The 57,671-nt window shown below is 70.2% G+C and carries 42 protein-coding genes and 2 pseudogenes (1 of these 44 running past the window's edge); 23 read left to right on the top strand and 21 right to left on the bottom strand.

Annotation, left to right across the window (positions count from 1 at the left end):
• Together AB0M29_RS25170 and AB0M29_RS25165 are read right to left on the bottom strand one after the other, a co-directional pair.
• Positions 1 to 221, bottom strand: the 5' end (the start) of a protein-coding gene (locus AB0M29_RS25170) for an MsnO8 family LLM class oxidoreductase (RefSeq protein WP_365386263.1). The gene continues 865 nt to the left of window position 1, outside the view; only the first 221 of its 1,086 coding nucleotides appear in the window; its start codon is at positions 219 to 221; the stop codon falls past the left edge of the window.
• A gap of 392 nt (positions 222 to 613) precedes the next feature.
• Complete coding sequence (locus tag AB0M29_RS25165) at positions 614 to 1,012, bottom strand: cold shock domain-containing protein (protein WP_365386380.1); 399 nt, start codon at positions 1,010 to 1,012, stop codon at positions 614 to 616.
• A gap of 190 nt (positions 1,013 to 1,202) precedes the next feature.
• On the opposite strand from AB0M29_RS25165, the gene hemC reads away from it, so the two are divergent.
• The gene (gene hemC, locus AB0M29_RS25160) at positions 1,203 to 2,144 is read left to right on the top strand and encodes a hydroxymethylbilane synthase (protein WP_365386261.1); all 942 of its coding nucleotides are present in this window, start codon (positions 1,203 to 1,205) and stop codon (positions 2,142 to 2,144) included.
• Positions 2,145 to 2,168: 24 nt separating this feature from the next.
• On the opposite strand, the gene AB0M29_RS25155 is transcribed toward hemC, so the two are convergent.
• On the bottom strand, positions 2,169 to 3,032 hold the full coding sequence (locus AB0M29_RS25155) for an NAD(P)-dependent oxidoreductase (RefSeq protein WP_365386259.1): 864 nt from the start codon (positions 3,030 to 3,032) through the stop codon (positions 2,169 to 2,171).
• 153 nt (positions 3,033 to 3,185) lie between these two features.
• Between AB0M29_RS25155 and AB0M29_RS25150 the strand changes: the two genes are divergently transcribed.
• Positions 3,186 to 3,740 carry an ABATE domain-containing protein gene (locus tag AB0M29_RS25150; protein ID WP_365386257.1) on the top strand — a complete coding sequence of 185 codons (555 nt, stop codon included), beginning with the start codon at positions 3,186 to 3,188 and terminating at the stop codon, positions 3,738 to 3,740.
• A 139-nt stretch (positions 3,741 to 3,879) separates the two neighbouring features.
• The gene (locus tag AB0M29_RS25145; RefSeq protein ID WP_365386255.1) at positions 3,880 to 5,385 is read left to right on the top strand and encodes an amino acid permease; all 1,506 of its coding nucleotides are present in this window, start codon (positions 3,880 to 3,882) and stop codon (positions 5,383 to 5,385) included.
• A 20-nt stretch (positions 5,386 to 5,405) separates the two neighbouring features.
• Here the strand turns inward: AB0M29_RS25145 and AB0M29_RS25140 are convergent, their stop codons facing one another.
• Positions 5,406 to 6,005, bottom strand: coding sequence for a TetR family transcriptional regulator (locus AB0M29_RS25140; protein ID WP_365386377.1), 600 nt, complete (start codon positions 6,003 to 6,005; stop codon positions 5,406 to 5,408).
• Between the two features lie 244 nt (positions 6,006 to 6,249).
• On the opposite strand from AB0M29_RS25140, the gene AB0M29_RS25135 reads away from it, so the two are divergent.
• From AB0M29_RS25135 to AB0M29_RS25115, 5 genes are all read left to right on the top strand, one after another.
• Positions 6,250 to 7,050, top strand: a complete 801-nt coding sequence (locus tag AB0M29_RS25135; RefSeq protein ID WP_365386253.1) for an urea amidolyase associated protein UAAP1 — start codon at positions 6,250 to 6,252, stop codon at positions 7,048 to 7,050.
• On the top strand, positions 7,047 to 7,652 hold the full coding sequence (locus tag AB0M29_RS25130) for an urea amidolyase associated protein UAAP2 (protein WP_365386251.1): 606 nt from the start codon (positions 7,047 to 7,049) through the stop codon (positions 7,650 to 7,652). The genes AB0M29_RS25135 and AB0M29_RS25130 overlap by 4 nt, the downstream gene beginning before the upstream one ends.
• Positions 7,649 to 11,260 (top strand): urea carboxylase, encoded by a 3,612-nt coding sequence (gene uca, locus AB0M29_RS25125; RefSeq protein ID WP_365386249.1) that lies wholly within the window; start codon positions 7,649 to 7,651, stop codon positions 11,258 to 11,260. Before AB0M29_RS25130 ends, uca begins: the two co-directional genes overlap by 4 nt.
• A 191-nt stretch (positions 11,261 to 11,451) precedes the next feature.
• Positions 11,452 to 13,077, top strand: coding sequence for an allophanate hydrolase (locus tag AB0M29_RS25120; RefSeq protein WP_365386248.1), 1,626 nt, complete (start codon positions 11,452 to 11,454; stop codon positions 13,075 to 13,077).
• A gap of 145 nt (positions 13,078 to 13,222) precedes the next feature.
• Complete coding sequence (locus AB0M29_RS25115; protein ID WP_365386247.1) at positions 13,223 to 13,519, top strand: hypothetical protein; 297 nt, start codon at positions 13,223 to 13,225, stop codon at positions 13,517 to 13,519.
• Between the two features lie 39 nt (positions 13,520 to 13,558).
• Here the strand turns inward: AB0M29_RS25115 and AB0M29_RS25110 are convergent, their stop codons facing one another.
• The 8 genes and pseudogenes from AB0M29_RS25110 to AB0M29_RS25075 all read right to left on the bottom strand — a co-directional run bounded on the left by AB0M29_RS25110 (position 13,559) and on the right by AB0M29_RS25075 (position 23,924).
• Positions 13,559 to 14,296 (bottom strand): flavodoxin family protein, encoded by a 738-nt coding sequence (locus tag AB0M29_RS25110; RefSeq protein WP_365386245.1) that lies wholly within the window; start codon positions 14,294 to 14,296, stop codon positions 13,559 to 13,561.
• 142 nt (positions 14,297 to 14,438) lie between these two features.
• Positions 14,439 to 14,540 (bottom strand): annotated as a pseudogene (locus AB0M29_RS25105) (Asp23/Gls24 family envelope stress response protein); the annotation flags it as partial.
• Positions 14,541 to 14,618: 78 nt separating this feature from the next.
• Positions 14,619 to 15,662: an enolase C-terminal domain-like protein gene (locus AB0M29_RS25100; protein WP_365386243.1), complete on the bottom strand. Its 1,044-nt coding sequence runs from the start codon at positions 15,660 to 15,662 to the stop codon at positions 14,619 to 14,621.
• 96 nt (positions 15,663 to 15,758) lie between these two features.
• A complete protein-coding gene (locus AB0M29_RS25095; RefSeq protein WP_365386241.1) occupies positions 15,759 to 19,325 on the bottom strand; it encodes an NEW3 domain-containing protein in 3,567 nt (1,188 codons plus the stop codon).
• An 83-nt stretch (positions 19,326 to 19,408) separates the two neighbouring features.
• Positions 19,409 to 20,725 (bottom strand): Gfo/Idh/MocA family oxidoreductase, encoded by a 1,317-nt coding sequence (locus AB0M29_RS25090; RefSeq protein WP_365386239.1) that lies wholly within the window; start codon positions 20,723 to 20,725, stop codon positions 19,409 to 19,411.
• 8 nt (positions 20,726 to 20,733) lie between these two features.
• Entirely contained in the window at positions 20,734 to 21,603 is an 870-nt protein-coding gene (locus AB0M29_RS25085; RefSeq protein WP_365386237.1) for a carbohydrate ABC transporter permease, read from the bottom strand.
• Positions 21,600 to 22,436, bottom strand: coding sequence for a sugar ABC transporter permease (locus tag AB0M29_RS25080; RefSeq protein WP_365386235.1), 837 nt, complete (start codon positions 22,434 to 22,436; stop codon positions 21,600 to 21,602). The genes AB0M29_RS25085 and AB0M29_RS25080 overlap by 4 nt, the downstream gene beginning before the upstream one ends.
• A 177-nt stretch (positions 22,437 to 22,613) precedes the next feature.
• Positions 22,614 to 23,924, bottom strand: coding sequence for an extracellular solute-binding protein (locus tag AB0M29_RS25075; RefSeq protein ID WP_365386233.1), 1,311 nt, complete (start codon positions 23,922 to 23,924; stop codon positions 22,614 to 22,616).
• A 176-nt stretch (positions 23,925 to 24,100) separates the two neighbouring features.
• Here AB0M29_RS25075 and AB0M29_RS25070 point away from each other — a divergent pair, with 176 nt between their 5' ends.
• Entirely contained in the window at positions 24,101 to 25,297 is a 1,197-nt protein-coding gene (locus tag AB0M29_RS25070; RefSeq protein ID WP_365386232.1) for an ROK family protein, read from the top strand.
• A gap of 204 nt (positions 25,298 to 25,501) precedes the next feature.
• Here AB0M29_RS25070 and AB0M29_RS25065 read toward each other — a convergent pair whose 3' ends face one another.
• From AB0M29_RS25065 to AB0M29_RS25050, 4 genes are all read right to left on the bottom strand, one after another.
• On the bottom strand, positions 25,502 to 28,312 hold the full coding sequence (locus AB0M29_RS25065) for a galactosylceramidase (protein ID WP_365386230.1): 2,811 nt from the start codon (positions 28,310 to 28,312) through the stop codon (positions 25,502 to 25,504).
• A gap of 281 nt (positions 28,313 to 28,593) precedes the next feature.
• On the bottom strand, positions 28,594 to 31,008 hold the full coding sequence (locus AB0M29_RS25060) for a glycoside hydrolase N-terminal domain-containing protein (protein ID WP_365386228.1): 2,415 nt from the start codon (positions 31,006 to 31,008) through the stop codon (positions 28,594 to 28,596).
• Positions 31,009 to 31,107: 99 nt separating this feature from the next.
• Complete coding sequence (locus tag AB0M29_RS25055; protein ID WP_365386226.1) at positions 31,108 to 32,952, bottom strand: carbohydrate-binding protein; 1,845 nt, start codon at positions 32,950 to 32,952, stop codon at positions 31,108 to 31,110.
• Positions 32,949 to 34,142 (bottom strand): ROK family transcriptional regulator, encoded by a 1,194-nt coding sequence (locus AB0M29_RS25050; protein ID WP_365386224.1) that lies wholly within the window; start codon positions 34,140 to 34,142, stop codon positions 32,949 to 32,951. The genes AB0M29_RS25055 and AB0M29_RS25050 overlap by 4 nt, the downstream gene beginning before the upstream one ends.
• A 345-nt stretch (positions 34,143 to 34,487) precedes the next feature.
• Between AB0M29_RS25050 and AB0M29_RS25045 the strand changes: the two genes are divergently transcribed.
• The 5 genes from AB0M29_RS25045 to AB0M29_RS25025 all read left to right on the top strand — a co-directional run bounded on the left by AB0M29_RS25045 (position 34,488) and on the right by AB0M29_RS25025 (position 41,727).
• Positions 34,488 to 37,100, top strand: coding sequence for a hypothetical protein (locus tag AB0M29_RS25045; RefSeq protein WP_365386223.1), 2,613 nt, complete (start codon positions 34,488 to 34,490; stop codon positions 37,098 to 37,100).
• 71 nt (positions 37,101 to 37,171) lie between these two features.
• Positions 37,172 to 38,410 carry an SGNH/GDSL hydrolase family protein gene (locus tag AB0M29_RS25040; protein WP_365386221.1) on the top strand — a complete coding sequence of 413 codons (1,239 nt, stop codon included), beginning with the start codon at positions 37,172 to 37,174 and terminating at the stop codon, positions 38,408 to 38,410.
• 356 nt (positions 38,411 to 38,766) lie between these two features.
• A complete protein-coding gene (locus AB0M29_RS25035) occupies positions 38,767 to 40,140 on the top strand; it encodes a glucose-6-phosphate dehydrogenase (RefSeq protein WP_365386219.1) in 1,374 nt (457 codons plus the stop codon).
• 47 nt (positions 40,141 to 40,187) lie between these two features.
• Complete coding sequence (gene gnd, locus AB0M29_RS25030; RefSeq protein ID WP_365386375.1) at positions 40,188 to 41,204, top strand: phosphogluconate dehydrogenase (NAD(+)-dependent, decarboxylating); 1,017 nt, start codon at positions 40,188 to 40,190, stop codon at positions 41,202 to 41,204.
• A gap of 142 nt (positions 41,205 to 41,346) precedes the next feature.
• Positions 41,347 to 41,727 carry a hypothetical protein gene (locus AB0M29_RS25025; protein ID WP_365386218.1) on the top strand — a complete coding sequence of 127 codons (381 nt, stop codon included), beginning with the start codon at positions 41,347 to 41,349 and terminating at the stop codon, positions 41,725 to 41,727.
• A gap of 41 nt (positions 41,728 to 41,768) precedes the next feature.
• On the opposite strand, the gene AB0M29_RS25020 is transcribed toward AB0M29_RS25025, so the two are convergent.
• Positions 41,769 to 42,368, bottom strand: a complete 600-nt coding sequence (locus tag AB0M29_RS25020; RefSeq protein WP_365386216.1) for a TetR/AcrR family transcriptional regulator — start codon at positions 42,366 to 42,368, stop codon at positions 41,769 to 41,771.
• A gap of 131 nt (positions 42,369 to 42,499) precedes the next feature.
• Here AB0M29_RS25020 and AB0M29_RS25015 point away from each other — a divergent pair, with 131 nt between their 5' ends.
• The 4 genes from AB0M29_RS25015 (at position 42,500) to AB0M29_RS25000 (ending at position 46,841) form a co-directional block, all read left to right on the top strand.
• Positions 42,500 to 42,835, top strand: a complete 336-nt coding sequence (locus tag AB0M29_RS25015; protein ID WP_365386214.1) for an antibiotic biosynthesis monooxygenase family protein — start codon at positions 42,500 to 42,502, stop codon at positions 42,833 to 42,835.
• Positions 42,836 to 42,868: 33 nt separating this feature from the next.
• On the top strand, positions 42,869 to 44,773 hold the full coding sequence (locus tag AB0M29_RS25010) for a CDGSH iron-sulfur domain-containing protein (RefSeq protein ID WP_365386212.1): 1,905 nt from the start codon (positions 42,869 to 42,871) through the stop codon (positions 44,771 to 44,773).
• Between the two features lie 220 nt (positions 44,774 to 44,993).
• Positions 44,994 to 46,364, top strand: coding sequence for a GAF domain-containing SpoIIE family protein phosphatase (locus AB0M29_RS25005; protein WP_365386209.1), 1,371 nt, complete (start codon positions 44,994 to 44,996; stop codon positions 46,362 to 46,364).
• 93 nt (positions 46,365 to 46,457) lie between these two features.
• Positions 46,458 to 46,841, top strand: a complete 384-nt coding sequence (locus tag AB0M29_RS25000) for a luciferase family protein (protein WP_365386207.1) — start codon at positions 46,458 to 46,460, stop codon at positions 46,839 to 46,841.
• A gap of 21 nt (positions 46,842 to 46,862) precedes the next feature.
• Here AB0M29_RS25000 and AB0M29_RS24995 read toward each other — a convergent pair whose 3' ends face one another.
• Both AB0M29_RS24995 and AB0M29_RS24990 read right to left on the bottom strand, forming a co-directional pair.
• On the bottom strand, positions 46,863 to 47,225 hold the full coding sequence (locus AB0M29_RS24995) for a DoxX family protein (protein WP_365386204.1): 363 nt from the start codon (positions 47,223 to 47,225) through the stop codon (positions 46,863 to 46,865).
• A 252-nt stretch (positions 47,226 to 47,477) separates the two neighbouring features.
• On the bottom strand, positions 47,478 to 49,379 hold the full coding sequence (locus tag AB0M29_RS24990) for a putative Ig domain-containing protein (protein ID WP_365386201.1): 1,902 nt from the start codon (positions 49,377 to 49,379) through the stop codon (positions 47,478 to 47,480).
• A gap of 1,757 nt (positions 49,380 to 51,136) precedes the next feature.
• Between AB0M29_RS24990 and AB0M29_RS24985 the strand changes: the two genes are divergently transcribed.
• From AB0M29_RS24985 to AB0M29_RS24975, 3 genes and pseudogenes are all read left to right on the top strand, one after another.
• A complete protein-coding gene (locus AB0M29_RS24985) occupies positions 51,137 to 53,155 on the top strand; it encodes an RICIN domain-containing protein (RefSeq protein ID WP_365386198.1) in 2,019 nt (672 codons plus the stop codon).
• A gap of 124 nt (positions 53,156 to 53,279) precedes the next feature.
• The gene (locus tag AB0M29_RS24980) at positions 53,280 to 53,924 is read left to right on the top strand and encodes a hypothetical protein (RefSeq protein ID WP_365386196.1); all 645 of its coding nucleotides are present in this window, start codon (positions 53,280 to 53,282) and stop codon (positions 53,922 to 53,924) included.
• A 52-nt stretch (positions 53,925 to 53,976) separates the two neighbouring features.
• Positions 53,977 to 54,330: pseudogene (locus AB0M29_RS24975) on the top strand (transposase); the annotation flags it as partial.
• 96 nt (positions 54,331 to 54,426) lie between these two features.
• Here the strand turns inward: AB0M29_RS24975 and AB0M29_RS24970 are convergent.
• Positions 54,427 to 54,924, bottom strand: coding sequence for a winged helix-turn-helix domain-containing protein (locus AB0M29_RS24970; RefSeq protein ID WP_365386194.1), 498 nt, complete (start codon positions 54,922 to 54,924; stop codon positions 54,427 to 54,429).
• Positions 54,925 to 54,997: 73 nt separating this feature from the next.
• On the opposite strand from AB0M29_RS24970, the gene AB0M29_RS24965 reads away from it, so the two are divergent.
• A complete protein-coding gene (locus AB0M29_RS24965) occupies positions 54,998 to 56,320 on the top strand; it encodes an MFS transporter (RefSeq protein WP_365386192.1) in 1,323 nt (440 codons plus the stop codon).
• A gap of 53 nt (positions 56,321 to 56,373) precedes the next feature.
• On the opposite strand, the gene AB0M29_RS24960 is transcribed toward AB0M29_RS24965, so the two are convergent.
• A complete protein-coding gene (locus AB0M29_RS24960; protein ID WP_365386189.1) occupies positions 56,374 to 57,123 on the bottom strand; it encodes an SDR family oxidoreductase in 750 nt (249 codons plus the stop codon).
• A gap of 97 nt (positions 57,124 to 57,220) precedes the next feature.
• On the opposite strand from AB0M29_RS24960, the gene AB0M29_RS24955 reads away from it, so the two are divergent.
• A complete protein-coding gene (locus AB0M29_RS24955; protein WP_365386373.1) occupies positions 57,221 to 57,616 on the top strand; it encodes a helix-turn-helix domain-containing protein in 396 nt (131 codons plus the stop codon).
• Positions 57,617 to 57,671 lie beyond the last annotated feature (55 nt).

The following is a 57,671-nucleotide window of genomic DNA, read 5'->3' as shown; positions in this document are numbered from 1 at the left end:
ACAGCGGGCGCGCTGCTGGCGATCGTCGCGCTCGCATGGTGCTCGGTCACCCACACACGGTGGTAGCCCACGGTATCCGCCGCCACCGCGACGTCGACCGACTGCCGAACGGCCGCGTAGCCGGATCCGGTGGCCCCTACCGGCGTGGTTTCCAGAACGGACAGGCGCAGACGGCCCTCAGGCTCGTCCGCAGCCGCACTCTCCAACGACTCTTGACTCACAGATCCCCCAATTCCGGTACCGGAACTCGCATGAGCTGCTGGCTCATGGCCGTCCCTCCACAGAAATCGGGCTCATGCTTGCCTTTGAAAATGCCGTCGCGAACGACTGACAGGAGGCGGCGTTCAGGCCGCGTGGAGGGCCGGTCAATGGGCAGCGTACTCCCGCGGCAGGCCATTTGAGTACCCAACAAGAAAGGCCACTCAACTGGCCGGTAAAGTGCGGTGAGCGCGAAATTGAGCATGGGTGTGGGCCAGTTGTGAGTACGTGTGTGAGTGCAGGTGTGGGTGTTTGTGTGGGTCAAGGCGTGAGTACCCGTCAACCGCGAATTTAATATAGTGGTTGTGACACACAAATCGCCCCGCCCTTGTTTTCCGCGGACGCGGTCCTTCTGTCAGCTCTCGGTCCAGCCGTGGGCCTTGGCGCACTCGGCAAGGCCCGCCCGCGCCAGCAGGATCTCCTCGCCGGTCAGCGTGGGGACCACGCGCAGCAGCACCTCGGTGACTTCCCTGAGGTATTCCTTGGCACTCAGCACATCGCACATGTCCTGGTCGCCCGACTCCTGCGGCACGGACAGCGCCGACAGCGCCGATCGCCTCCCGGCGGCCTCGAAGCCGAGCTGCACGGAAGACGCCTTGGGGCCGCGGTCGCCCTCTTCGACCTCGAACTCCACCGTCAGCCCCTGACGCACCTGCTCCTCGGGGAACAACAGGTCGTTGACGTGCAGAAACACGTCCTCACTGCCGCTCTCCGGCGCTATGAATCCATACCCGCGCGCACTGTCGAACCGCACCACTCGACCAACGACCGTCACAGCAACCCCACCTCAAAACCGCACGACGCCTCACCAAAACCTCGACAGAGCGTAGTTGACCACCCAGGGTCGTCAAGTGCTCCGCGTCGCCCTTCGTGCCGACAATTGGTCGGGAAAACCCATACGCGGCCCGGAGTACGATAGGCGGTGATCCACCATCCAGCGGGAGTTGATCGCCTTGCCAACGTATCTGGTCGGCTCGCGGGCAAGTAACTTGGCCAGAGCGCAGGTACGAGAATACCTCGCCCCTATTCGTGAGCGCTTTCCCCATGTGACGTTCACGCACCGGGTAATTCTCGAAGGCGGAGACCGCGATCGGAACTCCCTGACGTCCGAGGTCTCGGCCGTCAGCGGCGGAAGCGCATTCAGCACCGAGCAAGAGGCGGCACTTACCAGGGGTGACGTGGACGTGGTGATCCACTCTCTGAAGGATCTGCCCACCGCGAACCCGCCGGGCCTGATCCTGCTGCCGCCGCCGGGCCGCGAGGACGTACGGGACGCCCTGTGCGGATCCACGCTGGCCGGGCTGCGCAAGGGCGCGCGGGTGGGTACGGGTGCCGCTCGGCGTATCGCTCAACTCCTGGCGGTCCGACCCGATCTCGAGGTCGTCCCGATCCGGGGGAACGTCCCGCCCCGGCTGAAGAAGATCGAAACCATGGGCCTCGATGCCGTGGTCCTGGCGGCCGCGGGCCTTCGCCGCCTCGGTCTCGACGACGCGATCGGTGAACTTCTGCCCCTGGACCTGTTCCCCCCGTCTCCCGGCCAGGGCGCCCTGGGCATCCAGGTCCGCGAGGACAACGAGGCCGTTCGGAAGATCCTCTCCACCGTCGCCGACCATGCCGCCGATGCGCAGGTGCGGGCGGAGCGGGCCCTTCTCGCGGAGCTGCACGGGGGTTGCAGCGTCCCGGTGGGTGCCTGGGCCGAGACCGGGCCCAACGGCTCCCTCACCCTTCACGCGCAGGTCACGTCCCCGGGCGGGACGCGGCGGGTGTCCGGGGTGATGACGGGCCGGGCCGATCGACCGGAGGAGCTGGGCACGGCTCTGGCCGGAGAACTCATCGGCCAGGGCGCGCGCGAGATCCTTTCCCCGCGGGCCCACGCCGAGGTCTAGCCTTCAAGGACGCGCTCCTGGTGGTCACCGCGGCTGTTGTTCCGCGATGACCGCCCAGTCATCGGCCCCGCGGCCGTCGGCGATGGCCTCGTCGAAGACAGCCCGCAGCAGTTGGCCGATCGGGAGCGGAATACCCTGTTCGGTCGCCGCGTCGAGCGCGAGGTGGAGGTCCTTGCGGCCCAGGACCGTGGTGAATCCGGCCGGCGCGTAGCGCCGTTCAGCGATCATCGACCCGTAGCTGCTGTAGACCCCTCCCGGGAAGAGCGTGGACGTCAGCAGTTCCACGAACTGCCCGGAGTCGACACCGGCGCTCTCCGCGAGGCTGACGGCCTCGCCCAGCGACTGGATCGCGCAGGCGATCAGGTAGTTGCCGAGGATCTTGACGATGTTGGCCTGCTCCGGACGGTCGCCCAGTCTCCACGTCCGCGAGCCGATCACGTCGAAGAACGGCTGCACGCGATCGAGCAGCGCGTGCTCACCGGCGGCGAGGACGTTGAGTGCCCCGGCTTCGGCGACCGGAACACGGCCGAAGACCGGTGCCGCGACATAGCCGACGCCATGCTCGGCGTGCGCCGCGCCGACCCGGCGGACCAGGTCCGGGCTCACCGTGGCGAGGTTGACGTGAACCGTCCCGGCCGGGGTCTGAGCCAGGACACCGGAGTCGATGAACGTCTCAGCGACGGCCCGGTCGTCGGACAGCACCGAGAAGACCACCGGCGCGCGCATGGCCTCGGCCACCGAGTCGGCACGACGGGCGCCCACCGCGCCCAGTTCGACCGCGGGCCCGTCGGAACGGTTCCACACCACGACGTCGTGGCCGGCCTCCAGGAGGTTGCGTGCCATGGCTCTCCCCATGGCTCCCAGACCGATGACCGCAATGCTGCCCACGCCACGCACCTCTTCCCGTGAACCGTCTCAAGCGGTTCAAGCGGTTCAAGCGGTTCAAGCGGTTCAAGCGGTTCAAGCATGCCATGGAGTTACGATCGCAGTGAACCGCCTGAAGCAGTTCGGCGCGTGTTGTCGCTCACCGCGGAGGCTGGAATGACCGAGGACGTACGTCGTGTGTTCCGTATGGACAACGAGGTGCTGGCGTTCCGGTTCACCGCCACCGTCAGCGATCGCGCCAGCGGGACGCCCACGGAGCGGCTGACCGATACCGCACGGCTGAAGATGTGGCTGGGAGCCACGGGGCTCGACGTCGCAGATGTCTCACCGGCCGATCTCAAGGACGCCGTCGAACTGCGCGAGGCGATCCACCGCATCGGGTCGGTGATCGCCGCAGGGAAACAGCCCGAGTCGAGGGATGTCCGCACCCTCAACACGAGCGCTGCCGCCGGGCGGGCGAAGGCCGCACTGGAACACGGACACGCAGCATGGCAGCTGAGCGAGACGACCCCTGTCAGAGACGCCCTCGGGGTCCTGGCCACAGATGCCATCCGCACCCTTGGCGGCCCCGACCGCGGCCGCGTCAAGAACTGCGAAGGCCCCGGATGCGCGGGGCTGTTCCTCGACACCAGCCGCGGAGCCAACCGCCGGTGGTGCTCCATGAACACCTGCGGCAACAAGGTCAAGAAGTCGCGAATCACCGCGCGCTGACCCCTCCGCGCCGTCCATGGGGGGCGCTGGGGCGGCGTGAGCACTTCGGCCCGTGCGCGACACGGCCGCGTCATCACGGTGAAACACCTCGTCCCTAATTTCTGTCGCCCGACAGGAATTCGCGACAGGGGGCCCGGCCTTGACTGCCACCGCACCTTCCGACGTACGCTCAGAACCGCCGGACAGCAAGGACTCCGAGGGCCTCGCGGGCTTCGGCTACCGCCAGGAGCTGCACCGCAGCCTCGGCCGGTACGCGTCCTTCGCCGCAGGCTTCTCCTTCATCTCGGTACTGACGACAGTCTTCCAGTTCTTCGCTTTCGGCTACTCCTTCGGCGGCCCGCGCTTCTTCTGGACCTGGCCCGCGGTGCTGATCGGCCAGCTCCTGGTCGCCGCGTGCTTCGCCGAACTCGCCGCCCGCTACCCGATCTCCGGCGCCGTCTACCAGTGGTCGAGCCGCCTGAGCAACGCCGTCTTCGGCTGGTACGCGGGCTGGATCATGGTCCTCGGCCAGATCGTGGTGGTCGCGGCCGCCGCCCTGGCCCTGCAGGTGGTGCTGCCCGCCGTCTGGTCCGGCTTCCAGTTCATCGGCACCGACACCTCGCCGGTGTCGTCGGACGGTGCGGCGAACGCGGCCGTCCTCGGCATCGCCCTGCTCGTGCTCACCACCGTCGTCAATCTCCTCGACAACCGCGTGATGTCGCTGGTCAACCGGGCCGGCGTCACCGCGGAGATCATCGGCGCGGTGCTGATCATCGTCCTGCTCTTCACGCACGCCGACCGCGCGCCCTCGGTCACCGTGCACACCGGCGGGGGCGGGACGGCCCTGCTCGTCGGCTCCTTCGCCGCCGCGTACGTGATGATCGGCTTCGACAGCGCGGGCGAGATGAGCGAGGAGACCCACAATCCGCAGCGGGTCGCGCCACGTACCATCCTCTCCGCGCTCACCGCCGCGGGCGTGCTGGCCTCGCTCCTCGTCCTGGCCGCCCTGCTCGCCGCGCCCAGCCTCACCGACGGCCGACTCGGCACCGAGGGCCTGTCCTACGTGCTCACCAGCCGTCTCGGTGACGGTCTCGGCAGGGTCCTACTCTGCGACGTCGCCCTCGCGGTCGCGGTGGCCACCCTCGCCATCCAGACCTCCGCCACCCGCATGATCTTCTCGATGGCCCGCGACAACGCCCTGCCCTTCTCGGGCCGCCTCGCCCGCGTCTCCCCCCGCACCGGACAGCCCCCGGCCCCCGCCATCGCCGTGGGCGTCCTCGCCGCCGCCCTCCTCCTGCTCAGCTTCGCCTCCCCCGATGCCTGGCTGGCCATCGGCACCACCTGCATCGTGATGCTCTACCTCGCCTACGCGATGGTGACCGGCCCCCAACTCGTCCGCCGCTTCCGCGCCCCGCTCCCCCCGGCCACCGACGACTCCGGCAACCCCCTGTTCTCCCTCGGCCGTTGGGCCATCCCCGTCAACGCCCTCGCCCTCCTCTACGGCCTCACCATGACCGTCAACCTCGCCTGGCCCCGGGCCGCGGTCTACGACCCCTCGGGTGGCCACTGGTACTTCCAGTGGTTCTCCCCGCTGTTCCTGCTGGTCACGTTGGCGGTCGGCTTCCTCTGGCGCGCCGCGCGGGCACGCCGCGTCGACGCGCCCTGATCGGCGGTACGGAACCGGCTTCAGGGGGCGCCGCGCAGCGCGACCAGCTCGTCCGGGGACACGCCGGCGATACGGAGGGCCGCGTCGGCCGCCGCTGAGGCGAAGGCGGGGACGGGGCGGGCGAGGTCGGCGCGGTGGACGAGGATGACGCCCTCGATGAGGCCGAACAGGAGGTCGGTGCGGAAGGCGAGTTCGGCGGGGAGGAGGGCGGCGCAGGGGGCGGTGGCGGCCAGGAGGCTGCCATAGGCCGCTTTGAGGTCGGCGCGGGCCCGGTGGAAGCCGGTGAAGCGCTCGGCGGTGACCTCGGGCAGGAGGTAGAGGGCGCCGAGGTTGTGCGGGCCGGTGCAGAGCAGTGCGGTGTCGGCGCGGCAGAGCTCCCACAGGCGCGTCTCGGCGGGGCGCGCGTCGTCGGCGAGGAGGGCCCGGGCGAGGGCCAGCGAGGGGGTGACGGTTCCTTCGAGCAGTTCGGCGAGGAGGTCCTCCTTGCCGCCGACGTAGTGGTACATCGACGCCTGCCGCATCCCGGCCCGCTCGGCGACCGCGCGGGTCGTGGTGGCGGTGTAGCCGCGGGTCGTGAAGAGTTCGGCCGCGGCGGCGAGCAGTTCCTCGCGCGCGCTCATGCCGCTGTCCGGCCGCTGCTGGGCCCTCGGCCGTCCGACCCGCCTGGCGTTGTCGCTCACTCGTTGATCGTCGCACAGCGTCCGCGGCGGCACGTCCCGCGCTCCCTCCCGCGGAGCCGCCGCCACGCCGTCGGTGAGCAGCCGGTAACCGGCCCGCAATGCCCGGGCAATCACCAGGAATCCGTCGGCGCCTAATTTCTGTCAAGCGACAGAAATTAAACCCGTGAGACGGAGGTGCAGCCCCGTGGCGACAGGTACGACGTACGAGGCCAAGGAGCACGCCAGAGCCCAGGAGGGCGCCCGCGCGGAGGCGATGCCGCTGGTGCCCGCGCCCGACGGACTGCTGTGGGCGGAGACGGTGGCGGGCGGCAACTACACGCACAAGGTGCTGGCCCGCGGCACGGAGCTGCGGCTCACCGACCCCACCGGCGACGCGTGCGCGCACCTGCTGCTCTTCGTGGAGGGCCGCCCCTGGGAGCGGCTGAACGTGGCGGACACCGTGAAGGTCCAGTGGAACGCCTACCTCGGTGCGGGCCGCCTCCTCCTGTCCGACCAGGGCCGGGTCCTCGCCTCGGTGGTCGCCGACACCAGCGGCCGGCACGACACGCTGTGCGGGACGTCGGCAGCGGCGCGCAACACCGCACGCTACGGGGACGGTTCGCCGCAGGGCCCGTCCCCCGCGGGACGCGAGCTGTTCGTACTGGCCGCCGCGAAGAACGGGTTGGCGCCGCGCGACCTGCCGCCGTCCCTCTCCTTCTTCCAGGGCGTGCGCGTCGAGCCGGACGGCGCTCTGGAGTTCATCGGCTCCGCCGGGCCCGGCACGACCGTGGCCCTGCGTGCCGAACAGCCGCTGACCGTACTGGTGGCGAACGTGCCGCACCCTCTCGACCCGCGCCCGGCGTACACCTGCGGCCCGCTGGAGGTACGGGCCCGGCGCGGTGCGCCGACCGCGCCCGGCGATCCGCTCTGGGACGCCACTCCCGAGGGCCGCCGGGCCTTCCTCAACACCGCGGAGCACCTCGCCGCCAGGGGGGCCGCCGCATGACCGCCGTGACCATAGCCGCGCGCGCCCCGTGGTCGGCGGTGATTCCCGCGGGCCACCACCTCACCCTCACCGACCTGCACGGCAACCAGGCCGTGGACTTCCTGGTCTACGACGCCCACGACACCGCGGTCCGCTACAGCGCGCCCGACACCGTCCAGGCCCAGGGCAACCTCTTCCTCACCACCGGCAGCGTCCTGCTGTCGAACGCGCACACCCCGCTGATGACCGTCGTCGCGGACAGCTGCGGACGGCACGACACCATCGGCGGCGCCTGCTCGAAGGAGTCCAACACCCTGCGCTACGGCCACCACACCTGGTCGCAGCACGCCTGCGTGGACAACTTCCTGGCCGAGGGCGCCCGTTACGGCCTGGGCAAGCGGGACCTGGTGAGCAACATCAACTGGTACATGAACGTGCCCGTCGAGGAGGACGGCACCCTCGGCATCGTGGACGGCATCTCCGCCCCCGGACTCGAAGTGGTGCTGCGCGCCGAGACCGACGTCCTCGTGCTGGTCTCCAACTGCCCGCAGATCAACAACCCCTGCAACGGATTCGACCCGACTCCCGTACGCGCGACAGTGACCGAGGCGGCTCGCGGATGACCCCGACCCAGGCGCGCCCGCCCGGCACCACCGTGCCCGGCCCGCCGCCGTTCGACACCCTGCTCGTCGCCAACCGGGGCGAGATCGCCGCCCGGATCATCCGCACCGCCCGCCGCACGGGCCTGCGTACGGTCGCGGTCTACTCCGACCCCGACCGCGCCGCGCCGCACGTCCGTCTCGCCGACACCGCCGTACGCCTCGGCCCCGCGCCCGCGCGAGCCAGCTATCTGGACGTCGACGCGGTACTGGCGGCAGCACACGAGACCGGGGCGGGCGCCGTCCATCCCGGCTACGGATTCCTGTCGGAGGACGCGGACTTCGCCCGCCGCTGCGAGGCCGCGGGACTGGCCTTCGTCGGGCCGACCCCGCACCAGCTCGAGGTCTTCGGCGCCAAGCACACCGCGCGCGCCGCCGCCGAGGCCGCCGGGGTGCCGCTGCTGCCCGGCACCGGGCTGCTACCCGATGTGGACAGCGCGCTGGCGGCGGCCGAGGCGCTCGGCTACCCCGTGATGCTGAAGGCGACTGGCGGCGGTGGCGGAATCGGCATGCGGGCCTGCCACTCCCCCGCCGAACTGACCGGCGCCTGGGAGTCGGTGCTGCGAGTCGCCGCCGCGAGCTTCTCCTCCGCCGGGGTCTTCCTCGAACGGCTCGTGGAGCGCGCCCGCCACGTCGAGGTGCAGGTCTTCGGCGACGGGCACGGGCGGGTGGTCGCGCTCGGCGACCGCGACTGCTCGCTGCAGCGCCGCCACCAGAAGGTGATCGAGGAGGCACCGGCGCCCGCCCTGCCGGACGCGGTGCGGGACCAACTCGCCGCGGGTGCCCGCGCCTTGTGCGCATCGGTCGGCTACCGCTCGGCGGGCACCGTCGAGTTCGTGTACGACGCGGTCCGCGGTGAGGCGTACTTCCTGGAGGTCAACACCCGGCTCCAGGTGGAACATCCGGTCACCGAGGAGACGTACGGCATCGATCTGGTGGAGTGGATGCTGCGCCTGGCCCGGGGCGACTCACCGCTGGACCGTGTGCGGGGCGAGTCCGCGGATCCGGTGCCAACGCGCGTCGGACACGCCGTGGAAGCCCGGATCTACGCCGAGGATCCCTCCCGCGGCCACCGCCCCAGCGCGGGGCAGCTCACCAATGTCGTCTTCCCGCCCGGCGTCCGGGTCGACACATGGATCGAGACCGGCACCGAGGTCACGACGGCCTACGATCCGATGCTCGCGAAGGTCGTCGCGCACGGCGCGGACCGCGCGCAGGCTCTGGACCGGCTCGCGGACGCACTCGCCGCGACCCGGATCGACGGCATCGAGACCAACCTCGGGCTGCTGCGCGCCGCCGTGGCCGACCCCGCGCTGCACGCCGCCACCCACACCACCGCGACCCTCGACACCCTCGCCGACCCCACGCGCCGGATCGACGTCGTCCGCGCGGGCACCCTCACCAGCGTCCAGGACTGGCCGGGCCGCACCGGGCTGTGGCACGTCGGCGTCCCGCCGTGCGGCCCGATGGACGACCTGTCCTTCCGGCTCGGCAACCAGGCACTCGGCAACGACGAAGGGGCCGCCGGGCTCGAATGCACCCTCCAGGGACCGGCGCTGCGCTTCAGCCACCCCACCACGATCTGCGTGACGGGAGCGCCGGCGCCGGTCACGGTCGACGGCCGGCCGGTGCCGCAGTGGGAGCCGGTCACCGTCGACGCCGGGGCGCTGCTCGACATCGCCGCCCCCGGCGACGCGGGTCTGCGCACCTATCTGCTGGTCGCGGGCGGCCTCGACGTGGCCGCGTTCCTGGGCAGCGCCGCCACCTTCACCCTCGGCCGGTTCGGCGGGCACGGCGGCCGGACCCTGCGCGCCGGGGACGTACTCCACGGCGGTGCGACCACGGTCGGCGCCCCCGTACCGCCGTCGCGGCGGCCGCGGTTCGACACCCAGTGGCTGGTGGGCGTGACCGAAGGGCCGCACGCGGCACCGGAGTTCTTCACCGAGGACGACATCCGCGACTTCTACGACGCCCGGTGGAGCGTCCACTTCAACTCGGCGCGCACCGGAGTCCGCCTGATCGGCCCCAAACCTCGCTGGGCACGCACCGACGGCGGCGAGGCGGGCCTGCACCCGTCCAACATCCACGACACGCCGTACGCGGTCGGCGCCGTCGACTACACCGGCGACATGCCGGTGCTGCTCGGCCCGGACGGCCCGTCGCTGGGCGGCTTCGTCTGCCCGGCGACCGTCGTGACCGGGCAGCGCTGGAAGCTGGGCCAGCTCAGGCCCGGTGACACCGTGCGGTTCGTGCCGGTCAGCGAGGACGCGGCCGCCGGGCTGCGCCACGCACCCGCGACCGTACCGTCGCCCTCCCGGCCCGCTCTCGGCGACGGCGGTGTCCTCGGCCGCGCCGCCGCGACCGCGACACGCCCGGCCGTGACGTACCGCCGCAGCGGCGACGACAACCTGCTCGTCGAGTACGGGCCCATGCAGCTCGACCTGGCCCTGCGGATGCGGGTCCACGCGCTCGCCGAACACCTTGCCGCCCAGCGGCTGCCCGGCGTCGTCGACCTCACACCCGGTATCCGCTCGCTGCAGATCCACGTCGACCCGAACGCGCTGCCCACCGCCAAGCTGCTCGACCTCGTCCGCGAGGCGGAGGAGCAACTGCCGCCCACCGACCGGCTGGTGGTGCCCAGCCGTACCGTTCACCTCCCGCTGTCCTGGGACGACCCCGCCACCCGCGAGGCGATTTCCCGCTACATGACGGGCGTCCGCGACGACGCCCCGTGGTGCCCCTGGAACATCGAATTCATCCGCCGCGTCAACGGTCTCGACTCCGTCGACGACGTCTACCGCACCGTCTTCGACGCCGAGTACCTCGTCCTCGGCCTCGGCGACGTCTACCTCGGCGCTCCGGTGGCCACCCCGCTCGACCCCCGCCACCGCCTGGTCACCACCAAGTACAACCCGGCCCGCACCTGGACCGCGGAGAACTCCGTCGGCATCGGCGGCGCCTACCTGTGCGTCTACGGCATGGAGGGGCCCGGCGGCTACCAGTTCGTCGGCCGCACAGTGCAGGTCTGGTCCTCACACCGCCGCAAACAACCCTGGCTGCTGCGGTTCTTCGACCGCATCAAGTGGTACCCCGTCGAGGCGGACGAACTCCTCGACATGCGCGCCGACATGGCCGCAGGACGACTGTCGCTGCGCATCGAGGACGGTGAGTTCGCGCTCGCCGACCACCAGCGCTTCCTCGCCGCCAACGCCGACTCCATCGCGGCCTTCCGCGACCGGCAGAGCACCGCCTTCCGCGCCGAGCGCGACGCGTGGGAGGCCTCGGGGGAATTCGCCCGCGCCGAGGCGGCGACGGCACCCGCCGCTGCCCCCACGGCCGTGCCCGTCCCCGCGGGCGGCTGCGCGGTGGAGGCCGAGTTCGCCGCGGGCGTCTGGCAGCTCTGCGTACGCCCCGGTGAGCGGGTGACCCGCGGCCAGCAGCTCATGACACTGGAGGCGATGAAGATGGAGTCGCCGGTGACCGCACCCATGGCCGGGCGCGTCGTCGACATCCTGGTCTCCCCCGGCGACCAGGTCAGCGCGGGAACGGCCCTGGTGACACTCGCGCCGTAGCGACCGCCCGGGGCGTCCGGAGGCCGCTTCCGGCACCCACCGCTGGCGGCCACCGCCCGCAAGGACCTAGGGCTGCCAGGACCCGCCGGATACACGGGTCAGCCCATCCGGTGCGCCAGGATCATCACCCAGCGGGCCCGGTGCTCCGGCACCGGGCCCGCACCACACACGAACGCCCAGGAGGCCCGCCCATGACGACCACTCTCGACCGCGTGCGCGCCGCGTACCGGCGGCTGGCGGAGACCGACCGGCCGGAGGTGTGGATCACCCTGCGCCCGCAGGGCGAGGTGGAGGCCGAGGCCCGGGCCCTGGACGCCCGCCCGGCGGGCGGACTGCCGCTGCGCGGCACCCTGCTGGCGGTGAAGGGCAACATCGACGTGGCGGGGCTGCCCACGACCGCGGGCTGCCCGTCGTACGCCTACCGGCCCGCGTCGGACGCCCCGGCGGTGGCGGCGCTGCGCGCGGCGGGCACCATCGTGCTGGGGACGACCAACATGGACCAGTTCGCCACCGGCCTGGTCGGCACGAGAAGCCCGTACGGCGCGGTGCGCAACGCGGTGGACCCGCTCCGAGTCAGCGGGGGTTCCAGCTCCGGCTCGGCCGTCGCCGTGGCGCTGGGCGTCGTGGACCTGGCGCTCGGGACGGACACGGCGGGGTCCGGCCGGGTCCCGGCGGCGTTCAACGGGATCGTGGGGGTGAAGCCGACCCGCGGCCTGGTGCCGACCGACGGCGTCGTCCCGGCCTGCGCGAGCCTGGACTGCGTGACCGTGTTCGCGCGCACCCTGCCGCAGGCACGCCGGGCACTGGCCGTGCTGGCAAGCCCGCAGACTCCGCCCCGGCGGCCCGGCCCGTGGCGGGTGGCGGTCGCACCGGCGGCGCAGCTCGGCGAGCTGGACGCCGGGTGGAAGGCGGCGTACGAGGCGGCCGCGGAACGGCTGGCCGCCACCGGCGCCGAGCTGCGCACCCTCGACCTCACCTCCTTCACGGAGGCCGCCGAACTGCTCTACGAGGGGGCGTTCGTCGCCGAGCGCTACACGGCGGTGGGCGCGTTCGTCGACAAGGGCGGGCCCGACCTCGACCCGACGGTGGCACGCATCATCACCGGCGCCCGAGACCTGCCCGCGCACCGGCTCTTCGCCGACCGGGAACGGCTGGCGGCGCTGCGGGTCCGCGCGGCGGCCGAACTCGGTGACGCGGACGCGCTGTTGCTGCCCACCGCACCCGGTCACCCCACACTGGCCGAGGTGGCGGCGGACCCGCTGGGCGCCAACACCCGGCTCGGCCGGTTCACCAACTCCACCAATCTGCTGGACATGTGCGGGGTCGCGGTCCCGTCGGGTACGGTGCACGGCCTGCCGTTCGGCGTGATGCTGCTGGGCGCGGCCCACACCGACGACCGCATCGCGGAGGTCGCCGCCCTCCTGGACACCCCGCTGCGGCTCACCGTCGTCGGCGCGCACCTGTCCGGCCAGCCGCTCAACCACCAACTGGTCTCCCTCGGTGCCCGGTTGGCCGAGGTGACGACCACCGAACCCTCCTACCGCCTCTACGCCCTGGCCACCGACCCGCCGAAGCCGGGCCTGGTCCGGGTCGACAAGGGCGGCGCCGCCGTCGAGGCGGAGGTCTGGGAGCTGTCGGCCGCCGCACTGGGCGCCTTCACCGCCGCCCTCCCCCGTCCGATGACCCTGGGCAGCGTCCTGCTGGCCGACGGCCGCAGCACCCCCGGCTTCCTGTGCGAGCCCCAGGCCCTGCCAGGGGCCGAGGACATCACGGAATACGGCGGCTGGCGCGCCTACCTGGACCGGGCGCGGAACTGACCCGCAAACCGGCGTGCCCGCCCTGCGGACCGAGGATGCGTCGCCGACCGCGAGCCGCACTTCCGACTCGCGGCATAATCACCAAAATGTCCGGCTGTGTGTATTAAGATCCGCCGCTAGCATCACTCGATCAAGAGGAGACCCGATGATCGGCGTGCTCGTGACTTTCACGCAGACCGACAAGTTCGATCGTTCCACTATCGCAAAGATTGCCGGCGAACTCCGAGGACCGTTCGAAGGCATGGCCGGTCTTCGCTTCAAGAGCTTCATGCTCGACGAAGGCGGCGCACATGCGAGGAATTTCTACGTGTGGGACGACGAGGAGAAAGGCCGCGCCTTCTTCACGGAGGAGCTCGTCGGCAAAGTGACGGGGGTTTATGGCGTCCGGCCCACCATCGAATTCCTCGATGTCGTGGGGTTCGTCGACAACTCCGGCACCTGACTCTCACCACCTTCGAGCCTGCCAGGACACGGTCGCGGGTCAGCGGTGTTCAGGGTTCTCCGCGTCGCGGTGGCAGCCGGCGTCCCAGGCGGTGCGCTGATTGCCGTAGGCGGGGATGCCACCGGCGTCCTTGAGCATGCGGGCCAGGTGCAGGAGGTTCCAGGTCATGAAGGTGGTGTTGCGGTTGGTGAAATCGTTCTCCGGACCGCCGGAGCCCGGGTCGAGGTAGGAGGGGCCGGGACCCGCGGCACCGATCCAACCGGCGTCGGCCTGCGGGGGGATGGTGTAGCCCACATGCTGGAGGCTGTAGAGGACGTTCATCGCACAGTGCTTGATGCCGTCCTCGTTACCGGTGATCAGGCACCCTCCGGCCCGCCCGTAGTACGCGTACTGTCCGGCGTCGTTCAGGAGGCTGGAGCAGGCGTAGAGCCGCTCGATGACCTTCTTGGTCACCGAGCCGTTGTCGCCGAGCCAGATCGGGCCGGCCAGCACAAGGATGTCGGCCGCCATGACCTTCTCGTACAGCGCGGGCCACGCGTCGCTCTGCCAGCCGTGCTCGGTCATGTCCGGCCAGGTGCCGGTGGCGATGTCGAGGTCGACGGCCCGCACGACGTCGACCGCCACACCCTGCTCGGTCATGATGCGGGTGCTGCGGTCGATCAGCCCCTGCGTGTGGCTGGGCGCCGGGGACTTCTTGAGGGTGCAGTTGATGTACACCGCCCGCAGGTCGTCGTAGCGGGCCGGCGGGGTGTCGGCGGCGCTGGGCGGAGTCGTCACGGCAGTCTCCTGGGATCGACGCGTCGAGCGTGCGGGTGGGACTGCGGCCATCGTGCGCGATGGGCGGTGCACGGGATGGCTGGTGGCGCGGACCGGCGCCGACGATCACTCCGACGGCCCTGCTGCGGCTATTCGACGCGCGGTTCGGCCGGCCGCCGGGCACACGGTCACGCACGGCTCCCAAGGTGCCCGCCAGGCCGCCACCCATGTCGTAGACACCCGGAATCTCTCGCGCCGCGATGCCGCAACGTGCGCGGTCACTCCGCGGCCGCCGTGCGGGCGGCGGCTGCTACCCGCCTTCCCGGAGAATCCGCCGGCAGTCTCACCAGCCGGGCTCGCCGAAGCCGATGCCCGGTGCTGTGGGGGCGTGCACCATCCCGTCGGCGTGTACTGCGGGTTCGCGCACGACGGGGTTGGAGTGGACGAGGGACTCGTAGTGGGTCGTGTTCGGGATCGCCATGCACAGGTGGGCGTTGACGACTCCCGGCCCGTGCACCTCTGCGCGCAGTTGGAAGCTGTCGGCCAGGTGGGCGATCCGGAGCGCGCCAGTGATGCCGCCCTTGAACTGCGCGCTGGTCCGTACGTAGCCGGCCGTGCCGGACGCGATGAAGTCCGCCATGTTCCAGTGCGCGCCGTCCGAGGTCTCCCCGACGAGCAGCGGGACGTTCACACGTTCACTCAGCCGCTGGTAGGCGGTGACGCTGAACTCGCGCATCGGCTCCTCGTACCAGAGGTAGCCGGCCTCGGCGAGGGCGCGGCCGACGTAGACGGCGTCGGCCAGGTCGAAGCCGGCCGAGCCGTCGTACATCAGCGGCACCTGGTCGCCGACATGGGCACGCAGCTTCTGGCACAGTTCGGCGTCGGCGCGCGGATCACCCCAGGCGTGCAGCTTGATCGCGCTGTAGCCGAGCTCCAGGCACTGGTCGGCGACATCGAGGTACTCCTCAACGCTGGAGAAGGTGACGGTGCTGGCGTAGGCGGGCAGCGCCTCGCGGTAGGAGCCGAGCAGGCGGTGGACCGGCACTCCCGCCGCCTTCGCCGCGATGTCCCACAGCGCCACGTCCACAAGTCCCAGCGCGTAGACGGGAAACTCCTCGATGCGGTCCAGCTCCCACATCCGGTGCCACAGGAGTTCACGCGCGAGGGCGTCCCGGCCGAGCAGGTCCTCACGGATCCGCCGCTCGACGATGTCGGCCACGATGACACCCCTGCGGGTAGGGGCCTCACCGACGAGGCCGTCGTCGGTGAGGACCCGCAGAATGCCGCCGGTCACCGGGCCTTCCGAACCGGGCAGTCCCTTGCGCCAGTCGAACGACGGCTGCGCGGGCAGGTCGACGAGTTCCACGGTGACATCAGTGATACGCATGGTGTGTGCTCACGTCCTTGGAAACATAGGGCCTCAGGAGGAGGCACCCCGGTCGCGCGGCGGCCGGCGCCGGGGGGACGCCGGCCGCCGCGGGTGTCAGCCGATGGTGCTGGAGAAGATGTGCATGCCCGGGGCGTTGGGGAGGGTGACGTACGCGACGGTCTTCCCCGGCTGGAGGGTCACGGTCGCGGCGTAGATATGGACGGCGATGTTGGTGCTGCCACCACGGCTGGCGTTGCGGCGAGGGAGGGTGGCGAGGATGTCGCTGCCGGTACTGCCGGCCCAGTCGCTGATGGCCAGGGGGTAGGTCTGGGTGGTGCCGTCGGTGTAGGTGATGGTGCCCGTACCGGAGGTGTCGCCGTTGACGGAGGAGGCCAGGAAGCCGAGCGTGGCGCCCGATCCGGCCATGGCGATGGCCTGGCCCTTGGCGGTGACGTTGTCGGATGTGCCGGGTGTGGTGTCGGGCCACGTGAAGGTCAGGCCGTCATGGCTCACCTGGGCGCCTGGGGTGAGTCCTACCGCGGCGAGGGTCTGGGCGGAGATGCTACGGCCGCCGCCGTCGAAGTCGGCCCCCGCGGCGTTGCTGTCGTCACTGATGCCGGCGTTGTTGAACGCGGCCGGCAGGGAGGAGTACGGGACGGTGGTCCGGCCGTCGGCCTCGTCGGTGCCCGGGGCGCCCTGGTAGGTGGCGGTCGCGGTCAGCGGGTAGGCGGCGGGCTCGGCGTCGGCGGGGACGGTCACCTGCCAGGTGGTGGTGGCGGTCTGGCCGGCGCCCAGGCTGGGGAAGGTCGCCGGGGTGGCGGCCGTGGCGGTCCAGCCGTCGGGTACGGCGAGCTTGACCGTGGTGTTCGGCAGAGCGTGGCGGCCGCCGTTGGTGTACTCGGTGGTCACGGTCGCCGTGGCACCGGGCTTGGCGAGCGCGGGGGTCACCAGGGACAGCGGGTTGGGCACCGAGACGCCCGCGATGGCCTCGGCGCTGATCCTCGCCCCGTCATAAGTGGCCGAGGCCACCAGGTCGGTGTCACCGGGCGTGGCGCGGGCGGGCGGAGTGACGTGCCAGGTCGTCGTCATCGTCCTGCCGGGCGCGAGGCCGCGGGCGCCGGCACCGGCGGTGGCACGGGCGGTCCAGCCCTTGGGCACGGACAGCGACAGTGCGGCATGCCGCAGCGTGGTGGTGCCCGGGTTGGTGTAGCGGGCGGTCACGGTGGCCGTGGCACCGCGCTGCACGGTGGACGGAGCGTCGATGGTGACCGGCGCCTTCACCTGCTGCGGAGCGCTGTAAGTGAGGAAACGGATCTTCGCGGTGGAACCGGTGGAACCCGTCCCGCTGTACGCGATGGTCTGGTCACCGGCGGCGTGGGACGCCGAGCCCTGCGCGGTCACGGTGCGGAGTTGGTGCCAGGTACTGTCGTACACCTTCGCGGTGGCGGTGCCGTCGGCCACGAGGAAGCCGTTGGACGGCACCGTGGTGGGGAAGGTCACCGTCTGCCCGCCCACGGTGAACGAGGGGTCGGTGACGCTCCCGGAGGCCTGCAGCTGGAACCGCAGCGGCTGCGCGTCATGCGTGTTCGAGTACGTCCAGCTGGTGGGGCTGCCGTCGCTCGGCGCGTTCAGCGTGCTCGCCGGGTACTCGACGTTGTAGAGGTTCCACTCCTTGCCCGGGTGCACGGTCTCCAGGTGCCAGTAGGACTTCGCGTCCTTCATCGCCTCCATCTGCTGGTCGGTGAAGGCGTGCGCGTTGCGGGCCGCCTCCCACTGCTTCCACGCGTCCAGAACGTCGGCGGTGTCGCCGCTGCCCTTCAGGGCGGACACGCTGGCCTGCAGTCCGGCGCCCGCGTTCCAGGCGGCGTTCTTGGACAGCTGCCATTCCTGGGTCAGCACCGAGTCGGTCGGGTGGTAGGTGACCCAGCCCATCATGTCGGGCATGAAGTTGCGCTGGAAGTAGGCCTGGTGGGCGAGGAGCGACCCCACGTACGTCGTCCCGTGAGAGCCCTCTCCCCAGGACATACGGCCTGCCGCGTCCCAGGTGCCCGGGAGGAGGTTGCTTGCCTCGGAGATGAAGTCGTCAGTGCTGTCGAGCTTGCGGTACATCCCGTTGACGAGCTTGTTCGTGCCGAACGTCCCGTATCCCGCCAGGGTGGCGGTCTCCAGGCCGTCGAAGGACATCGCCTTGATCCCCGTGGTGTTCCAGATCTGCGCAAGCCGGTCGGCGAGTCCGGGAAGCATCGTCATACCGGCGTCGAACTGGCCGTAGGCGTACCACTGCATCCGGGCCAGGTCGGTACCCGCGTCGTGGGCGGCCGCCGTGGTGCCCCACCCGCCGCGGTTGTTGAGGGTGACCTGGTACTCGTTCGCGGAACCGGCCACCTTCGTCACCGCGCCGAAACTCAGCAGCTCGTCGCCCATCCGGATGGCGTTCCCGTTTCCACCGGTGAGAGGGGTGTTGCCGTCGACATAGACCACCTTGGACGAGGCGTCCAGGGGGCGAGTCAGCTTGACCGAACCCTGGGTCGCCAGCCCCGGGTCGGGCACCGGCGTCACATACCGGTCCCAGGTGTCGACCGTGTTGGACAGCGTGTGCACGCCCACCGACACCCCGCTGGCCGCCGCCGTACCGGTCAGCCTGGCCGCCGCCGCGTCCGAGCTGCCGAAGGAGGAGTCGAACTGGTAGTGCCCGGTCGACTGCCAGGGCCCCTCCGCGTTCGGCAGTGAGTAGACGTACCGCATCCCACCCTGCCTGGCGTACGCGCCCGCCTGGCCGACATCGTTGGTGTTCAGGTCGCTGAGCACCAGGAAGGACTGCGAGGCCCCCTGCGAGGTCTTCTCCCACTGACCGTCGATCTTGGGGTGCGGCAGGCCCTCCCCGGTCTCGATGTGGGACAAGGTGTTCAGTACGCTCCCCGGCGCGGTGCCGAAAAGGGCGATCTTCGAGCCCTTGATCACCGCGTCGTCACCGCTCAGCGGCGGGACCGCCACATTCGGCTGGTGGCTGTCCGGCCAACCGACATACCGGTGGCGGGTCTTGGTGTAGTCGTAGGTGTATGCCTGCAGCACACTGCCCCAGGACGTCTGGTCGGCGCTGAACCAGCCGTACGCCCAGCCTTGTATGGAGGGGTCGCTCTTCACCGGGCCGTCGGTGTAGGTGAGGTTGTCGTACTCGTCGGGCCAGCCACCGACGCTCTTGTCGTTGAGCCCGTGGATCCCGATCGCGAAGTCGTTGTCGCGCACCACACCGACCGTCTCACCCACGGTCTTGGTGATGCTGGTGGTGATCGGACCCCACAGCAGGGTCTGCACATCAACCCCCGACGGGGCGCTGACACTTGTCGCCTCGAGCGTCGCGTAGCCCGCCTCGGACGTCACCCGCACACCGACGGTGACGCCCTTCCCGCCGAAGTGGAAGACATACGTGGAGGACCGCCCGTCGTACGACAAGGACGTCGGCAACTGCTGCGCTCCGTCCACGACCAGCTTGATCAGCGGCGACTGGTGGCCCGCGCTCGCGTAGTCACGGCCGTTCACCGCGTCCACCAGCCTGGTCACCGTCCCCGTGGAGTCCAGCCCGATCCGCAGCGAACCGGCCCGGATCGTGTACGAGGCATCGTCCGCCGACGCCGAGACCGCCGGAGCGGTGGCGGCCACCACCGCGATAGCCAGAGCCACAAGTCCCGGTCTCACCACACTGCTTGTTCGCCTTCTCATCTTCGTTCCTATCCGCTGTCGTTAATGGAGGGGGACAGTGGCCGTCACTTGGCGGCGGGTTCGAGGGCGACCACCGAACCGGTGAGGCGTGCGCGCTCGGCGGCGAAGACGACGCGGTGGCCGGCCAGGCTCTCCCGCAGACCGGACGGCACCTCTTCAGACGTACCGTTGCGCAGCGCGCGGATGAATGCCTCGACCAGTCCGCGGTCGCCTCCGCCGTGGCCGTCGACCGCGGCGTGGCCGTTGGCACCTGCGTCCGCCTCGGTGTCGATCACCTTGGTCTGTTCCGACAGGAAGTCGAAGACGTGCAGGTAGCGGCCGTCTCCGGTGATCTGCCCGCGGGTTCCGAATATCCTGGTCTTTCGGTCGGAGCCCTGGCTGAACGCGGTCAGCGTGAAGCTCACCGTCGCGCCGCCCTCGAACTCCATCTGGACGACCTGGTGGTCGACGACGTCGTTGTCGCTGGCGTAGACGCAGCGCCCGTACGGACCGTGTGCCAGAGCCTGTTCCACCGCCTCGGCGGTGAGCCCGCCGGCCATCACCAGCGCGTTGTACCCGTCGAAGGAGTCGGGATCGCCTACGCCCCTGCGGTAGACCCGGGCGGCGGAGAACGCACAACTCGCCTCGATCGAGCAGTCGATGCACCGGTCAGCCGCACCGGCCGGCCGGTTCTCGGCCCTGAAGTACGTGAGGCTGCCGAACGAGGCGACCTTCTCCACCGGGCGGCCGACCAGGGACATGAGCCAGTCGATGTCGTGGCAGGACTTGGCCAGCAGGAGCGGACTGCTCTCGTCGGTGCGGCGCCAGTTGCCCCGGACGAAGGAGTGGGCGAAGTGCGAGTGCCCGATCGGTTCGAGGTGCTCGATCGAGGCGATCTCCCCGATCGCGCCGGAGGTGAGCAGATCCTGAAGAGCGAGGGTGTAGGGGGTGTACCGGAGCACATGGCACACGGCGGCGGTCACACCGGCCGCCTCGACGGCTTCCACGATTGTGGCGCAGTCCTCCTCGGTGGTCGCCATCGGCTTCTCCAGCAGGATGTGGTAGCCCCTCTCGGCGAAGGCCAGCACCGCGTCCACGTGCTGGTGGTCGAGCAGACTGATCACCACCACGTCGGCCAGGCGGGGCGCCGCGGCCAGATCACGCCAGTCCTCGAAGACGTTCGCGGCGGGAACGTCGAACCGTTCGACGAACCGTCCACGTGCGACGGGCCGGGGCTCGGCAACCGCCACGACCCGCACGGGGTCAGCCATACGAGCGGCGGTCTCGGCGTATGCGAAGCCCCTCGCCCCGCCACCGGCCACGGCCATGGTCATGGAGCGGCCGGGCGCCCCGGTGAACTCGGAAGACAACGAGCCGGTCATGTGTGTGGTCATCCCTTCGTGGCCCCGCCGAGCAGGCCTTTGACGAAGTAGCGTTGGAAGAAAAGGAAGAGGATCAGGATCGGGATCGTGGCGAGCACCATGAACGCGAAGACCGCCCCGTAGTCGGACACGTGCTCGCTGATCTCGCGGTACATGCCGACAGTCACGGTGCCGCCGTTCGCCGGCCCCAGGACGATCAGCGGGGTGACGAAGTCGTTCCACACCCCGACCGCTGTGAGGATCAGAACGCTGGCGGCGGCCGGGCGCAGGAGCGGGAAGACGATCGACCAGAACGTCCGCAGCGGCCCGGAGCCGTCGAGAGCGGCGGCCTCCTCGAGCTCCAGCGGGATGTTCCTGACGAAGCCCATGAACAGCAGCACGCCGAAAGGCAGGTTCGCGGCGATGTTGGCGAGCACCAGGCCCAGGACCGAGCCCATCAGGTTCACCCGCCCGAGCACCTCGGTGATCGGTTCGAGCGTGACGGTGGTGGGGATCATCAGGCCGGCCAGGATCAGCAGGGTGAGGATGCGCGCGACGCGGGTGTTCGTCCGCGCCAGGTAGTGCGCCAGCAGCGCGGACAGCAGGGTCGAGCCGATGACGGACAAGGCCGTGACCTGGACGCTGTTCATCAGCCCCGTCCAGAACAGGTCGTCGGGCCGATCGGTCACGTTGCGAACGTGGGTCAGTGTGGGGTGCGAGGGGAACGCGCCGGGGTGGGCGAAGATGTCCGCACCCGGCTTGAAGGTGTTCACCAGCACCAGGTAGACGGGCGTGATGAACACGGCTGTCACGGCGAGGGCGATCAGCGTCCGCAGCGGTGTGGTCGCCGATCGGGGGCGCCGCGGCGGCGTGCGGGCGATCCGGTCTGTCAGGGTCACAGTTCGACCTCTCTGCGGCGCAGGACACGGAGTACGACGAAGGAGACGAGGGCGATCAGCAGGAGCATCAGCGTGGCCTTCGCCGCGCCGTATCCGATGTGCGATCCGGAGACGCCGGTCTCGACGACGTCGAACGCCAGGGTGCTGGTGGTGCCGGTGCCCGGGCCGCCGTTCGTCATGACCTTGACCTGGTCGTATGCCTTGAACCCGCCGATCATGAGCAGGACCGTGCAGATGGTGACCGCCGGGGCGAGCATCGGCCAGGTGATGGTGCGGAACCGGGTCAGCGGGCCGGCGCCGTCGATGGCCGCGGCCTCCGTCAACTCCTGCGGAATGCCCTGCAGTGCGGCCAGGTAGATGACGACGCAGAGCCCGAGCATCTGCCAGCACATGATCGAGGCGACGGTGTAGAGGGCGATCCCCGGGTCGGACAACCACCCCGGCCGGTGTGCGACGCCCAGGCCGTGCAGGATGCGGTTGGCGAGTCCGTCATCAGCCAGGATCGTCTCCCAGATGACACTGACCACCACGGACGACAGCACCACGGGGATGAAGAACACGGCCCGCATCGCGTTGAACACCCAGCCCCGCCGGTCCAGCAACTGGGCGACCGCCAGCCCGAGGACGTTGGGGACGATCGTGACGATGAGGGTGAGGATCAGCGTGTTCCGCAGAGTCTGCAGATATGCGGGGTCCCGGAAGAGGTCCTCGTAGTTCCGCAGCCCGACGAAGTGGGTAACGGCCCGGAATCCGTTGCGGTCCGTGGTGCTGGTCCTGATGGCCATCGCCATCGGGACGAGTACCAGTGCCGCGTAGATGACAGAGCCAGGCATCGCGAACACCAGGAAGCGGTACGCCCCGCTCCCCCGCTTGCGCCTCGCCACGGTGGTGCGCGGCTCACCGGGCCGTGGCCGCGCCGGTTCCGCCGGTCTGTGTGTGGTGGCCGTACTCGGCCGGTCGGCATTCGTCACGCCGTGCATGTGCGGCTCCAAGTTCAGGGCCCGAAGGGGCTACCGCGTCGCCGCGGTGTACTGCTGGTCGAGGTAGGCCGCGAAGTCCTTCGGTGATTTGCGACCGGTGATCAGGTCGACGATCGCCGCGTTCAACTTGTCGGAGAATCCCGGGGGAAGGGAGCCGTCGCCCGACACACTCGCCCAGGCGGGTACGGTCTGGCCGCCGGAGAGCGCCTTCTTGTAGAGGTCCAGCGTCTGCTGGTACAGGGCGCCGACGTTGGCCGGCGGCGTGTAGCCCTTGATGCCGATGATGAGTCCGTCGGTCCGGACGCTGTTGTCGAGGTTGGTCTTGTCCTCGGCGAACGCCTTGGCCCATTTCTGGGCGAGGTCGACGTCCTTGGCGTGGGAGTTGACCATCAGCCCGCCGCCGGTGACCACCGGGACGATGTTCTTCCCCGCGTCGCTGGGCCAGCCGAAGACGCCGACGTCAAATGGCGGCTTCGTCTTGTCCGCCGAGGCGGAGAACCACGAGCCCATCGGGTACATCGCCGCCTTGTTGTCGCGGAACGCCTGCTCGACGTCCGCGTAGGAGCGGCTCAGCCCGGCCTTGTCGATGTATCCCTTGCCGGACAGGTCGGCGACCTTCTGGGCCGCCGCCACGAAGTCCGGGTCGGTGAACTTCACCGCATTGTCGGAACGCTTGGTGAACCAGTCCGGGGTCTTGGTCAGGAGGTCGGTCGACACAGTGGCGGCGAGGCCGTAGGACGCCGCCCAGGTGTCCTGGCCGCCGCCACCGACCTCCAGGGGCGTGATCCCCACCGCCTTCAGCTTCGCGCAGTCGGCGAGGAACTCGGCGTAGGTGGCCGGCGGGCCGGCGATGCCCGCCTTGGTGAAGTCCTGCTTGTTGTAGTACACGAGCGGGACCGGCTGAACGTTGAACGACAGCGCGTACGTCTTGCCGTTGATGGCGCCGGCGTGCGGGTCGTCGAAGCCCTTCATGTCGTCCGCGCTCCAGGGTGCGAGCTCGCCCTTCTGGGCGAAGCCGTCCGGCGCGATGCTCGTCATGATGTCCGGCGCCTGACCGGAGGCGAAGAGCTGCTGCAGATACGCGGTGGAGTTCGTGCCGACCAGCTTCTTGATGGTCACCCCCGGCACCTTCGCCGTCGCGCGGGCTATGGCGGCGTCCCAGTACGCGCTGGTCAGGTTGGGGGTCTCGAACGTGAGGAAGCTGAGCGTGACCTTCTTGCCGTCACTCGAACCCTGGCTGACGCTCTTCGCACTCCCGGCCGTGCAGGCGCTCAGTGCGGTCGCGGCGGCGAGTGCCATCACCGCGGCCACTCGGGATCTGGATCCACGCAGTACGGGCATGTCGGTTCTCCTTCGAAGGATGTGGGTGGGCGAGGGATGGGGGGGGTGCGGAGCACGCGCCGGATGGGGGCCGCCACTCGTGGCTGGGCGTCGTCCCCATTGTTAATTAAACTTTGTTTTTTATTTGGCTGGCTGGTAGTGTGGCACCTCACATCGAAGGCGTCAAGGGATGAGATATGGCTGGTCTGAGCGGCGATCCGTCGGTGCTGCGCAAGCTCAACTCGGCGGCTGTCCTGCAGGTTCTGCACGGAGCGCTGCTGCCCGGGACGGCAGGGTCCGGCAAGGCGCCGCAGGCCGCCGCGATGACGCTCACGGAGATCACGAAGGCCGTGGCCTTCTCACGACCGACCGTCGAGGACGTCGTCGAGGCACTCCTGGAACAGGGGCTGCTCAATGAACTGCAGCCGACACCGAGCCGCTCGGCGGGCCGGCCCGCCCGCCGGTTCGGCTTTCGTACCGATGCCGGTTACGTGCTGGGTGTCGATGTCGCCCCGGAGTGGGTGCACGTCCTGGTGGCCGACCTGGTCGGGACGGTCGTGACCAGCCATCGCGCCGCGGTCTCGCGGCGAACGGACGGTCCCGAGCGAATGGCCGCCATCCGGGCCGCCGTCGCGCAGGCCCGGGCCGCGTCGCCGGTCGGCGGACAACCCATCCTGGGCGCGGCGGTCGCGACCACCGGCATCGTCGACACCACCGGTCGCGTGGTGCGGGCCGACCTGCCCGGGTGGACCGGGGTGAACATCGCGGAAGGACTCGCCGACGTCGTCGGCGCGCCGGTCGCCGTGGAGAACGACATGCGCGCCGGCGCGATCGCCGAGCGCTGGATCGGCGCGGCCGTCGACGCGGACAACGTCGCGTACCTGCACGCGGGCCTGCGCATGGGCACCGGATTCCTGATCGACGGCCGGTCCCCACGGGGCTACCACGGCGCCGCGGGTGAATTCACCCAAACCGGAGGGAAGAGAGCACTCAAGGCGTTTCGCCGCCTGCTCGACCACCTGCCGGAGGCCGGTCCCGATCAGCCCGACGCCGCTGACGGCTCACGCGAGAGCGTGGAATCGCTGTTCGTGGCGGCCGCCCGCGGTGAAGCCGCCGCGAAGGCGGCGGCCAAACACTTCGCCCACACGCTCGTCAAGGCCGTCGAAGGTCTCATCGTCGCGATCGACCCCGAGGTCGTCGTGGTCGGCGGCAGCCTGGCCCTGGCCGGCGACATCGTGGCCGAACCGATCCGCAACCACCTCGCCAGCGCCTGCGTCTTCCCCCCGCGCGTCGAGGTGTCCCCGATGGGCGACGACTCTGTCGCCCTCGGCGCCGTCCGGATCGCGCTGGACCAGGTCGAAGCCCGGCTGTTCCTCCACGACCACAGGCAATGACCGGACGCCGTCCGGCGCGGCGTCTCCGTTGTCCCCGCTCAGCCGAAGAGATACGCGACGCCGCCACACACTTCACCCGCCCCCTGCCCGCACGCCTGTGGGACGACCTCCGCGCCACCGGCCTGGTCCCGTACGAGGTGCCCGTACCGCGCGAGCGGTGAATCCGCGGTTCACCCGGGCCCGGCCAAGGTGGTGCGGCCGAGGTCAGCCAGTTTCCCGGACGTTCACGTGAACGGGGGCGGTGGAGTCCGAGAGCAGGCCGGTCACGGGGTCGAGGGCGACCGCGGTGAGCACCGCTTGGCCGGGGTGGAGTTGGGTGTCGCAGTGCCAGTTCCCGCTCGAGTCGCTGGGCTGGTTGACGCAGGCCGGTGTGCCGGACACCGAGAGGGTGATCAGCTCGCCCGCAGTGGCGGTGCCCGCGATTCTCAGCTGACCGGGGTGGACGGAGGCGCGGTCGGTGGGCGTGGTGATGGCCGGTGTGGGGGCCGGCTTGCCGGGGCTGGTGACCTGGGCGGCCGCGACGGAGGCGAAGGTGCCGTTGGATGCGGGGTTCTTGGTGCCGGTGACGGTCACCGTGAGGGTGTGCTGGACGGCGGGGTCGAGGCCGGTGCGGGTGAACACCGAGGCCGACGTGCCGCTGGCGCTGTAGAGGTCGACGGGGGTGGGGTTCCCGCCGTCCACGGACACGTTGACGATGCCGTTGCTGGGGTTGGTGAGGGACTGCAGGGTGACGCCGTCTCCACGGAAGGCCAGCGTGGCGTGGTCACCGACGGTGTTGTTCCAGGTGTTTCCGCCGCCGGACTGCCAGGTGCCGCTGTACTGCCACTGGTTCACAGCGCTGCCCGTGGTGCCGTAGCCGATGGTCGTCACGACTGCCGGGCTGTGAGCGCCGGACGGCAGCGCCACCGGGACGGCCAGGTCGGTCAGCGTGCTGACCTTGAGGTTGTCGTACTGCTCTCCTGCGAGATACCCGCTGGCCACGAGGCCGACCTTGCCGGCGGACAGGCTGGTATCGGTGGCGGAGCCGACGGTGGCGCCGTCGACGGACGCGTAGATCCGCGATCCGTCGAAGGTCAGTGCCAGGTTGTGCCAGGTGTTCAGCCCGGCGGCCGAGGACAGCGTCCCTCCGGTCAGCGGTGCCGCGGGCTTGCCGGAGCCGTCGGCGAGGTTGATCGACCAGGCGCCGGTGTCGCTGAGGGTGAGCGAGTAGTAGTGGACGTGCGAGGGATCCTCCATGGTGCCGCCGAGGTTGCTCTGGCGGCCCAGGATCCCGACCGAGCCGGGTTGGGCGTTGCGCACGTCGGCGGACACCTGGTAGTTGCTCCACGCCTGGCCGCCGCCCACCGTGTAGGGGTACGGGGTCTGGATGTTGCTCTGCCACTCCAGGGGCTTGGCCGGGGTGTCGAGCTGAACGCAGTTGCCGGTGCGGCCCGCGCACGGCTCGACGGTGAACGCGCCTTCCATGGTGGCCAGATAGCGGGCCTGCTGGCCGCGGGTACCGCTGGTGAAGGCGTCGGAGTACGGGAGAGGGAGCGGCTTGCCCGTCGGCACCGCGGCGCTCCCCTTGTGCTGGCCGCTCGTGGTGGTGAACGAGTAGATGTGGTCGGGTTGCAGGATGGCCGTCACGGTGCCGCCCGCGTCGGGCACGAGGTCCTGGCCGTGCGCGAACCACTGCGCACGGTCCCCGGTGACCAGGTTGGTGCTCCAGACGTGCACATGACCGGCGGACAGGCCGCCGCTGACGGTGAGCTTGACGGTCTGCGGGCCGGTTGCCCGGGTCGTCTCGACGACGGAACTCCAGTCCTTGCCGTCGGGCGACTTCAGCGACACGAAGCTACCGACCTGGTCGGAGGTCCGGCCGGCCAGGTAGCCGCTGGCGCCGTCCAGGTACTGCCAGCCCGGCTGCGCGAACTGGGTCGTGTGCGCGGTCACCCAGGTCGACAGGCCGACGTCGTAGTGACCTGACCACGGCTCGTTGGCCATGACCAGTCCCTGGTCGGCGAAGCCGACGTCCGTGTACGCCGAGGCGACGAGCGGCCAGTTGATGCTCGCGGTCATCCGGCCGTCGACGTAGTCGATGTTGTCGGCTCGTGCCATCGGCAGACCGCCGGCGTTGTAGCTCATCGAGCCCTGCTCGCTGGCCCACAGTGGTGTCTGGCGTGCCTGCGCGGCCTGGGAGGAGGGGCAGTGCGTCTCGACGCCCGGATACTGCGAGATCGGCGTGGGACCGTTCCATCCGCAGGGGTAGTGCTCACCGATGACCGAGACCGCCTTGGCGAAGTCCGCGTCCTGCGCCATGGCGCCGCTGACGGCGGAGAACGAGTTCACCTGATCCGAGGCCACCAGCTTGACCGCGGAGAACCCGTGCTGGTCGAGGGCTGCCCTCAGGTCTTTCCACCAGGCCGCGTTCCAGCCGCCCTTCTCGTTCCAGCCGCCCATGTAGGCGAAGGTGAGGCCGCGTTGCTTGGCGCAGCCGAGCCAGTCGGTGATGTATTGGATCCCGTTCTGCGAGTACATGCTGGAGCCGACCCAGCCGGGTGCGGCCCAGGTCAGTCCGTAGAGCTGGATGTGCGGGTTGCGCTTCACCGCCTCCTGCGCGAGCCAGAACTCGTAGCCCGCGTCGCAGTTGATCGCTCCGCGGGTCTCCTCGATGGTCTGCTCGGCTCCGGAGGTGGTGTTCCCGTCGCCGCTGGTCTCGACCTTCAGGATCTGCAGGTTGGCGCCGTAGCCGGGCTTGAACAGGTAGTCCAGGATCGCGTTGCGCTGCGGGGCCGGGTAGTCGGTGAGCAGCCGGGTGTTTCCGCCGCCGCCGCTGATCGCGCCGAGCCCGTCGAAGGTCCGGCCGGTGTCCTGTCCGTCGAGCGCGATCGACGTGCCCGGCAGATCCGCCGCACCCGCCCCGGGCGGCGTCAGCAGGACCAGCGCGGCGGCCAGCATCAGGGCCACGAGAGTGGCAACGGCGATGAGGCGTTCCGCTCCCCCTGTCCCTCGTCGTCCTTCCGCACGTAAACGCATGGCGTGTCTCCTTGAATCTCATGACCCGGTCATGAGGATGACGCTCGGTCATGTGGGGGGACGTCAGAGATCAACGACTGAAAGCAACTTGAACAAACGAATCTCACCAGATTCGCGCATGCAGGATGACGGTAGGCAGACACATCCGATGCGTCAAGGCTCCGCGCGACAGCCGGGCCACGTCCCGTCGCGTCGGATCGGATCGGATCAGCGAGCGCGGGCGCGACCCGGCCGGAGCGCGGCTTGCGCCGGTTCGCTCCGGGCCGGGCGTTGAGGTGAGCTCAGAGGTTGCGCAGGGTCACCGACTCTCCGGGCCGGAGGCTGATCTGCCGGGAGGCGCCGCGCGACAGGAGTGTGGTGGTGCGGCCGCCGACGCTGGTGAGGGTGGCCTGGGTGACGCGGCCGTTCTTCCAGCTGAGGTCGGCGACGAAGCCGCCGCGGACGCCCACGCCTGAGAGCGAGCCCGATGCGGCCCAGGCGGCGGGAAGGGCGGGCAGCAGTTCGATGTGGCCGGGGCGTGAGTAGATGAGCATCTCGACGATCGCCGACGGGGTGCCGAAGTTGGCGTCGATCTGGAAGATGCCGCGGCCTCCTCCCATGTCCATGATGTCGAAGAGGTTCGGCGCGCTGCCGTTGCTGCCGTTGGTCGAGGGTTTGAGGTTGTTGACGACGAGCTGGTACGCCTTGTCGGCGTCCTTCAGACGCGCCCAGCACAGGGCGCGCCAGGCGTTGGCCCAGCCGTAGCTGTTCATTCCGCGGGCGGTCAGCAGCGCGGTGGCGCCGGCGAGGATGTCGGTGGGGGTGGAGTCGTCGGGGCGGATCCGGTCGCCGGGGAAGAGTCCGAACAGCGGGGACAGGTGCCGGTGGGTGGTCTCGCCGAGGTTGTCGGGCGTCATCCACTCCTCCAACCAGCCGGTCTTGGGGCTGACCACCGGCAGGTACAGGCGCTCCCGCAGCCCGTCGATCGTCGTGCCGTAGCCGGTGTCCTGGCCGAGGGCCGCCGTGGCCGTGCGGTAGTTGCCGAACAGGTTCCACACCGCTTCCTGCGCGTACGTGATGCCCTTGGCGTCCAGCGGGCCCTGCTCGGGGGACCAGTCGCTGTCGGCGATCAGCACCTGCCGCGAGGTCCCGGACGCGTCGGTGACGGTCGTGGTGATGAGGCGGGCCTCCCAGAACTGCACGGCGCCCTTGAGAAGGGGGTAGATCTTCCGCAGGTAGGCGCGGTCCTGGGTGTACTCGTAGTGCGCGAACAGGCTCTGGCACAGCCAGGCGTTGCCCGCCGGGTGCCACCACCAACCGCCGCCGCCGTAGGGGTTGGTGGAGATGGCCACGGTCCAGCCCGCGATCCTCCCGCTGGAGTTGCGGTAGCGGTTGGTGGAGGTGTTGAACAGCCGCTGGGTGACGTCCGTCCAGGCGGGAAGCTGCGCGAGGCAGTAGTCCGCGAACGCGTCGAAGTTACCGGACAGCCCGGTCCGGTCGGCCGCCCAGTAGTTCATCTGAACGTTGATGTCGGTGTGGTAGTCCCCCATCCAGTCCGGGTCGTTGCCGTCCAGCCACACGCCCTGCAGGCCCATCGGCAGGCTGCCCCGCGATCCGGAGATCATCAGGTAGCGGCCGAACTGCAGGTAGGCGGCCTCCAGTTCCGGGTCGGGGACATTGTCGCGCCAGCGGGCCTGCAGCCGGTCCCAGGTGTCCAGTTCGCGCTGGGCGGCGGAGGAGCTGCCGAGGTCGACGGCCATCCTCCCCGACAGGGCCAGGAAGTCGGCGACGTGGGTGTGCAGCAGGGTGCTCGCCGAATGGCGGGCCGCGGCAAGGACCTTGGTCCTGGCGAGGGCCCGCGGGTCCAGGGACGGGTCGCGGAAGTGCGCCGCCGCGTCGGGCGCGTAGTTGGTGCCGCCGCTGACGACGACCGTGAGGTCCTTGCAGCGGCTGAAGGACAGCGACGCGCCGCTGACGGTGACCTTGCCGGAGCTGCTGTAGGCGGTGACGGCGGCGCCGTACTTCAGGCCGTTGGCCAGGGTGGCGCCGAACGACGCGTAGCGCCCTGCGCTGCTGCCGGTGGTCGTCTCCCCGTGGGTGCCGGTGAGGGAGACCGTACCGGTGTACGCACCGCCGCCCTGCTGGGAGAAGTGCAGGACGATAGCGTCGTCCGGGAGGCTGGCGAAGATCTGCCGCTGGTAGGAGACGCCGGAGACCTCGTACGACGCGCTGACCACGCCCTGCGCCAGGTCGAGGACGCGGCGGTAGTTGTTGACGCTGCCCAGGTCGTGGTCGGGGATGTCGACGGTGAGCTGGGCCAGGAGGGTGAGTGAGCCGAAGTCGTCGCGGCCGTACGGGAACTGGCCGTCGCTGTCGAGCGTGTCGTTGAGGCCGCCGGTCCACAAGGTGGCGTCGGTGATCGTCAGGAGTTCACTGGCGGGGTCGTTGGTGGCGAGCGCACCGAGGCGCCCGTTGCCCACGGGCAGCCCCTGCCTGATCATGGACCCGGCGGAGCCGGGGGCCTGCCACCAGAGCTGGTTCCGCGCGGCGGCGGCCCCGGACAGCAGCGGGGACTCGGTGGGACGCAAGGGGGCCGCGGAGGCGGTGAAGGCGGGCAGGGCGCCGAGCGCGGCGGCCGCGCCGGCTCCGGCAGCGAGCGCGAGGAAGCCTCTGCGGCTGGGGTGGTCGCCGGGAGGTGAGGTGTGCTGGGTGTCCACGTGCTGCACTCCAAATCGGGGGGAACGGCGCAGGCGGAAGCCACGCGGGCGCGCACGACGCGCCCGCGGGCCTTCCGTTTCGTCAGAGGGACTGCGGCATCACAGGGACTGCGGCACGTCGATCTTGTCGATGTCGGGTGCGTAGCCGTCGCTTCCGCTGTCGAAGGTGATCGTGTTGGCGCCCGCCTTGAGGGCCAGTTGGACGCTGACGGTGTGGGCCGTGCTCCAGTCGCCGGTGGAGGGGAACGGCAGGCTGGTGCCGTTGCCGCTGTTGGAGGAGACGGTCACCGAGCGGGGGTCGCCGCTGACGTAGGCGACGTTGACGGTGTAGATCCCGTCCTTCTTCACCGTGACGTCGTTGAACCGCAGCGTGCCGCCCTGGTAGAGGTTGCCGACCTTCTTGCCGCCCGAGCAGGCGTCGCAGCCGGCGACGGAGGCGTTGCCCGACAGGGTGTTGTTCGCGGCCTCGGCCTCGTAGCCGGTGGTCTTCAGCGTGCCGCCCGCGGGCCTGATGGTGAACAGCCGGGAGCCGTGGGCGGGCAGCGCCTCGGTGATCTTGTTCTTGTACGTGCCGAGGTTCTGCTTGTTCCACAGGTCGCGTACGGAAGCGTTGCCGGTGAAGCCGAAGGACGCCCAGTTCGCGGTCACGGAGGCCGGTGCGGCGGCGAGGTTGAACAGGGCGACGGTGTAGCTGCCGTCGGCGTTCCTGGTGCCCCAGACCTGCTGGTCCCCCACCGGGGTGACCGGGCGCGCCACGGGCGAGGAGTTCTGGTCGACGCCGATGACTTCCCTGTTGGTGAGCAGGGAGACGCCGTAGCTGTCGAGCCGGGTGAGGTCGTCACCGGTGAACAGCGGCGACTTGTTGATGGCCCACAGCGTCATGTAGCTCTGCCGCTCGGCGTTGGTGAGGCCGTCCATCGCGCCGTTGCCGACATCGACCGAGTCGAGGTCGTTCCAGCCGCCGGGGCCCGCCTTGTCGCTCCACGCGGGGGCGTCGTTCCACCGGTCGTTGACCGAGTTCTCCCAGGTGACCAGGGTGCTGCAGTAGCACTCGACATCGGTCTCGATACGCCAGCCGTTGGAGTACTTCTTCCAGTCGGCGGCGTGGGATATGTCGAGCGCCCAGGACAGTTCGAAGTGGATCGGGCGCCCTGTGGCGGCGATGGCCTGGTGCCAGGCGGCGACGTCGGGGACGTTGTCGTAGTTGTCACCGGACTTGAAGGAGCCGGGGCCGACGCCGTCCAGCTTCAGGAAGTCGTAGCCCCAGTCGGCGAGTTCCCGCGCCTGCGAGTCGATGTACTTCTGCGCGCACGGGTTGGCGAAGTTCAGCTTGTAGGCGCTGTCCCAGCCGTTGGTGGTGCGCAGGTCCGGGTAGACGATGTCGGCGGTGGTGCAGCCGGGGGCGTTCCAGATCGGTGTCTTGCCGTCGCCGTACGCGCCCTTCTCCAGTCCGACGGGCAGGTAGATGCCGGCCTTGAGGCCCTTGGAGTGGATGTGGTCGGCGACCGACTTCATGCCGTGGGGGAAGCGGGTGGGGTCGGGGGTCTGCCGGCCGTACTGGTCGTATCCCTGCTTCCAGGTGTTGTCCATCCACCAGCCGGCGTCGATGTTGACGTAGTCGTAGCCGTACTGCTTGAGCTTGGAGGCGAGGGCGTCCGTCTGCTTCAGGACGTTCGCCTCGGTGAGGTAGCTGTAGTTGCCGTCGGGGTTGAGGCCCGGGTAGCTGGAGGACTGCATGCTCCAGCTCGACCAGCCCATGTACGGGGTGGCGGCCAGGGGTGCCGCGGCCGGTGCAGTGGTGGTCGCCTGTGCGGTGGTGGTCGCTTCGGGGGTGGCGGCGCTCCCGGCGGCGGGGACGGCGGTCGCGACACCCGCGGTGACGGCCAGCACCAGCAGGGTTCTCACCGTCCGGCGCAGGGGGTCACCAGGGTTGTTCCGCGTCATCGATACTCCTCACGCGTGTCTGATCCGATGAAGGACTGGATCGCCGTCGCCGCGGCGCCGCGCGCCCACTCCTCGAAGGGCAGCGGACGTGTCATCACGTCGCACTGGGCGGCGGCGCCGAAGACGGACTTGGCGAAGGCGTCCCGGATGCCTTCGGCGAACAGGTCGTAGGCGGCGAGGCCCTCGCCGGAGATGATCACCCGGGCCGGGCCGAGGATGTTCACCACGGAGGCGATGGCCCGGCCGATGGCCACACCGGCCCGCGCGTAGACCTCCCGGACCCGGGGGTCGCCGCCACGGGCGAGTGCCAGCGCCTCGGCCATGGTGGCCACGGACGTGCCGGTGGTCTCGCGGACCTCGCGCAGGATGGCGGGGTCCGCGGCGATGGCCTCCACGCAGCCGTGGTCGCCGCAGTAGCAGGGCGGGCCCAGTGGGTCGAGGGACAGGTGCCCGATCTCACCGGCCACCCCGTGGGCGCCCGACACGACCCGCCCGTTCACCACCAGGCCGCAGCCGATACCGGCGCCCACGGTGACCAGAGCGAAGTCGGTCAGTCCCACTCCGGCCCCGAACCACTGCTCGGCGACGGTGAGCGCCCGTACGTCGTTGTCGACGGTGACGGGCAGCCCGGTGGCGTCCCCGACGAGCTGCGCGAGCGGTATGTCGCGCCACTCCAGGAAGGGCGAGTAGCGCACCACGCCTTCGGTGCGGTCCACGTCCCCCGAGACGGCGAGGCCCAGACCGCACACCTGCACACCGAACCCGTCGGCCTCCGTGCGGAGTTCTTCCACCATGGCCAGGAGGGACGGAAGCACCGCGGACGGTTCACGGCCGGGGAGCCGCAGGTGCCGGGCGGTGCGGATACGGCAGCACAGGTCGGTCAGTACGGCGATGATCTCGTCGCCGGTCACCTTGATGCCGATGAACAACGCCCTGCCCGCGTCCACCCGTACGGGGTTGGCCGGTCGGCCGAGGGCGGTCCTGACGCCCTCGCCCACCTCCGCGTCCTCGACGAGGTATCCGGCCGCCATCAGCGGCCGTACCGCCTTGGTGACCGCGGCCGACGACAGTCTCGTCCGCCGCCCTATCTCGGTCCGGGTGAGCGGGCCGTGGGAGAGCACGGTGGTGAAGACCAGGGAGGCGGCGGGCGTCGTCGCCGGGACCGTCTCGTGCGGGGAGGCCGAGGGCATGGCCGGAAACCTAGGGGGGATTCTTTTCCGTTGTCAATGAAAAAAACACGAAGCCTGGAAAGTCGGTGAAGTTGGCCGCTCAGGTTTCACATCGGCGTCCATGCAGGTGTTTTGACGGTGAATCGAAGGAACAACCGATGCCGATCAGATCCGGGCGGGGACTCATCATGGCTGATCAGGCCCTTCGCTCGCGGCATTTGACCGTTTCACCCAGACTTCTCGTTCGAGCCGCGGAGAGGTCGGACCTTCTCGCCACAGATCCTGCACACCTCTAGGCGCAGGGGTTGCTCACCCGTACATTCATGGGACGTCTGACCCCCTCCACTCCCCCGCTGGAGACCCACGATGCGCAACCCCGTTGTGGCATGCCTTCTTGTCGCCGCCGCCGCATGCTTCGGCTTCACCGGCGGCCCACCCCGATCCGCCCCGGCGGCGGACACCCTCCACGTCGCGCCCGACGGGCGCGGTTCCGCCTGCAGCACGCACGCACCGTGCTCACTGGACACCGCCCGCGACCGCGCCCGCGCTCTCGTCCCGCAGGCGGCAGGGAACGTGGTGGTCGAGCTGCGCGGCGGCACGTACCGGCTCACCTCCCCCTTCCGGCTGGGAGTTGAGGACTCCGGCAGACCCGGGCACCCGGTGGTGTACCGGGCGGCCGCCGGGCAGACACCCGTACTCAGCGGCGCCACCCGCGTCACCGGCTTCACGGAGGTGGACGCCGCCAAGCACATCTACCGCGCCAAGGTCCCCACGGGCACGGCCAGTCGCGAGCTGTTCGTCGACGGCGTACGCGCCGACCGGGCGCGGAGCCAGAAGAACCCCGGCGGCTTCTCCGCGACCGCCACCGGTTTCACCACCAGCGACCCGGCCTACGCCTCCTGGACGAACCCCGCCCAGGTGGAGGTCGTCAGGAACAACGCCTGGAAGCAGATGCGGTGCCCCCTGGCGTCCATCTCGCGCTCCGCGTCCGGCGGTTCCGACCTCACCGTCGACCCCGGCTGCTGGAACAACAACCACTCCTCCGTGCCCAACCCCAGCTTCCCGTTCAACGGCGCGGGACTGCCCACCCTGGACGGCGTCACCTGGCTGGAGAACGCCTACCAACTGCTCGGCACCCCCGGGCAGTTCTACCTCGACGGCGGCGCCGGCTACCTGTACTACGTGCCCAGGCCCGGCGAGAACCTGGCCACCGCGGATGTCGAACTGCCGGTCGCCGGCGAACTGCTCGACGCCTCGGGCACCCCGGGGCACCTGGCACCCGTGAACGACACCGACTGGCGGGCGGTCTACACCGGAAGCTGGGGCTACTCCAGCGGACGCCACCTCGGCGACCTGAACGCGGACGTGCACTACACCAACACCAGCGGGGACGCGGTCAGTTACACCTTCGACGGCACCGGGATCCAGGTGCTGTCCGAGACCAACTCCGACGAGGGCAGCGCCGACGTCTCCATCGACGGCGCGAAGGTCTCGACCGTCTCGGGCAACGGCCCCGAACGCCTCGCCCAGCAGGCGATGGTCTCGGTCACCGGGCTGGCCAAGGGCACCCACACGCTGCGCCTGGTCAACACCAGCGGATCGTATCTGCTCATCGACGGCTTCACCGTGATCCGCGACGTGATCGCACCCGTGCACGACCTGGTCTTCTCCGGGCTCACCTTCGCCTACACCACCTGGAACGCCCCCACGGCCGAGGGCTACATCGACAACCAGGCCGGGGTGCTCTGGGACCCGGCGACGCGCACCCCGACCCGTATCCCCGCCGCGGTCCAGGTGCACCGGGGCGCGCGGGTCACCTTCTCCGGTGACACCGTCCAGCACACCGGGACCACGGGGATCGACCTGGCCGACCAGACCCAGGACTCCGCCGTGGAGTCGACGACAATCACCGACACCTCGGGCGGCGGGGTGTCGATCGGCGAGGTCGACGACTACTACCAGACCGACCCGGCGCTCATGACGAGCGGCAACACGGTGTCCGGCAGCGTCGTACGGTTCCCCGGCCAGGAGTACCAGGACGCCGTCGGCGTCTGGGTCGGGCACAGCAGAGGGACTGTCATCTCGCACAACGACGTGGGCTACACCCCGTACTCCGGCATGTCCATCGGCTGGGGCTGGGGCTGGGCGTCGAACTGCACACTCCAGGCCGCCCAGGGACTGCCCAACCCATGTCTGCACGGCACCACGTACGCCGGAGGCAACAAGATCCTCGGCAACCATGTGCACAGCGTGATGGGCGCACTGTTCGACGGCGGGCCGATCTACACCCTCGGCGGCCAGTCCGCGGCCTCCGAATTCTCCGGGAACGTCCTGTCGGAGTGCATCGACGGCTGCAACATGATCTACCACGACGAGGGAAGCTCGCTGTGGAACACCCATGACAACGTGGTGCGCTTCAGCAACGGCTCGCTCTGGACGAATCTGTGGACCCCGAGCATCCACGACGACTCGATCCACGACAACTACAGCGACACCTCCTCGTACAACAACAACGGCACGGACATCTCCTTCCAGCAGGCCACGGTCGTGACCGACGGGAACTGGCCTGCTGGGGCACAGTCCATCGTGGACGCCGCGGGCCCCGGCACCCTGCCCGGACCGGTCGTCGACGACGACGACCTGCGCGTGGCGTACACCGGCAGCTGGTCGTCGAGCGGCTCCCGCGGAGACGGTGACCTGGACAACGGCGTGCACTACGCGCAAGCCAACGGCGCCGCCGCCACGATCACCTTCACGGGCACCGGGATCAGCTTCCTGACCGAGACCAACTCCGACGAGGGCGACATCGGGATCACCGTGGACGGTGCCTCGAAGGGAACGGTCAGCGCGAACACCGCCGACAGGCACGCGCAGCAGAGCGTGTACACCGCGACCGGACTGACCGCGGGCCGGCACACCCTGACGGTGACCAAGCTCAGCGGCAGCTATCTGCTGGTGGACGGATTCACGCTCAGCTGACCATCCCGGTCACTCCTGCTCACCACGGACCACCACCCCCCTCGCCACGCCCCGAGAGAGGCGAACGCACCATGCCTGTCGCACAGAGAAGAACCCTGCTGACCCTGCTGACCACTTCGGCTGCCGTCGCCGCACTCATGGGCGGCGCGCCCCTCGCCGAAGGCCGGCAGGCCGATACGCACGCGGCCGCCCCGCAGCGGGTGGCGGCGTGGGCGCCGAGCATGACGATCGGCGGGCCGAACTTCAACGACCAGACGATCCGGATGGTCGCGCACTCCAGCGTCGGCGGATCCGCACTCCGCATCCACCTGTCCAACCTGCGCGGCACCACCGCGCTGACCGTGGGAGCGGTCAGCGTCGCCGCGCAGGCCGAGCGGGCCACGGCGGTCGCCGGAACGCGGCGGGCGGTCACCTTCTCCCACCACACGTCCGTGACGCTGGCCGCCGGGTCGGAACTCGTCAGCGACCCGGTCCCGATGTCCGTCAAGGCCGACCAGAACATTCTGGTCAGCATCTACCTTCCGCACGCGACAAGCTCCGCCACCTGGCACTCCGACGCCTTCGACACCAGCTATCTGTCCCTGCCGGGAGACCACACCGGGGACACCGCGGACGGCAACTACGTCGCGGCGACCACCTCCTGGTACTACCTCTCGGGCCTCGACGTGGTCCCCTCCGACGCCCGCGGCACCGTGGTGGCCTTCGGCGACTCCATCACCGACGGTTACAACACCCCGGCGGGGGCCTACCACCGCTGGCCCGACGACCTGGCCCGGCGGCTGTCGGGAACCCGGCCCATGGGCGTGGTCGACGCCGGCATCGGCGGCAACCGCGTCCTGACCGACGTACCCAACATCTGGCAGGGCATCAGCGCCACCCAGCGCTTCGCCCACGACGCGCTGGCCCAGCCCGGGGTGCGGGACGTGATCCTGCTGGAGGGCATCAACGACATCGGCAACAACGCCGGTCCCGGCGGCGCCCCGCTGACCGCACAGGACCTGATCGGCGGCTACCAGAACCTGATACGGCAGGCCCACGCCGCCGGCGTCCGCATCATCGGCGGCACCCTCCTGCCCGACAAGGGCGCCGGCTACTACAGCGCCTCCGCCGAAGCGCTACGCCAGGCCGCCAACACCTGGATCCGCACCAGCGGCGCCTTCGACGGAGTCGTGGACTTCGAGAAGGCCGTCGCCGACCCGGCCGACCCCGCGGCCCTCAACCCCGCCTTCGACTCCGGCGACCACCTCCACCCCAACGAAGCCGGCATGCAGGCACTGGCCAACGCGATCGACCTGTCCCTGCTGCGGTGACGCACCCCGGCGGCGACCCAGAGCCACCGCTCGGGGAGCGACGCCCGGAAAGCCGGTACTCACCCTCTTGGCCTATCGCGGCCCCCGGCCCGGGACGGCCCAACGCATCCTTGCGCCACGGGGCCCGGGTACGGGGGCGGGCCTTGCGGATACGCCAGGTCCGCATGATCGCAGCGCCAGCATGCGTGAAGTACGGGCTATATCGTCACCATCATGACGAATGGTCTGCCTAGGCTGGGTCGGACACATCGCTTTGCCCCCGGCGGCGTCCTCGCCGAAACGCACAGGACGCCGCCGTCGACCTCCCGGCCCCATCGGCTGCCCGGTCGCGGACCCGGGCAGCGGGGGGCTGCGCGGTGACCGCCGACACCCTGGTGATCTTCGGTATCACCGGCGACCTGGCCCGCAAGATGACCTTCCGCTCGCTCTACCGCCTGGAGGCCGCCGGGCTTCTGGACTGCCCGATCATCGGGGTCGCGCGTGAGGACTGGTCGCACGACCACCTGGTCTCCGCCCTGCGCGCGGCGCTGGAAGCGGCCGGTGAGCCCACAGAGGCCAGGGCCTTCGACCGGCTGGCCCGCCGTCTGTCCTACCTCCAGGGCGACTTCGCCGACCAGGCCCTCTACCAGGCGTTGGCCGACCGGCTGAAGGACGCCGACAAGCCCCTGTTCTACCTGGAGATCCCGCCCTCGCTGTTCGCCCCGGTCGTCGAGGCACTGGGCGCGGCCGACCTCACCGCGCACGCCACCGTGATGCTGGAGAAGCCCTTCGGCCATGACCTGGCCTCCGCCCGCGCGCTCAACGCGCGCCTGCACCAGGTACTGGCCGAGGAGCAGATCCTGCGGATCGACCACTTCCTGGGCAAGCAGCCGGTACTGGACATCCATTTCCTCAGGTTCGCCAACGCGCTCCTGGAACCGGTCTGGAACCGCGACCATGTGGCCGGCGTGCAGATCACCATGGCCGAGAACTTCGGGGTCGAGGACCGCGGGGCGTTCTACGACCCGGTGGGCGCACTGCGCGACGTGGTCCAGAACCATCTCCTGCAGGTGCTCGCCCTGGTCGCCATGGAAGCACCGGTCGGCTCCGGACCCGACGCCCTGTGGGACCGGCGGGTCGATGTCTTCAGAGCCATGGCCGATGTCGATCCGGCCCGCTGCCTGCGCGGCCAGTACCAGGGCTATCTGGACGTGCCCGGCGTCAAGCCGGGCTCGCGGACCGAGACCTATGTGGAACTGAGCCTGGCGGTGGACAACTGGCGCTGGAGCGGTGTGCCGTTCCACATCCGGGCGGGCAAGGCGCTGGCCGCCAGGGCCACCGAGGTGCGGGTGGTCTTCAAGCGACCGCCCCGGTTGGCGTTCCTGGACGAGCCCGAGCACCCCGACCCCAATGAGCTGGTGCTGCGGATCGACCCCGACCCGGGCCTGCGGGTGTACCTGCTCTCCAAGAAGGCGTCCGGCAGTTCGGCCAGGAGCGTCCACCTGGACCTGTCCTTCGCCGCCGAGCTCGGCCAACCCCCCGAGCCCTACGAGCGGCTCCTCAACGACGCCCTGACCGGCGACCGTTCGCTGTTCACCCGGCAGGACGTGGTGGAGGAGACCTGGCGCGTCATCCAGCCCCTGGTGGACCACCCGCCCGCCCCCGCGCCCTACGAACGAGGGTCCTGGGGGCCCGTGCAGACCCCGGGCCGCACGTCCTGGCAGTTGCCCTGGCTTTCGAGCGCCGACTAGTCCCGTTTGAGGCTGAAGGAGAAGACAGCATGGCGACAAGCACCCCGATGCAGCTCGGCGTGATCGGGCTGGGCCGGATGGGAGCCAACATCGCCCGCCGCCTGATGCGCGACGGCCACAGCTGCGTGGTCTACGACGTCAACCCCCAGGCGGTCGCGGCCCTGGAGAAGGAGGGTGCTACCGGAGCGACATCGCTCGCCGACCTCGCCGCGAAGCTGACCCCGCCGCGGGCCACCTGGGTGATGGTGCCCGCGGGCGACATCACCGCCAAGACCATCGAGGCGCTCGCCGGCGCGCTGGAACCGGGCGACACCGTCATCGACGGCGGCAACTCCTACTACCGCGACGACATCAACCGCGCTGCGGCCCTGTCGGACAGCGGGGTCCACCTGGTCGACTGCGGGACCAGCGGCGGCGTCTGGGGACTGGAACGCGGCTACTGCCTCATGATCGGCGGTGAGACCGACGTCGTGGAGCGCCTGAGCCCGCTCTTCGCCACCATCGCCCCCGGGAAGGGCGACGTGCCCCGGACTCCCGGACGCACCGGGGAGTCGGTGCCCGCCGAGGAGGGCTATCTGCACTGCGGCCCCAACGGCGCCGGCCACTTCGTGAAGATGGTCCACAACGGAATCGAGTACGGCATGATGGCCGCGCTCGCCGAGGGCCTGAACATCCTGCGCAACGCCGACGCCGGCAAGCGCCGCACGGAGGCGGATGCCGAGACCGCGCCGATGGAGCAGCCCGAGTACTACCAGTACGACATCGACACCACCGCGGTCACCGAGGTCTGGCGCCGCGGCAGCGTCATCGGCTCCTGGCTGCTCGACCTCACCGCCGCGGCTCTCCACGAATCCCCCGGGCTCGAGAACTACGCCGGCCGCGTGTCGGACTCCGGTGAAGGCCGCTGGACCTCGATCGCCGCGATCGACGAGGGCGTCCCCGCCCCGGTCCTCACCTCCGCCCTGTACTCCCGCTTCTCCTCCCGCCACCTCGACGACTTCGCCGACAAAGCACTGTCGGCCATGCGCAAGGGCTTCGGCGGCCACGACGAGAAGTCCAACTGACCGCGTCACCCGAACGGTGTGGACGTCTGGTGACCGGCGGGCTCGAGCCTGCGGCACTCGCCCGTCCGGGCGAAGGGCAGATATGTCGGACAAGGACCAGGGCATATCGAGAAGCGGCAGGTGAACAGCCTAGGAGGTCACCATGAAATGGGTCCGGGTTCTCTCATTGCTCACAGTCGTGGCAATCGGCGCGGGCGTCGGCGCGGCTGAGGCTTCCGGTGACAGTCCGGTGAAAGACACATCAGGGCGCGCCACGCGGCAAGCAGAGACATATACGAAAGTCACGGGTCATGTCGTGCTCGCGCCAGGACAGAGGGCCTCGTCCGAGGTCACTTGCCCGGACGGGCAAGTACCTACGGGCGGCGGCTACAACGCGCTCGACGGGGGCAATTCCGTCGCCATGGTCACCGCCAACGGGCCGACGTCCGCCGGGTGGATCGTCGCAGCCCGGAATACCAGTTCGACCATCACTGTCGATCTGTTCTCCTACGCGATCTGCGCGCCCGGAATCCAGGTCCCGTAGGCGATCGCCGCGTATCCGATACGGTCCCGCGGGGGCCGGAGTCACGCAGCCGGCGTCCCAGGCTCCGGTGGTTGTCCGCCCAGGGCGCGCCAGACCAGTCGGGCCGTGCGCTCCGGCCAGTTGGGCGGTACGGCCTCACCGGCCAGGGCGCGGCCGTACCAGGCGCCCGTGCACATCGTGAGAGCGACGTCGAGGTCGGCGTCGGCGTCCAACAGGCCGAGTCCGACGCCCCGTTCGAGGATGGCGCGCAGGCGGGCCCGGCGGGGCGCGATCACCCGGGCGCGGTAGTGGGCGCGTACCTCGGGGTCGGTGGTGTCCTGGAGCATCGTGCCGACGAGTGAGAGACGCCCCTTGTGGGAGACGCCCCGCTGGAAGTCGGTCAGTTCGTCGACCAGGTCGCCGAACGGGTCGGCGGTCTCCGCCATGTCCGCGAGGTCCGGCATCTCGGCGACGACAGCGGCGGCGAGTTCGGCCTTGTTGCGCCACCGGCGGTAGAGGGCCTGGCGGGTGGTGCGGGCCTCCTCGGCGACGGCGGCGAGCGACATCGCCTCGTAGCCGTACAACGCCAGATGACGACCAGCCGCTTCGAGTACCCGCTGGTCGATGGCTGGATTGCGTTCGCGTCCGACCCTGTTCACCACCGGCGAACCGTATCGCGATACGTCTCGGCTTTACAATACAACCCTGTATTGGATTAGAGTTCAGGCTCCCGATCCGAGCCGGCCGAGGCTGACCGGATCCGTCCGGTTCCGCCTGAGATGAGGACGCTTCCATGGTCGTTGAATACATCCGCTACACCATCCCGGCGGAGCGCGCCGCCGCCTTCGAGCAGGCGTACGCGGACGCCGCGAAGGTACTCACCGACGACAAGCACTGCCTGAACTACGAGGTCAGCCGGGGTGTCGAGGAACCCGAGCACTACACCGTGCGGATCGTCTGGGATTCGGTGGAGGGCCACGAGCAGGGTTTCCGGCGGAGCGCCGCCTTCCCCGCGTTCTTCGCCGCGGTCAAGCCGTTCTTCGCACAGATCGACGAGATGAAGCACTACGACGTACGGGACGCCTCGCACGACGGCGGCACGGGCACACGCGACACCGACCGTGCGTGAGCGGCGTTCACCATCGACAACGGGGGCCACACGATGAGCAACGGCAACGACCAGCACCGAGCGGCGGGCCCGCCGCACGAACCCGCCGGAGGCGACGGCGGACCGGCAGGAGAGGAAGGCCGCGCATACGACATCGCGGCCCTCGCCCGGGAGAGCGCCGCCCTGACCCTGGCGGCCGAGGCGGTGCACTGGCCCAGGACCGTACGGTCGCTGCTGGAGTGGGGCGTCGCGAAGCCGCTGCGCGCACCCGGGGGCGACGGCCGGGACCGTACCCGTACGACCGTCACCGTGCCCGGCGACAAGACAGGCGATGAAGCCCGCGACGAAGCCGAAGCCCTGCTGTGGGGCGTGGCCGAGCGGGCCACCGCACTGTGGGCGGCGGCCGGGCAGGACGGTGACGACCTGGCGCTGACGCTGGCCGTGGCCTGTCTGCACACGTGCTGCCGGCTCCTGTCCTCGGCCTCCGGCGTCGCGGGGGCGGAGCGCCGGGAGCGGCTGGCGGCCGCGGCCGCCGCCCGTACGGGGGCGACACTGACGGTCGTGCCCGGCGGACCACTTGTCGCCGCAGGGGCACCGGACCTCACCGATCACCTGGGATGCCCCGTCGACGCCGGCCCGGTGGCGGCCCTGTGCCGGTGCGGCCGGTCCGCGGACAAGCCCGGGTGCGACGCCTCCTGCCTGCGCGACGGCTTCGACGACGCCAAGGACCCCCGGCGGGTCCCCGACCGCCGCGACACCTACGTCGGGCAACAGGTGACCGTCCTCGACAACCGGGGCATCTGCCAGCACTCGGGGCTGTGCACGGACCGGCTGGCGACGGTCTTCCACGCCGGGTCAGAACCCTTCGTGACGCCCAGCGGCGGCCGGATGGACGAGATCATCCGGGCGGTCAGGGACTGCCCGTCCGGCGCACTGGCCTACGCGGTCGACGCGGTGGAGGCGCGCGACCAGGTCGACTGGGGCGGCACCCGGCCGCCCGCCGTCCAGGTCACCCAGGACGGCCCCTACCGCGTGACCGGCTCGGTTGCCCTCACCGACGGCGCCGGTACGGATCTGCGCGGCGGCAGCCAGGGCTCGTCCACCGAGCACTACGCCCTCTGCCGCTGCGGCCACTCGCAGAACAAGCCGTTCTGCTCCGGCATGCACTGGCGCATCGGCTTCCGCGATCCGATACGGGCGGACGACGAGACGCCGTCGATCTTCGAATGGGCCGGCGGCCTCCCGGCGCTGACCAGAATGACCCGGATCTTCTACGAGCGGCATGTCCCCGGCGACGACCTGCTCGCCCCACTGTTCGCCACGATGTCCGCCGACCATCCGGAGCGGGTCGCCAAGTGGCTCAGCGAGGTGTTCGGCGGCCCGTCGTACTACAGCGGCCAGTACGGCGGTTACTCCCACATGCTGTCCCAGCACCGCGGACGGTGCCTGACGGAGGAACAGCGGGCCCGCTGGGTGGAACTGCTGACGCGCTCGGCGCGCGACGCCGGGCTGCCCAACGACCCCGAGTTCAGAGCCGCGTTCGGCGCCTACATCGAATGGGGGTCGCGGCTGGCGTTCGAGAACTCCCAGACGCACGCCCGGCCGCCCGAGCACATGCCCATGCCCCACTGGGACTGGCGGACGGCCGCGGGGCCGCCCGGCAGCCGGATCTCGGCCCTCGCCCCGGCCACCGAGGACGACGCCCCGGCCGTCCCCCTCCAACTGCCCGCGCCCGGAACCCCGGTGAGCTTCGGCGCACACATCAAACCCCTGTTCAGGGAGCGCGACCGCCGCTCGATGCTGTTCGCGTTCGACCTGTGGACGTACACCGACGTCCGCGACCACGCCCCCGCGATCCTGACCCGCCTCCGGGCCGGCACCATGCCCTGCGACGGCGCCTGGCCGGCCGACCACATCGCCGCCTTCGCGCGCTGGGTCGACGAGGGCACCCCGGAGTGACCCCCGCGGCCGGGACGGGGGCGAACCCGCACCGCGCGCCACCTGGCCGTGAGCGCCTCGGGCAGGCGCTCAATCACTGCGGGTCTCTTGGGGGCCGTGGTGCGGGTGTCGCGGCATAGAATGCTGGTGTCGGCCATGTCGCAGGCTGCCAGACTGTGCATGGGGGCTGCGATGACCCGATGATTGCTTTCCGGGACGGGGAACGGGCCAGGGGGCGAGGGTGCGTGGCAAGGGAGCGGGTATCGGCCCAGGTGAGGACGAGACGGTGCTGGTGCCGGACTTCGACAACGACGCAGTTGCCCTGCGCGCCCTGCTGGCCGACCGGGCGCGGCTGGCGCTGCTGAACGAGGCCACGGAGCAGATAGGAACCAGCCTCGACCTGGGCGCCACCTGCGCGGAACTGGCGCGGTTCGCGGTTCCGCGTTTCGCCGACCTGGCCAGCGTGGAGATCCTGCCGCCCGAGGCGCTCCCGACCGAGGCGACCGTCGGAACCGGTCCGCTACGGATGCGGCGCACCGCCCTGGAGGTGGTTTCGACCCTGCTACCGGGGACGGAGACTTCCCCGGCGCCCGCGGAGTGGGTGCGTCACCAGCGCGGATGCCCGACCGCGCAGTGCCTGGAGAGCGGCCAAGCCTTCCTGAGCCACCAACGGTCCGGGAGACAGGGACGGGAGAGCGCCGAGGACTGGTCCTGCGAGGTGGGCACCGGCGCTGGTGCCGCGTCAGTGCTCATCGTCCCGCTGCGCGCCGGGGGCCTGCCCATCGGAGTTCTCTCGCTGCTCAGGGCCGCGCCCAGCGCCGCGTTCGACGACGACACCGAGGCGATCCAGGCGGTCGCGGACCGGGCGGCCCGCGGTATCGACAATGCTCGGCGCTACGCCGTGGCGCAGGACCTGACGATGGCGCTCCAGGGGGCGCTGCTGGCTGATCCGGGCAGCCCGCACGCGAACGTGGACCTGGCCTCCCGGTACCTGCCCTGCGGCACCTCCGCGATGGTGGGTGGCGACTGGTTCGAGACCATCCGCCTGTCCTTCGGCCGCACCCTACTGGTCATCGGCGACGTCATGGGCCACGGGGTGGAGGCGGCCGTCGACATGAGCGCGTACCGCACGCTGCTGCGCTACGTCGCGGCCACCGACCTGCCTCCGCACCGCATCCTGCGGCAACTGGACCACCTCACCGCGCGGAGCGACGCCACCCGCCCCGCCACCTGCCTGCTCGCCCTGGTGGAACCAGCACGTCAGCGGTGCACCTTCGCCAGCGCCGGACACCCGCCGCCCACCCTGCTGCGCCCGGACGGGCCGGCGGCCCTGCTGAGTGTCCCCACCGGGCCACCGCTGGGAACCGGGCTGGGCGACTACGAGGCGGTGGTCCACTCCCTGGACCCCGAGCAGGTGCTGCTGCTCTACACCGACGGCCTGGTGGAGCGGCGCACGGAGGACATCGACGCCTCCCTGGCCAGGCTCACCCGCCTGCGCCGGCCGCTCCCGGGCGAATCCCTGGAGGACCTGCTGGACCACGTCCTGGGCACGGTCACACCCGCCACACCCGACGACGACATCGCCGTCCTCGCGGCCCGCATCCACCACTGACGCCACCGACGCCGCTGACACCGCCGAGGTCCGCGCGAAGGACCCGCGCGCAGGGGGTAGCGACCGTGGCGGCAAACGGCTGATGATGTGGGCATGGTATCTGTGCGTCGTGCTCTGGAGGACCTGATGACGTGGCCGGGCCTGTCATCGGCCCCGGCCCGGTGCGGCACGGGGACAGCTGTGCTGGCCGACGGGGCGGAGATCGCCCACTTCCATTCCGAGCGACAGGCGGACCTGTACCTGGGCCGGCCTTCGATGGAGCGCCTGCACGAGGAACTGGGGCACTCCACCGCCGTGCGGCTGGTCCCGGGTTCGGGGTGGGTAACCGTGATCCTGGGGTGCGACAGCGACGCGGACCTGGTGATCACCTTGGCCAGCCTCGCGCTGCGGACCCAGACCCACCGCGTGGCCGGCGCCGGCGCAGGGGTGTGCAACCTGGACCACATCTCGATCATCCCCACGGGGCAGTTGGCCTAGCACGTCAGCCCACCCGCCGGCTCAGAAGCGGCCGACCGCGACGGAAGCCGCGATCGCCAGGTAGACGACGTTCACCGCCACCAGTTTGTACTGGCCGAGACGGCCGTGGGTGATCATCGCGCCGACCATCAGGGCGATCCAGCAAGCGGCGGTCACCGGGACCATGACGGGTGCTGTGCCGAGCGCCTCGGGCAGGACCAGGCCGACCGCGGCCAGGAGTTCGAGGACTCCGAGTGTCCTGATGGCGTTGGCACCGAAGCCCGCGGTCCATTCGGCGCCGTGGAAGGTGGCGAGCTTCTCCTTCGGGATGAAGGACTTCGTGAGGCCCCCGGTGAGCGCGACCAGGGCGAGCAGACCGGCGGCGATCCAGAGTGCGACGTTCATGGTTCTCCTTCAACAGCGGCGATGGCGATACGGCCCGCCGGGCGGACCCGGCCCCCGTCAAGTCCGGGTTGCCGCACACGAGACGCCGGCGACCCCGGCGGCGTGACAGCCCGCGGGTGTGGCGTGTGCCACCCACCGTGAGAACTCGTCTCCGCCCTCGCCGTGATCGTCCACAAGCTGTCCCCGTGCGACGGAAGCGAAAGTGGTGGGGCGGATGTCCCCGCCCCACCACCGCCGATCGCTGTGCTGTTGTCAGGAGGCGTTCAGAGCGGTGTCGTCGACGACGAAGCTCGTCTGCAGCGAGGTGTCCTCGGTGCCGGTGAACTTCAGCGTCACCGTCTGCCCGGCGTAGCTGGAGAGGTTGAAGGACTTCTGGCTGTAGCCGCTGGCCGCGTTCAGGTTGGAGTACGTGGCCAGGGTGGTGCTGCCGACCTGGACGGTCAGCTTGTCGTACGCCGTGGTGGTCGTGGTCTCCGCGGTGTCGACGTGGAGGTAGAAGGAGAACGTCGCGGAGCAGCCCGCCGGGACCGTCACCGACTGGGAGACGGTGTCGGTGTGCGTGCTGCCGTAGCCGTCCATCCAGGCCTTCCAGCTGCCGGAGTGCGCGGCCTCACCGGTGGAGTTGTCGATCACACCGGAGCTGGCGGTCCAGGGAGCCGCGGTGCCGGTCTCGAAGCCGGGGTTGCCCAGCTTCTGGCCCGGGGCGGTGCAGCCGCCGCCGGTGGTGCTGACGGTCCAGGTGAAGGAGGTGCTGCCGGAGGCGCCAGTGCCGTCCTTGGCGGTGACGGTGACCGTGGAGCTGCCCGCGGTGGTCGGGGTGCCGGTGATCTTGCCGCTGGAGGAGATGCTCAGGCCCGCCGGGAGCCCGGTCGCGGTGTAGGTGAGCGTCTGCCCGGTGCCGGAGTCGGAGCCGGTCAGCTGGAGCGAGACCGCGGTGCCGACCGTGCTGCTCTGGTTCCCGGGGCTGTTGACGGTGACCGTGTTACCGGTGCTGCCGCCGCCGACGATCGGGTGCGTGATGGCGCACGCGTTGGTGTCGTTGGACCAGCTGGCCTGCTCGGTGAACGTGCCGGTGCCCATGGACACGTTGGCCGCGCCGCCCGCCTGGCCCGCCGCGATCCAGGCGCACTCGTCGGAGTTCTCCTGGCCGTCGTACGAGCTGCCGGTGTGGTTGGTCCAGCCGCCCGCCGGGTTCTGGTCCGACATCATCTCGTGCCACTCGTGGCCGAGCGTCATGGTGTAACCGTCGAGCGTCCCGGGCGAGTTGACGAAGCCGACGCCGCAGCCCTGGCCCGAGTCCGTGTTGTACGGCTGGTTGCTGAAGGCCACATCGCCCACGGTCGACGACACCGCGCCGCCGGTCAGCGTCGAGTCACCGTTGTAGTCGTGCCAGGCGCAGTACTGGCCCTGGTAGTTGTCCGGGTTGGTGCCGTGCGGCGACAGGATCACGTAGTACGCGTCCCGGTTGAGCGCGGCCGAGGTGTTGCCGAAGTGGCTGGCCGCCTTCACGGCCTCCACACCGAGCTGGTGCCCGCTGGCGGCGCTCGGCGAGGCCGCCGAGTTGTCGTACCAGACGCCGCTGAGCACGCCGCCGCTCTGGTACGGGACGAAGTTCGCGTTCGCCGGGCAGCTCGTCGCGCCGGTGGCCACGTTGGGCCCGTCGCACCACTGCGTCAGGTCGGCCGACCACAGCTCGTTGCCGGTGCCTATGCCCTTGAACATCTCCTGGGCGACGGGCGCGGCACCGCTCGGGTCGCCGGAGAAGGTCAGGTCACCGCCGCCGTTGGTGCCCTGCGTGCCCCACTGGGTGCCGTAGAACACCAGGTAGACCTTGGAGTGGCCGCTCTGCACACCGATGCCGTCGATGCCGCCGCCGTACGAGAGCGTCTCGGGGCCGGTCGCGGCGGGCGACGCCTGGTGGGCCGCCCACGCCTTCATCTTGCTGTTCTGCGCCAGCGTCGGCACGACACCGTGCCGGTAACTGTGCCCGTACGCCGGGCTGTACGGATTGGCGACCGAGCCGCTGTGGGGGGCGTCGGGGGCGGCTGCTCCTGCCAGGGGTGCGGCGGCGAGCATGGCGCCGGTGGCCAGTGCGAGTGACGCCAGGCCGGATACGGCCCAGCGCGTCACCCCGAGGGTATGGGTGGTTCCCATGTGGGGAGGGACCTCTCTCTGCTGATGATCGGGCTACCGGTGGGCAGCACTGATCTGCACGTAGGGACGGAAGTAGACGCACCGAGACAGCCTCGGAGGTGGCCGGGGCTGAACTGCCGGGTGAAGCAGCTCCGGGACAAGGGATCTGGCCCGGGACTGGTTCCGTGACGCGCATAGACGAAGCGGACATGCCAAGCCGTGGAACGACACGGCCGAGCGGGAGGACATGACCGAGCAATCCGCCGAGGCTCCTGGCGGAGCTGTCGACAGAGGCGGAACCGACTGCGGTGGGGCGTACTGAGGGTCCGACAGGTGGTGCGTCGTGGCGACAGAGAAGCAGATTGGCGTGACCCGGTCAATAGTCGTGTATGGCGCCCTCACCAGCCGATACGTCTCCTCTGACCCCCGATTCGGGGGTTACGCAGCCACTTCGTCTACAGAGGTACGTCGGTCGGCACAGGAAAGCTTGACCGTTCACAGCCAATTCTTTGACATACCCAGGTCGTTGGGCGCCGACGGGAGGCGGGCAGCCTGACGTGCGGCTCGAACGTGCCGGTCCGCACCTGATGGGCACCGGACCCCCTAACGCTCTTCATAGGAAATCCTTAGGAACGCCTTATGTCGCGTCACGCGAGCCGGGATCTCGTTTGGTGAGCACGCGCCGCAGCCGCAGAACAGCCACAAGGGGAATCGGTGGTGATGAGCGCGGTGGGACAGGCCGCCGTACACCGGCACGGCGACGTGATGCCGCGGCGGCCGGAGACCGTTCCACCGCCGCGCGAGCACTCCCCCACGAGCATAAATGACCTCTCAGCCAAATGAGATGACCTGCGGAGAAGGGCGCTGAACGCCATCTCGACAGGTGGGATCGTCGGCGTGAGCCGGCTTCACCCGGCGGATGCGACACCGTCGAAGGACTCGGTCGGCGGTCGGCGCGACCACGTCGCTGAACACTCGTTCGCCCTGGTCATGCCTCATGTGTCGAGGCCGACGTCCGGTCCGCGGAGCGGGTCGGCGACGGCTTCGGCGAGGCCCCTGACAGGTCGTTCGGCGGCGCTCGGAGGGGCAGATCCGGCCCGTCCGATTTCCGCGACATCGAGCGGACAAACCGCCGAAATGCCACGCCTGGCCAGCGATTGACAGGGCGTTATGCCCTCAGCATCATCACAGGCATCGCGATGACTGGTTCTGATCGAGAACCCGGCTGACCAGTCATGAGTGAGCATCGATTCCGTCGATCCGGCGGATGCCACAGCACTCTCGGCATCAGGGAACCCCGCCTTCCTGGCGGACTCACCGCCCCGCACGAACCGTCACCTTGGACCGGAGGAACAGTGGAAGCCAACCGCTCGGGCAGGGCCACCGCCGACGCGGGCTCACCACGACCGGCGAACCGGCGGCCGTGGTACCGGCCCCGTGTACACGCCCTGCACGGCGAACAGGTGCTGTCCGTGGATGTGGCGAACGGGCGCGACTCCACCGTGGGTCCGCACCGGATCTGGTTCCCGGCCTGACACCGCACATCCGCTCGGCGTCCCCCGTCGGCAGGGTCGGCGTCCTGACCACCGACGAGCGCCCGATGCCACCGGGTCGCCCACCGCTCGGGCGGGTCCGAGCGGTGTTTCCCCGCGGGCGAATCCCCCGCGATCCACGCGCGTTCGGCGGCATCCACGCCGGATGACCGTGACCGGCAACACCTCGCCGAAGGAACGCCGGTCACCTTCCCCCACACACAACAGAGCGATGGGACCCTCCTGATGAATGGGACCAGAGCCGTGCATCGACGCGGCAAGAAGTACCGACTGGCGGTCACGGCCGTGCTGTCGGTAGCCGCGCTGGCCGGCGCGATCGGCGTCAGCTTCGCCACCGGCGCCACACACTCCACCACCAGGTCGACGCAGGCGGCGAAGGTGAGACCGCCTGCTCCGCTGAGTGGTAAGCCCCAGAGCCTGCCGAGCAAAGGCATGGTCTACGCCGGGCTGACGGTGGCGCCGGTGGGCAACACCTGCGTGGGGATGTACACGGTGTCCAATGCGGACCTGTGCACGCACGGGCCGGACGCACCGCCCCAGGGTGTCGACATCCACAAGCTGACACCGCCCGTACTCAAGGCGGACAAGGCCCCGCAGATGCACGGCGACGCCCAGCAGCCGTCCGTACCCCTGCTGCTCCAGGACACCTTGCCCGTCATGGACGCGCGCACCGGCACGGTGGCCGCCGCGGCTCCCTCGACCGCCGCCGCCCCGCCCGCCGGTACCGCGGTGGTGTGTGACGGCGACGGATCCACCGGCAACCGCGTACAGGTGCTGTACATGCACGCCCCCGGAAACGACCGGTTCGCCCAGTACCAGGCCTCGTTCAAGAAGTGGGCCGCCGACGCCGACGTCATCTACAACGCGAGCGCGCAGGAGACCGGCGGCACCCGCCACATACGCTTCGTCACCGAACCCGACTGCACGGCGTCGGTGCTCGACGTCGAGGTACCGGCCAGCTCGCTCGCGGACTTCGGGGCGAGCAACAACGCCCTGGCGGCCAAGGGATTCAACCGCCGCGACCGCAAGTACATGATCTTCGGTGACGCCCAGGTGTACTGCGGCATAGGCACCTTCGACGGTGACGAGCAGGCCGGACCCGGCAACCGGAGCAACTTCGGGCCGTCCTACGGGCGTGACGACAGCGGCTGCTGGAGCGGCAGCGTCTCGGCACACGAACTCGGCCACAACCTCGGCGCGGTGAACAACAGCGCCCCGCACTCCAGCAAGGCCGGCCACTGCGTCGACGAGTGGGACCTCATGTGCTACTCGGACGCGCCGTACTACCCGAAGATGCAGGACGTCTGCCACGACAGAGGCGAGGACGCGCGCCTCGACTGCAACCACGACGACTACTACAACACCAACCCCGCACCGGGCAGTTACCTGGCCACACACTGGAACGTCGCCAACAACACCTTCCTCATCGCAGGCGGCGGCAGCGGCGGCAACCCCAACCCCAGCCCGACGCCCACTTCCACGCCCACTTCCACGCCTACGTCCACGCCGACTGCGACTCCGACGCCGTCGCCCACACCGACGCCGAATCCGACGAAGGGCCCCGACGCCAAGGCCGGCCAGGTCACCCAGAACTCGGCTGCCGTCAGTTGGACGGCCGTCGCGTCCGCCTCGGACTACGCACTGGTGGTCAACGGCCGCAGGCTCGGCTTCGTCAAGTCGACCTCGGTTCGCCTGATCAACCTCCGGGCAGGCACCGCCTACTCGGTCGCCGTGGTCACCCGCGACCGAGCGGGCCACATCTCCGCCCCGGGCCGCGCGGCCACCTTCCGCACCCTGGCCGCCAGCACCGCCACTCCCCAGCCCGGCACCCGCTACCTGATGCTCAACAGCCTCACCGGGCAGGCCGCCGACATGTTCGGCGGCTCCACCAGGAACGGTGACGTACTCATCGGCTACCAGCGCCACGGTTACGCCAACCAGCAGTGGCAGTTCACCGCCACGACCGGCGGATACCTGACGATCAAGTCCGCGCTGTCCGGCAAGTGCCTCCAGGCGGGCGGCAAGGCCACGGCCGGACAGAACGTGGTGCAGCAGACCTGCGGCGCCACGGCCTCGCAGTTGTGGAAGCTGACCGCGACCGCCGCGGGCTACACCCTCACCCCCAAGGGCACTTCCCTCGTCCTGGGCCTGAGCGACCACGCCTACTACGGCAGCCTGCTCCTGCAACTCCAGAAGCCGGTCAACAAGAGCTACCAGAACTGGACGCTCCAAGCAGTCGCCTGACCGGCAGCCGAACGCCTCGTACCGGCCCCCCAGTCCGGTACCGGGCCGAGAGGGTGGGGGCGGGCCACGGTCCGCCCCCACCACCGGCTCTCCTCGCTCCGACACCACGCAGGAGTTCCCCACCATGCGCAACCGCCTAGCTCTTCCGCTGTTCGTCCTGACGCTCGTCGCCCTGGTCCTGCTGGCCGCGGCCGGACCGGCCGACGCCCACGGCGACTCCATCACGTTCCGGATCGACGGCCAGCAGGCGGGACATGTACGCACCGTCGCCACCTGGGCCAACGACGGTGACCCCGTCACCGAGAAGCTCGCCGCCACCCTCAGCGCGGTCTCGAAGGACGGAAACACCCTCGGCCCCTGGATCCTCGTCCCCGTCCCCGGTGCCCCAGCGACCTTCACCACCCACGAAGCGCTCCCCGCGGGCACCTGGAAGATCCACGTCGAAGCCGGCTACCCCGCCCTCGGCCTCGGCACAGGCACCGTCACCGTCGGCCAAGGACCCATCGCCGACCCCACCAACGCCTTCCCCTCACAAACACCGACACCGACAGGAGTCCGCACCACGCCCGGGGCAACCGGCGCGACGTCCGCACCCACCGCCAAAGCCGCCGCGGACACGCACAGTGCCGCCTCGACCGACGACACCGACACCACCTCGTCGGTCCGCACCACCTGGATCGCCGCCGCCTCCGGAATCATCCTCGCGGCAGCGGTCGCGGCAGGCGTGACGATCGTCCGCCGCAGGCGCCGCAGTCCTCGGTCGTCCTGACCGCCGCCGGACACCCGCCGCCCGGCCGACGGCTGTTCGATAGTCTGCGGCCGTGGGGATCGTGGAGCGGTTGGTGCCTGCTGAGCTGTGGGACCTGTTCGTACGGGTGGTTCCACCTGCTCCCACGCGGCCGCAAGGTGGCGGCCGGCGGCGGCACGGCGACCGCGAGGTGCTCGCGGCGATCATCTTCGTGGCCAGTTCAGGGTGTACGTGGCAGCAGTTGCCGCCGGGCTTCGGCCCGTCCGCGGCGACCGCGCACCGCAGGTTCTCCGAATGGAGCAGGGCCGGGGTGTGGGCCGAGCTCCACCGCCTGCTCCCGGACGCACCTGATAACCAGGGTAACTTGGATGACCTGGGCGAACCGGACTGGACGCGCTGTGCGATCGAGTCCGTGAACACGCGGGCCCACAGCGGAGGTTCCTGAACCTCTCCGGCTGCCGGGGAGTCGTGGGGCGAGGCGACCTTGCGCCGCTCGACCCAGCGGGCCGGAATTCCCGCCCGGTCAGGGCCGGTTCGGGTCGGGGTGGAGCACGACGAAGAGCGACCAGGCGGGCGCGGTCGAGTCGTCCGGGCGCGCGGCGAAGTCCTCGAGCAGGGCTCGGAGCCGGGTCTGGAACTCCTCCATCTCCGTCGGCGGCAGGCGCAGCCCGAGCCGAGTGCTGTCGACCTCGGCCGCGGGTGCGAGCGCCAGTTCCTCCAGGAACGCGTCGAGCATCGACCGGTCGTGCGCGGCCGCGTCGAGCCGCCAGGACTTCCGCGTCGCCAGATAGGGGATCTCCCGTGCGCCGCGTGCGCCGCGCCGCTCCTCCTGGGCTTTCAGGAAACCGGTACGCACCAGCGTCCTGGTGTGGTGCAGCACGCTGGCGGGATCGCGGCCGAGGATCGCGGCGATCTCTTTGTTGGTGTGCGCCTCGCCGAGGCAGATGCGCAGGATGCGCAGGCGGAGCGAGGAGGCGAGCGCCTTCGCCTCCTCGTCGGTCGCCGGGCGGCGTTCGGTCATGGTCGGGAGCCTACGGGAAGCCCGGACCAGCAAAGTGATTGACAAAGCCCAATCACTCACCCACGGTGGTCCCATGACCGCTCCCGAGTCCTCGCCCGCCCGACCGGCCGACCGGGGCGGGCTGTGGTGGCATGCCGATTTCCGCCGGTTGTGGTGCGGTGAGACGGTCAGTCAGTTCGGGTCGATGGTCAGCCAGTTGGCTCTCCCGCTGGTCGCGATCGTGGTGCTGCACGCCAGCACCTGGCAGGTCGGGGTGTTGGGGGCGTGCGAGACCGCGGCGTTCGTGACGGTGGGTCTGCCGGCCGGCGCGTGGGTGGAGCGCATGCGCCTGCGCCGGGTGCTGATCGTCAACGACCTGGTGCGGGCCGCCCTGCTGGCCTGGATCCCGGTGGCGCGGCTTCTCGGTGTGCTGACGATCGAGCAGTTGTACGTGGTGGCGCTCGCCACCGGGGTGAGCACGGTCTTCTTCGACGTGGCCTACCAGTCCTACCTGCCCCAGCTGATCGACCGAAAGCAGCTCGTCGAGGGCAACGCGAAGCTCCAGGCCAGCGAGTCGGTCAGCCAGATCGCCGGCCCGGGCCTCGGCGGCGCGCTGATCCAGGCGCTCACCGCCCCCTACGCGGTACTCGTCGACGCGGTGAGCTTCCTGTGGTCGGCCGCGTGGGTGGCGCGGATCGAGGTCCGGCCGCCGCGCCCCGCGCGCAGCTCCGACCCCGATCTGCTCCGGGAGATCCGGGACGGCCTGCGGTTCGTGCTCGGCAACCGGATGCTCCGCGCCATCGCATTGTGCACCAGCTCGGCCAACCTCTTCGGCTCGATGATCGCCGCCGTCTTCTACGTCCTGCTCGCCCGCGAACTGCGGCTCTCGCCGGGTGTCATCGGCCTGCTCACCTCGGCCGCGGCGGTGGGCGGTCTGATCGGGGCGTTGGTGGCCGGACGGTTCGCGATGACGGTCGGCCAGGGCCCGGCCATCTGGATCGCGAGCATGGTCGCCGGGCCCTGCGCGCTGGTCACCCCGTTCGTGCACCGCGACTGGACCCTGGGGCTTCTCGTGGTCGCGCAGATCGCGATGTGGATGGGCTTCGTGGTCTACAACATCAACCAGGTCAGCTTCCGGCAGGCACTGTGCCCGCCGGGGCTGCTCGGCCGGATGAACGCCACGATGCGGTTCCTGGTCTGGGGCACGATGCCCTTCGGAGCGCTGCTCGGCGGCCTGCTCGGCTCGACGATCGGCATTCGCGGCACACTGCTCGCCGGGGCGATCGGCCAGTCGCTCACCTTCCTGCCCGTCTTCCTGTCACCGCTGCGCCGGATGCGCGAACTGCCGTCCTACGCGGGGTCGGTGGCGGGGCGGGAGAATCCCGCCACCGACCCGTTCGTACCGAGTGAGACCTGAGACGGAGGCGATGGTTCGACGAGCGGGATTCCCGGTCGCCGGTGTGCGGGGTGTCAGCGCAGGCCGCCGGAGGCGAGGATGACATCGCCGGTGATCCAGCGTGCGTCGTCGGAGGCGAGGAAGGCCACCAGCGGGCCGTAGTCGTCGGGGCTGCCCGTACGGCCCAGGGGGGTGGCCGCGATCGCCTGTGCTTCCTGGTCCGACCCGGGGTATCCCATGGCCCTGGTGCCTTCGGTGTCCGAGGGGCCGGGCATGATCGCGTTGACACGGATGCCCCGCGGACCCAATTCCTTGGCCGCGACGATGGTGAAGGCGTTGACGGCGCTCTTGGAAGCGACATAGAGCGAGGAGTACAGGGGGTGGGTGACCGTGCCGGCCGTCGAGACGTTGATGACCGACGCGCTGGTGATGTCGTCCTGTGCGGCCAGGGCCTGGGTGGTCAGGATCGTGCCCAGGAGGTTGGTGGTCATCTCCCGCTGGAACTCGGCCTCGGTGATGTCCGACAGCGGCGCGAAGGTCGCGACGGCCGCGTTGTTCACGAGCACGTCCACGGGGCCGTATGCCGCGCGCGCCCGGCCGAAGAGGCGGCTCACGTCCTCGCGGCCGGCCACGTCCGCCTGGACGGCGATCGCCCGGCCGCCCTTGGCGGTGATGTCCTCGACGACCCGCTCGGCTCCCTCCGCGTGCCCCCGGTAGTTCACCACGACCGCTGCGCCGGTCTCGGCCAGGGCCTTGGCGATGCCCGCGCCCAGGCCCTTCGATGCGCCCGTGACGATCGCGGTACGGGTGGTGTTGCCGCTCACAGTGACTCCTCGAACTCGGTACTTGCGGACGAGAGTCACCGTAGGAAGAAGTACTTACTGTTGGGAAGTACGTACTTTTTTGTAAGCTCCTTTCGTGATGGAAACAGAACAGGTCGCGGCCGCCACCAGGCTTCTGGCCTTTGACACCTTCGACAACAAGTGCCCGCTCAGGCCGATCATGGATCAGACGACGAGCCGCTGGGCGACACTGATCATCTCGGCCCTGGTCACCGGCCCGCACCGCTTCGCGCAGCTCCATGCGCGGGTCGGCGGCATCAGCCAGAAGATGCTGTCGCACAACCTCAAGGCGCTGGCCCGGGCCGGCCTTGTCACCCGTCATGTCGCGCCCACCAACCCGCCCCAGGTCACCTACAGCCTGACGGAGCTCGGCGTCGGCCTGGCGGGACTGCTGACCGATCTCATCCAGTGGTTCGGCCGGCACGGAGACGAGCTCCTCGCCGCCCAGGAGCATTACGACAGCCGGCAGGCGTGACCGCTCAAGGGCTTGCGGCGTTCATGAGCGCGGTACCCGGCGACGGGCCGCCGGG

Source organism: Streptomyces sp. NPDC051976 (assembly GCF_040680795.1).
Classification (GTDB): Bacteria; Actinomycetota; Actinomycetes; order Streptomycetales; family Streptomycetaceae; genus Actinacidiphila.
This window is presented reverse-complemented; position numbering and strand designations above follow the sequence as displayed.

What these genes read in the sequence shown, in the direction of transcription:
- AB0M29_RS25150 (WP_365386257.1), top strand. Translation starts at nt 3,186, where the DNA reads ATGACCGAGGACGTACGTCGTGTGTTCCGTATGGACAACGAGGTGCTG.
- AB0M29_RS25140 (WP_365386377.1), bottom strand. Translation starts at nt 6,005, where the DNA reads ATGAGCGCGCGCGAGGAACTGCTCGCCGCCGCGGCCGAACTCTTCACG.
- AB0M29_RS25130 (WP_365386251.1), top strand. Translation starts at nt 7,047, where the DNA reads ATGACCGCCGTGACCATAGCCGCGCGCGCCCCGTGGTCGGCGGTGATT.
- uca (WP_365386249.1), top strand. Translation starts at nt 7,649, where the DNA reads ATGACCCCGACCCAGGCGCGCCCGCCCGGCACCACCGTGCCCGGCCCG.
- AB0M29_RS25120 (WP_365386248.1), top strand. Translation starts at nt 11,452, where the DNA reads ATGACGACCACTCTCGACCGCGTGCGCGCCGCGTACCGGCGGCTGGCG.
- AB0M29_RS25115 (WP_365386247.1), top strand. Translation starts at nt 13,223, where the DNA reads ATGATCGGCGTGCTCGTGACTTTCACGCAGACCGACAAGTTCGATCGT.
- AB0M29_RS25100 (WP_365386243.1), bottom strand. Translation starts at nt 15,662, where the DNA reads ATGCGTATCACTGATGTCACCGTGGAACTCGTCGACCTGCCCGCGCAG.
- AB0M29_RS25090 (WP_365386239.1), bottom strand. Translation starts at nt 20,725, where the DNA reads ATGACCGGCTCGTTGTCTTCCGAGTTCACCGGGGCGCCCGGCCGCTCC.
- AB0M29_RS25080 (WP_365386235.1), bottom strand. Translation starts at nt 22,436, where the DNA reads ATGCCTGGCTCTGTCATCTACGCGGCACTGGTACTCGTCCCGATGGCG.
- AB0M29_RS25075 (WP_365386233.1), bottom strand. Translation starts at nt 23,924, where the DNA reads ATGCCCGTACTGCGTGGATCCAGATCCCGAGTGGCCGCGGTGATGGCA.
- AB0M29_RS25070 (WP_365386232.1), top strand. Translation starts at nt 24,101, where the DNA reads ATGGCTGGTCTGAGCGGCGATCCGTCGGTGCTGCGCAAGCTCAACTCG.
- AB0M29_RS25065 (WP_365386230.1), bottom strand. Translation starts at nt 28,312, where the DNA reads ATGCGTTTACGTGCGGAAGGACGACGAGGGACAGGGGGAGCGGAACGC.
- AB0M29_RS25055 (WP_365386226.1), bottom strand. Translation starts at nt 32,952, where the DNA reads ATGACGCGGAACAACCCTGGTGACCCCCTGCGCCGGACGGTGAGAACC.
- AB0M29_RS25050 (WP_365386224.1), bottom strand. Translation starts at nt 34,142, where the DNA reads ATGCCCTCGGCCTCCCCGCACGAGACGGTCCCGGCGACGACGCCCGCC.
- AB0M29_RS25045 (WP_365386223.1), top strand. Translation starts at nt 34,488, where the DNA reads ATGCGCAACCCCGTTGTGGCATGCCTTCTTGTCGCCGCCGCCGCATGC.
- AB0M29_RS25040 (WP_365386221.1), top strand. Translation starts at nt 37,172, where the DNA reads ATGCCTGTCGCACAGAGAAGAACCCTGCTGACCCTGCTGACCACTTCG.
- gnd (WP_365386375.1), top strand. Translation starts at nt 40,188, where the DNA reads ATGCAGCTCGGCGTGATCGGGCTGGGCCGGATGGGAGCCAACATCGCC.
- AB0M29_RS25025 (WP_365386218.1), top strand. Translation starts at nt 41,347, where the DNA reads ATGAAATGGGTCCGGGTTCTCTCATTGCTCACAGTCGTGGCAATCGGC.
- AB0M29_RS25015 (WP_365386214.1), top strand. Translation starts at nt 42,500, where the DNA reads ATGGTCGTTGAATACATCCGCTACACCATCCCGGCGGAGCGCGCCGCC.
- AB0M29_RS25010 (WP_365386212.1), top strand. Translation starts at nt 42,869, where the DNA reads ATGAGCAACGGCAACGACCAGCACCGAGCGGCGGGCCCGCCGCACGAA.
- AB0M29_RS25000 (WP_365386207.1), top strand. Translation starts at nt 46,458, where the DNA reads ATGGTATCTGTGCGTCGTGCTCTGGAGGACCTGATGACGTGGCCGGGC.
- AB0M29_RS24995 (WP_365386204.1), bottom strand. Translation starts at nt 47,225, where the DNA reads ATGAACGTCGCACTCTGGATCGCCGCCGGTCTGCTCGCCCTGGTCGCG.
- AB0M29_RS24990 (WP_365386201.1), bottom strand. Translation starts at nt 49,379, where the DNA reads ATGGGAACCACCCATACCCTCGGGGTGACGCGCTGGGCCGTATCCGGC.
- AB0M29_RS24985 (WP_365386198.1), top strand. Translation starts at nt 51,137, where the DNA reads ATGAATGGGACCAGAGCCGTGCATCGACGCGGCAAGAAGTACCGACTG.
- AB0M29_RS24980 (WP_365386196.1), top strand. Translation starts at nt 53,280, where the DNA reads ATGCGCAACCGCCTAGCTCTTCCGCTGTTCGTCCTGACGCTCGTCGCC.
- AB0M29_RS24970 (WP_365386194.1), bottom strand. Translation starts at nt 54,924, where the DNA reads ATGACCGAACGCCGCCCGGCGACCGACGAGGAGGCGAAGGCGCTCGCC.
- AB0M29_RS24965 (WP_365386192.1), top strand. Translation starts at nt 54,998, where the DNA reads ATGACCGCTCCCGAGTCCTCGCCCGCCCGACCGGCCGACCGGGGCGGG.
- AB0M29_RS24955 (WP_365386373.1), top strand. Translation starts at nt 57,221, where the DNA reads ATGGAAACAGAACAGGTCGCGGCCGCCACCAGGCTTCTGGCCTTTGAC.